Below are 55,856 nucleotides of genomic sequence, written 5' to 3'. Positions count from 1 at the left end.
GTTATCTCCCAACCACCACCGCTGGCATACTCCCAATAGATTTCACTCGTTGCAGGTTCGTATCGGATCGCCTGTAGTGAATCAGGTCCCGGCGAATGATATATTTTAACGTCGAACGTCCCATCATCCCATAACTGGATTCGGCAACTTCGCGGTTCTGGGAGTTCTTCGCGGGCGATTTCTTGCATTTGATCGACGATCGGTGCCAGTGGCTGCATCGGCGGAATTTCTCTGTTCATGTATGATCTTGGCCCGTCCTCCCGCAGGCAGCGGGAGCACCGGCTCAAACGTGGAAGTGAAATACTCGATTCTACAACGTAGCAGATCCACCCACAGCTGCGAGAAAACGGTGCATGAAGGGAAAAGACGACAGCAGATAAAGATCTATCGATCGTTCGAATTCGTTCTCGGAATTCTAAGAATAGTTAGAGAAATATGGAAGGGTGATTCCCTGCTCACTTCAGCAAAAAGCTATCGTGAGGCAACCGCACAATCGTTACTTATCGTCACCAACCGTCGCTTCTTCCGGCGGGGCGATATCGGTCTTGGCGGCCCTTGTTCGATCTCCTCATCTGTCGACCTCCGTCATATCAGTGACGAATTCAGTAGCTTCCTCAAGGCTAAGAACTTCTTCAGTGGATGATTCTTGGCTCACACGTTGATCTAGTGCGAAGTATTGAATTCGCACCATCTGACAAAACTGGTCGATTTCCGGAGGAATATCTACTCCCATGACATCGATGAAGTATTCAAGCACAGTACAGAGATAGTCGATACAGCGTCGGCTCCCTTTCCTGCGTTCTACAAGAACGACCATACGGAGGAGAAAAGAGATGGTAGTTTGGGTGGCGAGCTATATTAACCAACAATTTATAGTATAAGGGAGAATAGTGTTGGTTAAAGACCTGCAATGAATCGCCCCACTCTACCCGAAGAAATACCTCAGTATATCGCAGACGGGCTTAACCGCCAGGATAGTGATGCGCTTCATGCTATCGCAGCATATGCAGAGGAGCTTGCTGAGTACCAGGAAGCAAAAGTCAAAGCTGAACTCGAGGAGGATGAGGAGATCGTTCGCGAAGAGAGCTACGAGGATCCCGACCGACCAGACGATGTCCCCGGGAAAGCCTGTGTCACAATCAAGGAGATCAACGACAACAAGTACTACTACTATCAGTGGCGGGATGGCTCGAGAATTAAATCCAAATACAAAGCTCCCGTTTCGCCATCCGAGTAATGTATAACCGAATACAGGAGTAAGTGAAATTCTATAATCACCCACCAGTATTTCCGAAGCAATCTATAGCAATATTAGCTATATCGGTGGCTTACTGTGAATGCATTAAGCAGCGGAAGGTGTGGTTCTACGATAAAATCTACCCTCCACCGTTTCCGAAGCTATGGATTGGGTCACTAGCACTCCCTCCACTAGTTCCGGAGCTTTGTCTAGGTAGAATTGATGGAAACATCATACACCTGTCGTCCGTCATTCAAAGCGTCGCGGAAGGAATCGAGAGTTCGATTTAATCCCTTTCGACGTCAATTGGGACCATTTTGGTGCTAAACACAAACTCAAGCGGAAAGAGGCACGATTGATGAAGGGAGTGACTTGTAACACTCCACCGTTTCCGGAGCTTTTTCTAGCAAGTGGTTTCGATGACCCACACCACTATTTCCGGAGCTATCCGCGAGAACTCGAACAGGAAGATACCTCCCCACGTTTCCGTCGTTTCTCCGTGACGTCCTCTCGATCCACACGTTCGAGTTCAAGCAACGAGAATGGGAACAATCGCATCGAACGGATTACGGACGGCGGTCATCCGCTCGAGGAGTCGAGCCTCCAGACGCTCTGTGCAGACTGTCACAGCGAGAAGACGGTCGACGAGAACAGCGGTCGAGTCCAGCACTGAACGTGATGCTTACCAACTATCTGGATTTCGAGTCCTAATCCGTGTCCACACCCCATCGTGTCCAGTGTCTTCTCACAATCTGCGAATCGAACTGCACCCCCACTGTGTCCAGTGTCTCGGATAGCTCGAGAGTAGCAGGTCACCCCACCGTGTCCAGTGTCTTCGCGACCATTTCGGTACTTAGACGACCACCCCAGTTTGTCCAGTGTCTCAGACTCCTCGAGAGTAGCAGGACACCCCACTCTGTCAAGTGTCCAAATCACTAGCAGGCGGGAGAATACACCCCATCGTGTCCAGTGTCTTTCGGGTATCAGAGGGTCTGATCAAGACGCTGTTGATCGGCGTCGGTTACCCCACCATGTCCAGTGTCTTGCCAGAATAGCAGGGAAGACTCCGTTGATGAAGAACTCTAAATGTAGAGGAGAGTTTAAGAGGTCTATTGAGAAATAAGTCCGAACGGTGGCTAGCCCAGTAGTAAGTGGTTGGGTTGAGATAAATACAACAACTTCCCGACCAAACCGACACGCAAAGACACTGGACACGATGGGGTGGGTGTGTCCACAATCTCCAGCAATGCGAAGTGGCACGCACCCCTTCGATACCGTTGTACAGAGCCACAACTACCAATTCACGACGCCGACTGAGACATTATTGACATGACGACCACCGACGCAATCCACGCTCGAGACAGTGTATCTTGAGCGTGTTAACCAACACCTGCGACTTCATAGCTCGCTTGTTGGTTAACACAAGAACAGCCGATGTCCTACAAATCACCGACGCCGCAAACGGTCCTCCCGGCCGATATCGTCGACACGCTCAACGGATACTCGACGGGCCAGCTCCAAGACGTTGCCCGCTACGGCGAAGAGCTCAGAGTGTGCATCCGCCTGAACGTACTTATCTACTAACCCCGAAGAACGTGACATTCAGCGCTCCGTACTAACGATCTATTCGACGGTCACGATGACCGTTTCAGTGGTTTCAGCACCCGTGTTATCGGTGGCGGTCAGCGCCACAGTATACTCACCGGGCTCTTCATAGCGGTGGGCGTTCCACCAGCCTTCGGCTATCGTCCCGTCGCCAAACGTCCATTCTAGTGAGTCGATCCATCGCTCGTTGCCCGACGAGTCCTCAACCTGGAACGTAACCCGTTCGTCGACGGATGGGGTCGTTGTGCTTGGGATGAAGCGTGCGATCGGCTCCGTCAGATCCTCGACGGTGACTGTGATGGTATCAGTGGTCTCCGTTCCTTTGTTGTCGGTCGCGGCGAGTGTGACAATGTACTCGCCGGGTTCGTCGTACTGGTATTCCGTCCACCATCCCGTCGCGGCGGTACCGTCACCCAGGTCCCACTCTACGGAATCGATCCACTGTTCGTTATCCGACGCGTCCTCGACTCCAAAGCCGAGTCGTTCACCGATGGTAGCCTCCGTTGCGTCGGGATTGATACGCGCGATTGGGCGCTGGTCTGAAGGCGCCTCCGTTTCATTGAGGTTAGACGTTACCGGAATCGTTGCCTCATCGTTAAGGTTCGACTCGGCGTCGGTGACCGAGCCGGTTCCGAGGCGTAGATCGGATTCTACCCCTGCAGCGATGTCATTGAGGTACCCACGTTGAACACCGGGTGCGCTGGCACTCCCCATGAGAACGACCGTACCGCCTGCCTCCGCGAACGACGCGACGGCGGCGACTTCGTCCTCGGTGAACGCAGATGCCGGGGTCGTGATGATAAGCGCACGGGCTTCGGTGAGTCGTTCGCTGGCGGCCGCCGTTGTAACATCGTTGACCTGCTCGAAGAGGACGTCCTGCCCTTCGAGATACCGCTGGTAGTACGCCGCGTCCTCGTTCGAGAGCGAATATTCGAGATTAAACTGGCCGTGGCCACCCTCGATCAGCACCGGACCGTCCTCACGGTCGCTCAGATCGTTGATCAGTTCGGTCGCGAAGGCGAAATTTTCGTATGTTGATGTGTCGACAGGGTAGTCTTCGACCTCTTCGTATGTTTCACTGATGATCGGAGCGCCGAGATACGCCAGGCGGGCATCGTAGTCGACGGCCGCCAGCGGGACGTCGCCCTCGTACGCCGTTTCAGCACCGCTTCGCGTTGCACTCGAGGCCGCGAACACCGGGACGCGGTCGGGGGAAACGGGTCCTGTTGTCGTGACGATGCTTTCAGGGTTCGGGAAGAACAGATCCTCGACGGGTCGGTCCCGGATGGGCGAGGAGGCGTCGGGATCGCTTTCGGACCAGACCCCGAGGCCAGCATCGCGGGCTGCGAACTCCGCAGCGAGGAACTCGTCGTGGCGAGCGAATCCGGAGCCGTAGACGCGGGCGTGACCTTCTTCGACGACTCGGCGGTTGTATAACGTGTCGCGTGTGCCGTCACCGGAGGCGTCGTAGGTGAGGTAGCCGAGTACGCGGCCGTATTCGTCGCGAACGGGTTCGGTCGAATCGAAGGAGAGTTCGACCGTATCACCGGAAGAGAGTTGTTCTCGGGCGAATGCAGTCGCCGCCTCGCCGGCCGATTCGAGGTAGTCATAGGACTCGATGCCCTCCCACTCCGCAGCGCGCTCGGTACTCGTCGCACTTCCCGTTTCGGGGGTATCAAATCCAAGCGTACGGATGGCTTCCTCCTGACCACCATCGAACGCCACGTCGATCGTATCACCGTCCGTTACCTCTACAACCTCGACGGTGTAGGTTTCGTCGCGCTCGAGTTCGAATCCTAGTCCTTCCCGCTCCTCGAAGTACTCGAATTCGGTATTGAAGTTCGACGTTGTCGGAACAAACTCCGTGTAGACGTTGTTCTCGGGGTCATAGACCTGGTCGTCGTTGAATCGGAACGGAGCATCGATCGCCGCTGCGATCTCGTTGAGATTGTCCGTCGCGTCGTAATTGCTGAAATCGGACTGGTCGAATAGCAGAAGCGTTCCGCCGCCATCGACGTACGACCTAACGGCAGCGAGCTCGTCCTCGGTGAACGCAGATCCTTCAGGAGAGGTAACGATAGCGGCGTCGGCGCTCCCTAGATCACTCGCTAAATCGGTGGTCGCCTCGACGGCGTAGCCGTTGGTTTCCGCGTAGTCAATGAACGTACTAAACTCGTCGGTATCGTAGAACTGGCCGTGTCCCTCGTCGAAAACGACCGATTCGCCGTCGGTTTCCTCATCGAGGACGTTCAGCAGGAACTCCTCGTTGCCGTAATTGAAATCCGTGTCGTTCTGGCCGATCGGTGCACCGAACGCAACCACGTTATCCGCGCTCACGACGAGCGGGATCGATGTATCCTCGGGGTAGGAGACAGCGTCGCCGTTCCCGTCCTCGTCGCCATTATATGCCGTTGGACCGGCCCACACGGCGACCAGTGAGTCGTCAGTCAGCGGCTCGCTCTCACTGTTCAAAATGCTCGCCGTTGAGTCGAACATCAACGGCTGAATCGTCTCTCCTTCACCGGGCGTTTGAGCCCCGGTTACAGCCGTTCCGGAGACCGCCGCGGCGCCTGTAACTCCTAAGCCAGTTAGGAACGTTCGTCGACGCATTGTGTCCCCGATCTGGAGGGAAAGTACAAAATACTTGTTACGAAATACTTTCCATGCTAAAATAGGACAACGGTCATCTCGATAGAATACTCAGACAGTACGCGCGAGTCGGAAGCGGCGGTGCACACCTTGTCTTCGGCGAGCGGACGATCGACTCGATCTGCCATCGGAGCACGCTCGAGGAACTCGCGGCGATGCACGACAACAGTGAACTACCCACCCTGCTCGTTCCTCAAACTGCGCTAACTAGACAGTGCCGCTCTGTCAACCGCCTCGGGGTAAAGCCCCGTAGCATCCGCCTTGTACCGCCTGTGAATTCTGAGATTGTTTCGACGTAGCCGCCCGTGTGCAAATTGAAAATAGGCGAGAAACACCACAGAGAACACCAAGCAAACTATTTTTCACACCAATAACGGGGAGCGTATCGGATAAGACCTCACCTCACACCACCTTGCGAGTGTTCTGACTACACCACCCTGCAAGTGTTCGGCCCACACCACCTTGCAAGTGTTCTAAGGAACACACACCATCCTGCAAGTGTTTTCTCATAGATTCCGAGACCCCTACTACACCATCCTGCAAGTGTTCGCACCACACCACCCTGCAAGTGTTTTGTATCTGGTACGTGTCAGACAAATTTCCAGAGTACCTGTTGTTCTTCACTGGACTCGTCTGGGGGTTCGAAGTCGGTCGCCTCGTCTTCTAGATAGTGATTGAGAATTTCGTTCACGTTACTCGGAACGGCATTACTATAGGACGACTGAAGCGCAGCGTCGATAATATCGGCCGGATCATCGGTGACCTCATATACGTATTTCCGACCACCTTTCCGACCCAGGTTCTTCTCTGCGGACCGGACGAGTCCCTGCATCGACAACTGGTCAAGGAACTCGTAGATCTTGCGTTCGGATTTTACTCGCCGGCCGCTCGACTCTGCGATCGACGAATAGAGATTATAGATCCGTTTAGTCGCTGCCTCGTGTTTCGGTTCGATGAACGCAAGTGTCGTTGCAAGATACGTGAGCGCTTGTTGGGAGCTCAGATCCTGCTCAAAATAGTCGAGGATTTCGTCTTTTTCGATCGTATCGGTCGCTCGCCGTGTGTGCTCCTCAGTGACGGTATTAGCGTCTTCCATACGTGCGTACTCGCCAGCTTTCTCGAGGATTCGAAGGCCTTGGCGAACGTCACCCCGTTCCTGAGCAGAGAAGGCGGCTGCCAGCGGAACGATGTCGTCCTCAAGAACGCCGTCCCAGAACGCGATATCAGCGTAGTATTCGAGTATATCCTGGAGCTCATTTGCGTTGTACGGTCCGAACTTGATCTCGCGCTCCCCAAGCGTCGATTTGACTTTCGGCTCGAGGACATCGACGAACTTCAGATCGTTCGAGATCCCGATGAGACCGATTTTCGCCTCTGAAATAGGTGTGTTTTCGTTAGCTTCGGCACGAGGTAGTTCGTACAAGAAGTCATTACGGGCATCGGGCGGAATGTTGTCAATCTCGTCGAGAATGATGAGAACGTTGCCCCCAACAGCCTCTATTTCCTCGTAGAGGAACTCAAAGACACGATCTGTGCTATAGCCACTGTCCGGAAGTTGGTTATCTGGTAAGCGGAACTCGTTGACGAGTGATGTGACGAGTGCGTAGGAGGACTTGTAGTTACGACAGTTGATCGGCCCGAGGACAGTCAAGGGAACGTCCTGTGAATCTGCTTTCTCTTGGAGTTTGTCACGGACCCACTTCGTGACTGCCGTTTTACCGACTCCCGTAGGCCCGTACACGAAGACGTTGTTCGGGGCATGGCCGACGACAACGTCTTGGAGTGCGTTGATATAAAGTTCGATCTCATCATCCCGATGGAAGATGGTCTCCGGTGTGAACGTATCCTTCTTTAGGGGCTGCTTCTGCTCAAAGATGGAATCCTTCTCGTCGAAGGGATTTTCGTCAACGTCCACCATTGTCTGCACTTCTCTAACCGACGCTATTAAAACTACCCACCACCCTGCAAGTGTTTCAACTGTTTGGAGCGGGAACACACACACACCACCCTGCAAGTGTTCTCAGTTTCAGAAATAGTGGGGGAGAGTTGAGTAGATACGATGTTGGATACTCCTGAATATAGCGGAATAGAACGGTGTTAGGTGGTAAGAGGACAGTTTTCTCGACTACTACTAGCTAACTCTATTAAGAATGTTGTTGTTGTGCTAGTTATTACCTGGAATAGAATTAGAGGAAAGAGGTCTTCAAGTCCACAAAAATGGGGTTTAGGGGATCTTTCCGCTTGGATATACTCCTTCTATATTCTTCTCTTTATATATCATCGTTCATGCCAAGATGACCCCGTTCACCTGCTGGAGTAAAGAACACTTGCAGGGCAGTGTGTGTGTGTGTGTGTGTGTGTGCATCACCACGCTATCTTCTCTAGTCCGATAACATCAGAAACGGGGTGTTAGTTCCTCTAGCGTCGATACCTGTTTATCAACGACGTCCTGAAAACCGCTATTTCTGGTAGACTTTCTCCCACCCTTTCGACCGTTTTCACTCTGGACGAGGGTGTGTAGTCACTTATTCATTCCATCTCTTCTTCTAAAGATGTTGTTCAGTGCGTAAAATGCTACGACACCGTCGATCGGGGACGGCTCCCTGACTCGGCAGAGGTTGAAAAATCGTGGAGGTGGTGAGAGCTGCGATCAGAACGATATCAGATATCGTCGATCAATTTGTCCATCTCTGACTCGAAGACTACTCATGAGGCCTTTTCAGAAGCGGATGGGGGACAACACCACCGTCTTAACCAACAAAACTATGGGTTAGCGTTCCGTGTTGGTTAACACGAGAACAGCCGATGTCCTACGAATCACCGACGCCGCCAGCGGACCTCTCGGCCGATATCGTCGACACGCTCAACGGATACTCGCCGGGCCAGCTCAAAGATGTTGCCCGCTACGCCGAAGAGCTAGCCGAACACAAGGAACGCGAAGCTCGCCTCGAGGAGGGTTCAGACGACTCCGATGTCAAAGAGCGTCCGAACGACCTCCCTGACAGCGTCCCGTCGAAGGCCACGACCACTATCAAGGGGATCAACGATAACCGCTACTATTACTGGCAGTGGGGAGACGGAGATCAGATTAAATCCAAATATAAAGATCCAGTCAACTCAGGTGAGTGGATCACAACAAGGATTTCGACGTAACTGTCCGTGTGCAAACCGAAAATCGGCGAGAAACAGCATGGAGAACACTAAGTAAGGCAGTTTTTCACTTCGATAACGGGGGGTGTTTGGACGAGAGATTACCTCACACCACCTTGCGTATTCTAAGGAATATACACCAGCCTGCAAGTGTTTTCTCACTGCCTTCCGTGAACCTACTACACTGCCCTACAAGTGTTCACCCCACCACCTTGCAAGTATTCTGACTACACTGCAAGTGTTATGATCTATGAAATATAAGTTACATCACTATATTGCCTGTTGTGCTTCACTGAACTCGTCTGGGGTTCGATGAGCCTGGTTTTCACATCGATGACAGGGGGAGTAACACCCAGTTACACTTCGATGGTGGGGTGTCACGAGGCAGCTTACACTTCGATGATGGGTAGTGGAGTTGGTTGCATCGAAATACCAAACCGTCAGATCTACAAGAAGACAGAGATATTCGAGTTACACATCGATGACGGGGAGTCTCTCGTAGGATATACTTCGGTGTCGGTTCTGACAAAGACGGCGTGTATCAGTCGAATATGGGGTAGAGATTGAGCATATCTTCCGGATAAACATCGATGGGGGTAAATCTTTTTAACGCCTCGCCGTACAGAAAGCGTATGGCCGGTAGTGATCAGGATGGAACGGACCAATCTACCATCGAGGAAGGAACTCGTTCTAGAGCTGGCGCAGAACACATAGAAGCCGGTGGGGAGAATGCTGCTGGGAACACGACACCTGAGCAAAACAAGGAAAACACAGAGGACAGTACGCAGCGGTCAATCCGAGATATGCTCGACGATGAGGGGGAGACATCGGTTTTTGTTAATCGAGACCTCGTCGAGCCTGACACGATTATCGATGAAGAGCGAATCGTCGGTCGCGACGACCAACTCGAGTCCGTCGTCTCGTTTCTGAAACCAACGCTCCAAGGGAACAGGCCTCCGAATATGCTTCTGTATGGTCCTGCTGGAACGGGAAAATCACTCATCATTGGGGCAGTCACACAGCAGATTATCGAGCTCTGCCAATCCAAAGGCGAACGCTTCGGCGTCGTCGATATCAACTGCCAGCCGATCAACACTCTCGATCAAGCGGTTTACGAGCTCGTTCAGACCGTCGCGAAGGATGTCGACATAGAAGTCGGCGTCCCAGAAACGGGTGTGTCAACAAAGCGCAAGTACCGACGCTTGTACGAGCTCATCAATGAACACTACGACTCGGTTATTTTCATCCTCGACGAGATCGATCTCCTGGTCGGCAGACGGACGAGCGACGAACCCGCGTACTCAAAACTCCTCTATCAGTTATCGCGAGCGAGTAATACAAACGAAATCGAGGGACAAGTCTCAGTTGCAGCACTGACAAACGACCCAAAATTCATGGAGGACATCGACGGTCGTGCCGAGAGTTCGTTTAATCCACGGGATATCTATTTTCCTGATTACGACGCTAACCAGCTCCGCCAGATACTCGAGAACCGTCGTGACGCCTTCCGGTCCGATACCTTAACTGACGACGTACTACCGCTCGTGTCGGCATTCGCAGCCCAAAGCCATGGAGACGCACGAAAGGCAATCGACCTATTCCGCGGTGCCGGTGACCTCGCGGATGAACGTGGTGATGAGAAAGTTCGCGAAGAACACGTCCGCGAATCCCAGGAGGAAATCGATAAGGACCGCTCACTGAAGCTGATCGAGGGACTGACCACCCAGAAGAAGATATCTCTCTACGCGACCGCTTCAGTCGCCCATTTCTCCAATTGGTCCGGGAGTTCCGTTCCGAGCCCGGTCGGCTTCAAGGTCTACCAGTGGATTACCGAAGAAATCGATGCTGACCAGATGACACGGGAGACCTATGTCAAGTACGTCAAAGAACTCTCCACGTATGGCCTCATCTCGACATCCCGGAAGAGTCGAGGCCGTGGTGGCGGAATGTACATGGAGTTTACGTTCACGGGAGACCCCGAAGCGATGATGAGTCGAATCGTCGATGATACTCGTCTGGAAGCGATTGCCAATCATGAAGATCTACTTCAGCCCGTCGTCAACGCCCAGTTGAAGGAGTTCCACAATCAGTGATTTTGCGGGCGGTTTCAGAAGACTCGCGGGGACACACCCCCCGTCTTCGATGTGTAAACTCGAATCCGATCCCATAGGGACTTGACCCGATTTTCGTGATCGACGAGTTCGGGTTTCGCACAGAAGTGGAGATCGTTGCTCACATCTCTATTGAGTACCATTAGAATCACCTGCGTTTGTCCTGAGTGTTGAATACCCTCCCCCCGTCATCGAAGTGTAAATAGGTGAGAGGTGGGGTAAGGGAAAATATGGATGGAAGCGTTGATAGTCGGTATAGAGGGTTAACAACAACGATATCGAGAAGAACAACGGACTCAGTGAGCGACTGAGTCATTACTCGGTTTATCAAAGTAACCTTCTCCAAACCTCGTAGAATGATCTATTGCGGATATAGTTATCATGGAGGCTATATAAATCTTCGTCAGACAAAAGATGATTCTGCGTTAGATCCTAATTCGGATGTCTAAACAGTCCTTGAGTCGTTTCTCGTCGTTTTTGGCTGTTTTGACTATCTTTACTTTTTGCCCCTCCCCTCTATGTGAGGTTTTACACATCGATGTCGGGGGGAGGGAGGGGTTCGGTCCCATCCGAGCGATGACAGCACACGTTCGACAGCTCGGACCAGCTGCGTCTCGTAGTACGAGGCATCGTAGGTCTCGATCTCTTTGTGGGTGAGTGCGACACGGTCATGCGAGGACTTCCTGTCATCGAGAATTCTAGTGGTGACGAAGCGGTTGGACGCTCTCACGACGCTCTCAAAGCATGAGAACCCATTGGGTCTCCAATAGACTCGACTAGCCTAGACACCACTCTCGCGAAATCGAATGAGATCGACATCGATCGGAAGCGTCTCGAAGTCGTCATCGGCACCGGCGATAAGTGTCGCATCCGTCTCGTGGGCGAGTGCAACGCCATGAGCGTCCGCGAACGAGATGTGGCCATCTGCCTTCACTTCGGCGGCAAGACGCCAGTCGGCTTGCGTAATTTGAATTCCCCACCGCTCAAGCGCACGGAGATCCCGATCGGCAGTGCGAAGTGAGTCTGTCGTTGGTTTGTCGTCAATTCCTTCGAAGCGAGCAATGAGATACAGTATTTCACCAGCGTTGGTTTCTGCCAGTAGCCCTTCGACAGCCCCGTCACGAACGTCTCCAAGATACTCTTCGACGACGCTCCGACCTGGCTCGTCATAGAGGTATGCGATGATCGCTTCGGTGCCAAATACGTACTCGTTACTCATTCGTCCCTCGAGTCAGCCGGTCGAAGTCGATCAGTACGGGCATCTTCTCGCCGACGTTCCTCGTGTTTCAGTTCACGAACTCGGTCGATCACCTCGCCACGTTCGCGATCAGCATCGGCGTGAATCCCGCCTAACTCTTCGAGTGAGGGAACTGGTTCGACAATGATACGCTCGTCCTCTTCGTAAATGAATACCTCTCCAGGGGTGTCGATCCCGAACTTCTCTCGGAGTGTCTTCGGGATCGTTGCCTGTCCCTTCTGCGAGACGCGTACAACCTCTGGGTCTCGAGTACCACTCGACATATTATGTTGTACTTCAATCCCTAAGTACTACTATCTGCCGATGAGGACGCCCCCTTGTTTAATCAAAAACTCACACATGTCGGACTCCGTTTAGAAGCGCGCATTGGATGCTGAGACAGCGTACTCATCGACAAGACATCTGTCCTCTTTGGTAAGTTCCTCGAGCAGTTCGATGAGTGTATCACTTCGACTATAGAGGCTTATGTCTGCGTCTGTGCCGTCCCGGATACGTGACACCGAGTCGAGGTCTGTACATTCGGTTGAACATCGCTAGCATCGTCCAGAGCTAGTTTTCATGCTTTGTATTCCCGGACCTTTCTCTCTGATAGTTACTGTAGTAACTTGTCTATGGCTCTCACGCCGATCTCTTATCTCTGGTGCAGATCCAAGAAATGTGTCTATGGGTGTTATCTTTGTCTCTTGTCTTAGGAACACATCTAAGATATTGATCTAAGACTCTCACACAAGATATTTGGGTAACACATCCATCTAACTCACACATCTGTCACTCATGGGTAATTTGTCTGACGAAGTTACTTATCATACGGAAACATCCACGTAAGTATGCTATCGTACACTGTTTACAGCGAAGCTGGCGGCGTTGGGAAGACAACGCTAACGGCGAATCTAGCCGTTGCGCACGCTCGAGCCGGCCTCGACGTGCTGGTCGTCCCGCTGGATCCACAGGATGGCGATCTCAGTCGAATGTTGGGCGTCGACGACGATCGTGCGCGAAGCGATGTCGACAACCTCGTTCGGCATATCGTCAATAGCCCCAAAGGCGCGTTCAAAGATCTGCCGAAAACAGCGGAGGGTGTCGACATCCTCCCAGAACATAACATGCTCTCGGATCTACGCGATCACCTCGAGCGTGAACAGAGCAAGGCTGAAGATTTCGGTGATGCCTACAACATCTACGCCCAGCTCCAGCGCGTCCTCCAGGAGGGCGGTGTCGGTGACCACTACGATGTACTAATATGTGATCCGCCGGCAACTGAGTCTGATCATCTCTACAATGCAATTTATGCAACGCGAAATCTCCTGATCCCATTCGAGCCCAGTGCCAAGGGTGAAGCGTCAGTTGAGGGCCTCCAGGAACTCGCGACGAATTTCGCCGATCAATTGAACATTGAGATTGGTGTGCTCGGTGCAGTCCCAATGGGTGTGAAAAACACGAGCGATCAGGAGCAACTGATCGACGACATTGAATTCCCGGTCCCTGAGGTAATCGGCGATCGGACATCACTGATGGAGGGCTGTTGGAAAAAACAGTGCTCAGCGTTCAAGTACGTCCGTGAGTATCGCGACCGACAACGGGACTACGAACTCGAGACGCTCGCGAAGGTCGACCGCATCGCTCGTCATATCGAGTCTGAACGCGGGATCGAAGCACCAAACCCACCAGAACCAGGCGCACTCGAGCATGGGGTAGTCCAATGACGGGCTTCAAGACTGGCGCGAGTGGTGACGATCCGTTCGACGACAGTTCTACTGACGACACTGATCGGGATCCAGATCCGGTCGACACCGACCCTGAGCAATCCCTCGAGGCACTGGAACCGTCGACCGACGAGACCGACGTCTCATCGCCGGCTACAGGCAGCCTCCCATGGCTCTATCAGCGGGATAGTATCACGGACGGCCGGACCAAGACCGTCCAATTACACCTACAGCAATCAACACTTGACGAGCAGCGCGACGCGAGACTCTCGCTCGAGAACGATCTCGGGGAGACCGTCAATAAGGCCGACCTTCGCGAGGCAGCGCTGCTGGTCGGGTTACAGAATCTCGAGGATGTTGAGGGGATTCTCCGTGAATGGGGTTACGACGTAGAGTAGAACCTTTCAATCCAGTAACCTTCTTGACAAACTCTACGAGTTCTCTGGAGATGGAACTCCCATACCCTACGCTCAAGAAATGTATAAAGCGCTATCCGCGATATTTTCTTTGGACAACAGAAGTTGAGACTAATACTCTCAATGCACGGTACTCGATCGTTTCATCTCAGCGGGAACGATCTGCGAGTATAGTTCGCGCTGGAGATCGAGAGCGGCTACAAGAGCATCAAGCGATTCATGGCGGCGACGACATTGAAGAATTTCGTACTGCGGTTCTTCTACTTCGCGTTCGCGTGTCTGCTGTACTCGATTTGGCGAGCAGTCGATCTACTCGTACAGGTGGAACTGACCGGAGAGTACGAGCATTCGCCCATTGTGACAGCCGACAATACGCTTACCCTGTTGAAGAAGGAAACCGGAATCGGGTAGAGAAGCACTCATTCTAGGTTAGCGTGGCGTCTGAGTGGCTACACTGTTCGTGGCCGCGAAAATACTCCGAACTAGTTTTCATCTCAACAAGAATACCCGTTGGGAGAAGGATCTAAAGCAGATTCCGCTCGTCGATTCGTCCGAAACCACGCATCACAGCCCCGCTGAACCCACTGTAGTCTCAACTTGCAAGGAACTCATTCTATATCGCGATATAGAATTTATATCCTGCATATCCGGGAGTAAATGGCTTCTACCCTCAGATATCCTGCAGTATCGCCCCTATGCGATCCACTTCGTTAAACACCAGTTTAACCAAGTGGATTTTATGTGGGTCGACACTATACCCCACAAGTGAATGTCTGGATCAACTGATCGACGGGCTGCTCGCGGGGGGACGAGCGTCAAGGAGGCGGTTTCGCGCTATCTCGGCTCGCTGGACTCGGGCGGCTCTCGGTCGACGATGCGGTCACCGTTGACCGAATTCGCGGACTTCTGTGATCAAGAGGGGGTACAGCGAGTCGGCGCACTCGAGACGAACACGCTCCGCGAGTACGGAATGTATCTTCGCGAGCGTGCCATCGACCAAGAGCTGGCAGCGTCGACGGCGAATACATACTTTAACTACGTGCGCGCGTTTCTCTCCTTTTGCGTCCGCGACGAACTATTAGACACGAATCCGGCAAATACACAGCGCGCAGAAGAGTTCCTCCCCGAGGACAAAGGCGATCGCAATCGTCAGTTTTGGGACCCCAAACACCGCCAGCAGCTCATCAATTATGTCACCGAACGCGTGGACCTAGCCCTCGAGGATACGATCGATGTCTCTCGCGAAATCGCCTATCGAGACCGAGCGATCGTGGTTTTGCTCGCCGATGCTGGCGTTCGTGGCGCTGAACTGTTCCGCGATCCGCGCGACGACGCCCGCAACGGCGTGACTTGGGGCGACGTCGACCTCGAGAACCACTCTCTTGAGGTATTCGGGAAATCCCGTCAGTACGAGCGCGTTGGGCTTCCATCGGCCGCTCGAGACGCACTCGATCGGTATCGGCGCGTTGCTGAGCCGCCGACTGACGCGTGGCCGATCTTTCCAACTGGGCACGCTCCCTCGAAATATGCAGCGTATCGTGAGGTGACTGGGAGAGATCTGGATGAGAATGTCGATATTGACGATGCGCTCCGAAATGCTGAGATTCCGCCGCCAGCACTCACGAAGGCCGGTGGTCGATCAGTGATGAAACGGCTTACACAGGAAGCTGGTATCGACCTTGAAGACGGCGAGTATTTGAAACCGCACGGCGCGAGACGGGCGCTTGGAGCAGAGCTCTACGAGAAGGGCCACTCTGAACTTGCGCAGTCGGCACTTCGGCACAAATCAATCGAGACGACCCACGAGTCGTACTCCGACATTCAGGCCAAGGATGTTGCTCAGGGGATTGATGAAGTACGAGAATAGAAGGATTTGCTCTGTTGAATAGATGTTGCGTCGGTTACAGCGGCTTACACAGTGATTCTATGTTGATAAGAGCGAACATCAGGACGATTTCACGGAACTGTCGATACCAACCCAGCGCTAATCACTCCGACGCGAACCTCTTCGACGATCATCCCAGCTTCATCCATTACTGCACCTATGCGTACCGTTTGTGGACGTCGATCCCGTGGTACACGACGCTCGGAACGGGACCGCTCATCGCCACCGCACTCTCGTTCGTAGCGTTCGAAGGGTGGGAACTCCTGCTGTTCGACTAGGAGAGCATTCGCGACCCACGTCAGACGGTCAGGAAGGCCGTGTTCGTTTCGATTGCGGGGGTGACGGTCCTCTACGTCCTTGTCGCCATTGCCACGACGAGCCTCGTCAGTACCGCAGTAATACAGTCCCATTCGGAGGCCGCATTGGCGATAGCCGCCGCACCGTTCCTCGGCCAATTCGCCTTCGTTCTAATTTCCGTCGCTGCGCTCTTTCAACTGCAAGCGCACTCAACGCGACCCTGTTCAGTACGTCCCGGCTCATGAACCAGTTGGCGACCGAGCAGCTACTTCCACGGCACCTCGAGAGTTCCGGAGGCGAACCAATTCGAGAACTCGCGATTCTCGGCGTACTTACCCCATCCCTCGCAACGCTTGGGAGTCTCGATACGATTAGCTCATTTGCCTCACTCGTGTTCATCGTAATCTTCGGCCTTATAAGCTATCTGGCGTATCAAAACCGATCTGATACGATTGCATCAGTGGTAATTCCGGTCGTCGGGGCCGGTGGCGCGATCGCAACGGTTCTCGTACTCGTCTGGTACCTGGCAACGATTGAGCCGGAGACGTTCGTCGTCATCTTCCTCCTCGTTCTTGTGATCGTCGTCGAACTGTTCTACTTTGAGCGCGCTCCCATCGAAGAGGGGGTCGAAGACATCGCGTAGTAACTGTAATCGGGCGCCAGAAATGACTACCGCGACGATCCTGGCCGGGAATATACGATGTCGTCCACAGTACGTCGTTTATCGCCGGATTGGGACCAATACAACAACGTATGCAATTATTCAGAAGATACAACCGTGGAGGTATCGGTATTAAGCCAGTGGATAGAGTAGTATTTGTCCAATGACCGAACGAATTCTCGTACCGATTGACGATACCCCGCTGACGGAGAAGGTAGTGGAGTACGCTTTCGAGCGTTATTCCGATGGGGACATCATCGCGTTACACGTGGTCACGATGGCCGAAGATGCGCCTCTCGAACTATCTGACGTCTCACACAGAAACCAGTACGATCCGTCCTCCAAGTTGTTCGAACGTGCTGAGAAAATCGCGAACGATCAAGGACGTCGTATCGAATCCGTCACACTGTTCGGGTCACCAGCGCGATCGATCCTTCAATATGAACGAGAAGAAGACGTGGATGCGATCGTCCTTGGGAGTCACGGTCGGCATGGCATGGAACGGTTTCTTCTAGGAAGTGTCGCGGAAACGGTTACACGACGTGCGCCAGTACCAGTAACAGTAGTTAAATGACTGAATTCATGCAATTCAAACAGTGAAATCGTACAGAATCACCGACCGAGTTTTCGGACAGAGATGACAATCAATGGCTCTGGTGAATCACTATGCGCCGGTGACTTTCGGTAAAATCCCGTCTCTCGAGGTATCACTCTGGAACAATTATGGCTGCAATTTCAAGGGATCCAACGCTGATGAACCGTTGAACGGTCTCGCAGAAACAGAAAAACTATAATCCGATGCAGTATAGCGATTCACCAGACCCTCCTTATTTGAACACTACCCTTCACTGTACCCATAATTCTTGAAGACTGCAACACATTCGATACCAGTAGTGGAGAGTGATAATGCGAATCAAGCGTTGCATCGAACTACAATGCGCTACGGTCGTAGCCCCCGTCGACAGTCAGAACCTCGCCAGTCGTGAACGAGGCGGCGTCGCTCGCGAGATAAACTGCAGTACCTGCGATTTCGTCTGAGTCTGCAACACGATTAAGAGGTGTCCGCTCATCAATAATCTCACGCACGGGAGAACCATCAGCAAGTCTCTCACCAGATAGTTCGGTTTTGACGAACCCCGGTGCAATCGCGTTAACCCGGATGTTTGGGGCCAAGTCGACTGCAGCGGCTCGTGTTAGTCCATTCACACCGCTCTTTGCGGCACAGTACACCGGTCGATTCTCCCGGATCTGTCGACCGGACATCGATGAGATGTTAATGATACTACCGTGGTCCATCGATCGACCAAATATCTGGCATGCCCGAAATACTCCCGTGAGAAATACGTCTATGCCCTGATTCCACTGAGAATCGGTCATTTCGAGCAGCGACGCGTGATCCGTTGCTCCTGCCGAGTTGATCAAGACGTCGACCTCGCCGAATATGTCGACAGCGACATCCCGAAGGTTTTCTATCGAGGTACGATCGCGAACGTCACAGGTGACTTCGGTCGTTTCGGCGCCGATTGATCGCAACTCTTCAGTTATTTTCGTAACGGCATCCTTCGATCGGCTGGTAGCAATGACGTTCGCACCATCCTCGGCGAACGTACGAGCGATTCCTCGTCCGATACCAGTTGTTCCACCAATGATGACGGCGCTTTTGTCAGCAACAGTAACTGCTGATTTTTCGTTACTCATCTCACTAATGGATGTAATCTCAAGGATATTCAGTGTTATGCTCTATCGAGTTTCCAAACACCTCGCACTTGTTAATCGGCTCGTTCGTCAGAGATGTCACTCGACAATTGCGTCTTCGATCAACTGGAGCGGATGCCAGATTTCGTACCCGGTACCATGTTCCATTTGCATCGCACAAGTCGGACATTCAGTCAGTCCCGTCTCACCCTTTGCGTGTTCCATGTGTTCGAACATCTCTTCGCCAATCTTCATGGACGTCTCGTACTTCTCGGCTTTCCAGCCGTAGGTCCCCGAAATACCAGAACAGGAGTCGCCTACGTCTTCGACGTGAACACCGTCAACATCACGGAATAACTCGATTGCTTGACGGTGGAGACCCTGGTTTCGGGCGTGACACGGGCCGTGGTAGGCGAGTGATTGCCCGTCGAGTTCAGCATCCGAGAGCACTCCTGTGAGATCCTCGTGGATTCGAAGGTATTCTATTGCTTCGAACGTATTATCTGCAACATCGTTGATTCGATCAATATCGAATAGTTCGGGGTATTCCTGTCGGAGCGACAGCGAGCACGACGTACACGACGCGATGATGTCCGCCCCGTCATCAATCGCCGCAGCGAGTTCTTCCACGTTCGTCACTGCGTGTCTTCTCGCGTCGGAAAGCATACCGTTAGCAAACATTGGTGTCCCGGAACACTGCTGTGGTGGGACCAGCACCTCGTAGTCGAAGCGCTCAAACACCCGCACCATGGCTTTCGCCACCTCCGGCGTATTGTAGTTCGAGTAGCAGCCATGGAAGTACGCGATCTGTTTGTCGGCATTTTGTACATCCGCTCCACTGCGGTTTTGCCACCATTCCTGGAACGTTTCTGAGGCGAACTTTGGAAACTCCCGTTCTTTCGTGACGCCAAGTGTCTTCTCCATTAGCCACCGAACGGGACTGAAGTTCATCATGAAGTTGGACAGATGGGGGACTTTCGACGCCACTCGAGCCGATGTACGGTAGTTCGAGAGAATTCGATTGCGAATATACTCCCGCGAGAACACCGCCATCTGTTCGTCAACGTATTCACCACGTGCCTCGTTGTGCATTTGCGAGAGCGGTACGTTTGACGGACACGCAGAATCACACCGCATACAATTCGAACAAGACGTGATCGAGTCGTCGATGTCGACGTCTTCCTTTCGCTTAAGCCGCCACTGCTCGGGTCCCTGAAACTTCGGCCCCGGGAACTCTTCGTCGACTTCCGCAACCGGGCACGAGACATCACACGTCGTGCACTTGTAGCAGTCGTCAGCACCGGCGCGCAGATCCAACTCTTTTTCCGGAAACACCTGGGTAACATCCGATTCCTCGTCGGTGAGCGTTGCCTGATCGGCGGATCCACCAGCAGATCCGCTATCTAATGCGTAGGGCTGTGCAGTCGTATCGTCGGTCTGATCAGTGTCGTCAGCCATTGTTAGATTTTCGTCATCTTCAAGTCGGCACTCGAGTCACTAATCGCTGCTGCAGCTTTTCTTCCGGCGACGACGCCGGTCGCCAGCGAAACACCGCTAGCGGATTTCTCGCGGGCGACATCTGCGCCGCCCACCACCGCTCCGGCAGCGTATAGGTTGGTAAACTCTGGATTACCGTCCGCGTCAAGCGGACGCATCGTAGTATCGTGTTCGATTCCAAATCGGGCGTAGAGATGATCGCCGAAAGCATCGTCAGTGAACCAATCGTACCGATCCGACGGTTGCGGGATGTGACAGTCGAATACCGGCTCGTAGACGTGGTCACGGTCAGAATCGATCCCCTTCCCGACGAGCCCGCCGGTCGCGAGCACGAACGTCGCGGCCGTATAGGGGATCTTTCGACCACTCCGCTCGACCAGTACGGACTCGAGTTTGCCCGGTGTCTCGACTGTTGTCTCGTAATCTACGACGGGACACCCCGTCTCGTACTGCACCCCTTCGGTGTCCAGTGCTGCATATAATTGGTCCTCCAGACGGAGTCCAGGAAGGCTCGGTGGCCCCGTCGGAATCTCGAACACGTCTGCACCCAGTCGATCACCGAGGTCGGCGCGAACCTCCTGAGCGTTGTCGTCGCCGAGAAGTGCGGGGAACCCGATACGTTCTACATCGTTGGCGGAAGTCTCGACGGCGTCGACTAAGGCTTGGCGTGCAGGTGTCCCGCCGATGCGCTCGTCGTGATCGAGCACCCTCGCATAACGGGTCACTTTGGCGTCAGCGGGGAACTGTTCGGTAAACTCCACTTCGGCACCGGTTACCTCGAACGGAACGTCGGCAGCTTCGAGGTTGTCCGCGACCATGCGGGCGTCGAAGTCAGTGAGCGACCGGAACCCCACGACGAGCATCGGCCGCTCGTCGCTGGCAATCCCCGCAGCTACCGATCGCGGATATCGAGCCGTCGGCTTTATCGTCCCGCCGAATGTCGGAACGAGCGCGTTCTTCTCCGTGTGTTCGCCCAGATACGTGTCGCCGACGAGATCGTCGAATAACGACAGTCCCGAGCGAAGGGCGTCTTCTCCGAGAACCGAATAGGGATGGTCGTCGGGCAAGGCGGTAAACCCGTCAAACGGTCTGATCAGCGGTCCCTGATACTCGTCACGACTCGCCCGTAGTTCCCGGAAGTCTTTCCGCTCCTGGGAGAGGTACTCACTTTGGTCGTCCGAGCGGGACCGGCCGGGGATGTATCCGAGTCCGTCAGCGAGCCCAGATGCTTGCCGGAGTGTCGTCTTCTTGTGAGAGAGCAGGCGGACATCGGCGCCGGTACGAGCGGCTGCGACGGCGCTCGTGACGCCGGCGAGCCCACCGCCGATGACGAGAACGTCGCTCTCAATCGCCATGGCCGTCCTCCGTTACGTGCCCGGCCTTTTGGGCATCGTACGCACCGTAATCGATATCCACGTCGAAGACGGCTGGATCCGCGTCGTGGTTCATCGTGGTCGCGTGGATCATGTGGTTCAACATCGCTTGCGAGAGTTGTTCGCCCCAGAGAGTGTGACGCTGCCCCTTCCAGCGCTCTTGGTAGAGATTATCGATAGCGTCTCGAGCGGCCCCGCTCCCGTGGTCGTCGTACAATTCAGCACCCATCCGATGGGTACAAAACCCTCCTTGACAGTTCCCCATCGAGGCTCGAGTCTGTAGTCTAACACCGTTCAAGTCTGCACCAACTCGGCTGATAGCGTCTCGAATTTCTGCGCGAGTAACACCCTCACATTCACAGACAATTGGATTCGCCCCATCGATATCAAGCACCGCTGGTGTGCGATCGCCGAGTCGCTGGCGACTTCGACGGGCGATAGGTGAGCGCAAGTTGAACTTGTCCATGTACTCATCGAGAAGAGACGGATCGGAGCTTCCCGGAAGAGGTTCCTGATGTGTTCGGCCGTCGACGTCGACATCGAGAGAGTCACATACGTGGTTGGTAACGGATTCGGCCATTTCGCGGTACGTCGTTAGTTTCCCACCGACGATCGAAACGAATCCCTCGACACCGTCGCGTTCGTCGTGGTCGAGCACGAAGTAGTTCCGCGTGACGTCGCCGGGATCTGACGTCGATTCGGGATCCGGGTCATACAACGGTCGTACGCCCCAGTACGCCCGGATCATACGTGCATCGGCGACAACTGGGACCATCTCCGAGGCGATGTCTATCATCATGTCGACTTCCCACTGTTCTTCGGGATAATCGTCCGGGTCCTCGATGGAGTCGTCGTTGGCGCCGAGGAGAACGGTCGTCTCGTGCGGGATGATCGTGTCTCCTTCTCCTTTCGGGAGGCAACGGTTGATCACGGTATCTAGTTGCCGGACGTTCGTGACGACCATCGCGCCTTTCGAAATTGACATCTCTAGTTCGATACCTGCCATTGCTGCCAGTTGTCCGGCCCACGCGCCGGTAGCACTGACGACGAAGTCAGCTTCGAGCGTTTTGGTATCCCCTTCGGATCCTTTGCCTAGGTAGTTCGGCCCCTGACGCTCGATTTCGACGCCAGTAACAGACCCCTCGTTGACTAAGACGTCGACGACTTCCGTGTGTGTTTCGACGGTCGCGCCGTGGTTGACCGCGTCGGAAGCGTTTGCAACGCAGAGTCGGAACGGATCGATTGCACCGTCGGGAACCCGTATCGCTCGTTTTACTTCGTTAGAGAGATAGGGCTCACGTCGACGGGCCTCTTCTCCTGAAATAACGGTCGTCGGGATGTTACACTCCGCACAGCCTCGGAGTTTCTCCTCGAAGTACTCGTCGGGATCACCCTCGAGTTGGACGAAGAGGCCACCAGTATCTTCGATGCAATGACCAGCGATGTCTCGCAGTATCTGGTTTTCTTGCATGCAGTCAATAGCGCTTTCCTGATCGCTGACGGCGTATCGACCACCGCTATGGAGGTGGCCATGGGTACGGCCCGTAGTCCCCTCGGTGAGATTTCCTCGTTCGACGAGCGTAACGTCGAACCCCCTCATAGCGAGATCACGGGCGGTTCCCGTACCAGTCGCTCCGCCACCGACGACGACGATTGAATAGGGCATGGAATCACAAAATACCACGAAGACGATGATTATAATTGTTGTGTTTGGTTGTTCTGAAATCCGCCGACTATAACTTCGTTACAATGCGGGAATCCATGCGCTCCCCGGCAGGATACCGAGTACGTTACACACCGGGATCAGGAAGGTCCCGAAGACAATGGCTGCAGCGGGCGGATCCAAGTGTGTGTCGCCGTGTGCGTAGAAGACCCGTTGAAACAGTTCACCGAAAAGCGCACACACCGCACCGAATGCGGCTCCGACAGTGACGACTCCGAAAAGTGAAACCGACGAGACTGGATCAGTCCCAGCGAGGGCAAACACGGCGGTGCTCGCCGGGAACGTAATATGGTGTGTGACTGGGAAGTTTTCGTGACCGATACTCAGGAATACCAGCGAGGCGGCACTGATCCCGAACGGGAGGAACACGCTCTCGCTCGCGTACCCGATGTACGCGCCCAGAACGCCCACGACGACGCCGAGAAGCGCTACGTTGAGCCACTTGTACTGTTGGGGAAGCCACGGTTCGACGACGTATCGTTCTCCCACAACGCCACCGTCGGTAGCAACGGCATCTGACGGCCGTCGATCTTCCCGTTCGAACGGCGTCATGTTGAGCCATCCCGTGGCGGGAGTACCGACAACGTCGTAGCCGAACACGATGCGGTGGAGTACAGCTGACAGGACAACGCCCATCGCAACCTGGTCGAACGGCATTGAGAAGGCGACGAGCGCTTCGACCATCACATACCCAGCAGCTCCGAACAGTGCACCGACCGCGAGTACGTCCGGCTTTGTGCCGAACGCGTAGTTGATGTTTTTGGCTTGATGGTAGTCGTAGTCCGTGTCCATGTATCCCTGCTTTGCAGCGTACGCCGAGGCGGCCGCACCGGCGGCGAAGCTGATATGAGGTCCGAACACGGGACCGAACGCGATCGAATCGGTGATCATGATAGTCGCCGCGTCGCCACCGGCTGCAGCGTTTCCACCTAGATTCGCCGCCTCTCCGGCAATTACCATGAATCCAGTGAAGATGAACGCGGGAAGGCCCCCGATCGCTGCTCCGAACGCGCCTCCAGCTACGGCCAGCAAGAGATACTCGAGCGACCAGATCGCCATGATATCGACCATCTCACCTCACCTCTCGAACGTCGACTTCTCGACTAGGCGGGCTGTGCCGATATCGCTGTTTTCGGTCTGTAGACTCGTCTTGTCCGATCTGCGGTCTTTGATTATTTATCATCTCTAGCTCCGGATCAGACATCAAATTGCTACATTATAAATATAACTATTAATAAATGATGGGATAGTAATTACTATTCGGAAAACTGCTCACCAGTTGCGCTGGTGGCCGTCAGTGCATCCCTTCGAAGGCGTCGACGCCCGCTTCAGCGACGGTACGGTCTTGTTCAACTGCGCCGCCGCTGACGCCGATGGCGCCCACAATTTCGCCATCGTGAACGAGAGGATACCCGCCACCGAATACGACGAGCTGATTATCGTCCGTGGTCTGGAGCCCCCAGAGCGACTCGCCGGGCTGGGTCGCCTTCGCGAGTTCGTGAGTGGGCATGTCCAGAGCGGCGGATGTGTATGCCTTATTGCGGGAGATGCTCACCGATGCGAGCCAAGCGTTGTTCATCCGCTGCTGTGCGACGAGGTTCCCTTCGGAATTGACGACAGTGATCACCATCGGGTTATCGATGGCCGCTGCCGCATCTTCAGCTGCGTTGATTACTTCCTTTGCCGTCTCGAGTGTGATCGATTGAACCATTGTGTATTTACTGTGTTTGTAGTCAGTGATCCTGTCCATAGTCCGCGAACCGATCAAGGAGCGTGTCAATCTCTTGATCGGGCAAGATGTTAGGCTCGCCCACACTGATCGCCTGGTAGTGGATGCGAGCGCAGTATTCAGTCATCAATGCGACTTCGAAAGCTGCTTCGACTGACTCTCCGACTGCGAGTACGCCGTGATTCTCGAGCAGGCAGGCGTTGTACTCTTCGCCGAGCGTCTCGAGAGCTGTCTCGGCCAATTCGGCTGTTCCGTAGGTTTCGTACGGAGCGACAGGTACCTGATCACCGACAAATGCGATCAGGTAATGTGAAGCGGGAACCGGCTCGCCGAGGCTGGCGAACGTGCTGGCATACGGCGAGTGTGTGTGCACCACGCCGCCAACCTCGCTCCGCTCGCGTAGTACGTCGGTGTGCATCCGAAACTCGCTGGAGGGAGCGGGCTCACCGGTGACCTGTTCGCCGTGCAGGTCAACGATCGGCACGTCCTCCGGCGTAATTTCGTCGTAGGGTATCCCAGAGGGGCTGATCGCAACGTGATCGCCCGACTGGGCGCTGATGTTACCGCCCGTTCCTTTGGTAAGCTCCTGTTCGAGCATCCGCTTTCCGAGTTCCGCCACTGCGGTCCGTTCTTCCGTGAGTTCTTGTACCATTGATTTCATCGTTGTGAACTGTCACCGTGTCCACGTCGGTGTCTGTCTGCGATTCGGTCAGGTCTCGTCGCCAACGGTTAGTCCGGCGAGCGCCTCTTCGTTTGCGACGTGTTCGGGTTCTCGTCCCGCGAGGAGCGCCGCGATATCGTCAGTCAGCATCGCAGCGTGGCGATTCACGACTTCGTGCGCGGCGCCTGCGATGTGAGGTGTCGTCACCACGTTCGGCAACTCTAGGAGCGGGTGGCCGTCGGGGAGCGGTTCTCGGTCATACACGTCGAGTGCAGCGCCTGCGAGCTGGTCATTCCGAAGCGCGTCGACCAGTGCGTCCTGCTCGATGATTGCACCGCGGGCAATGTTAACGAAGTACGCATTCTGCGGCATGAGATCGAACTCCGCTTCGCCGATTAGGTTACGAGTCGCCTCGGTCACGGGACAGTGTACCGTCACGATATCCGAGCGCTCACAGAGTTCGTCCAGTTTGACCTTCGTGACGCCGTGTTCGGCCATCGCTTCAGTGTCGACAAAAGGATCGACCCCGAGCATTTCGACGCCAAACCCGTCGGCACGCTGGGCAACGTTCTGACCGATTGCACCCATGCCGACGATTCCAAGGGTCTTTCCCTCGAGTTCCGGCCCAGCGAGTTCGGCGTACGGCGACCCCTTCGCGATGCCCCACGTAACATCCTCCCGCTCGCCACCGCCTGCTGCGTCGGCGACCGGTTCGCCTGTGTACGTTTGAGTGTGGAGCAGATGATGGCTACGGGCGATGTTCCGTGTCGATGCAAGGATCATTCCGACGGTAAAATCGGCCACGCTAACCGCGTTCCGCTCGGGCGCGTATAGGACGGGAATCCCGCGATCCGTCGCGGCATCGATGTCCACATTGGCCTCCGGGCCGCCGCGGGAACAGGCGATCACCTGCAAATTTTCGGCCGTATCCATCACCTCGGCTGAGACACCCTCGTACCCGACGACAAACACGTCGACATCCTCGAGGAGAACTTCGAGTTCGGACTGGGATAGTCGCTCGGATCGCTCCTTGATCGGTCGGTAGTCGATCACCATACCGAGGTCGTCCTGCAGTCTGTTCAAGTTCGCGTCGTCGAAATTCGCCGTGACGAGTGCTTTCATTCGTTTTGTTCGGTGATATCAGACGGGTTCCGTAGACCGCCGTGATTTTCCTGTCGAGTAGCGGTTTGCTTTCTTTCGTAGTCGGTCACCACGATCGATCGCCTCGACTACTTGACTCTATGCCCTGCACGTTAGGCTCCCTATACAGTGTTCCGTTGTTGCGGGTCTTTCGCAGCGCTTTGGTATTCCAAACCACACATAATAAATGTTTTTGTTAGTTGTTTTGAGAACACGGAGAAGCACGTGAAGAACGGGTGTGACGGGAAAATTTATTAGTAATGATTTATACTGCATATGCATGAGTCACATACTCATAGGTGTAGATGCAGGTACGACTCGGATTAAATCAGTCGCGTTCGACCTCGACGGGAATGAACTTCACCGAGCTGCGAGGGACAACTCCCTCCAACAACCGGAGACCGGATGGGTAGAGCAGGACATGGAACGGACGTGGACGCTGACGACCGAGACGATCCGAGATGTCGTCGATGCGTTGGACGACCCCGATACTATCATCGGTATCGGAATGACCGGACAGGGCGACGGCTGCTGGTTGATTGACGAAGCGGGCGATCCAGTTCGCAATGCGATCCTCTGGAACGACGGTCGTGCGTCGAAGTACGTCAACGAGTGGGAAGAATCTGGTGTCGCACCCCTCATCGCTAACATCTGCGGTAGCGATCTGTTCCCTGGAGCGCCGCTGCCGATTCTCCAGTGGCTCGCTGACGAGGAACCCGAGTCCATCGAACGCGCCGAAACTGTCTTCTGTTCGAAGGACTGGCTCAAGTACCGTCTCACGGGAGAGCGAACGACTGATCGGAGCGACGCATCGCTTCCGTTCATCGACATCGAAACGGGAGAGTACTCGGATATCGTTCCTGAATTAGTTGATGTTGACGGTCTTGACGAGATGCTTCCCCGTCTCGAGTCGGCGTCGGAAATTATTGGTAATGTGACCGGTGAGGGCGCTGAAGCAACCGGGCTTCCGGCCGGTACGCCGGTCGTTTCGGGTGCGATCGATATCGTTGCGTCGGGGATCGGCAGCGGTGCCGCTCAGAAGGGCGATAGCTCTTCGGTCGTCGGAACGACGTCGCTCAACCAGCTAATACTCGACGAAGCACCCGAGGAAACCGAGGGAACGGGCTTTCTCTTCGCGGTCGAAGACGACTTCTACGTCCGGGCAATGGCATCGATGGCCGGCACACCGAATCTCGACTGGGCGTTCGAGGAGATCGCTGGCGGACAGGACTTCGCCGAAATCGTTCCTGACCTCGAGGAGATTCCGATCGGTTCGGATGGCGTACTCTACCACCCCTATCTCAGTACGTCGGGCGAACGTAGCCCGTTCCTGGAGACGTCGGCTCGGGCGCAGTTCCTTGGAATGTCGCCGGAACACGATCGGGAATACCTGCTCCGTGCCGTCTACGAAGGCGTCACGCTGGCGATGAGAGACTGCTTCGAACACATGGCTGGTGATCCCAATAGGATCCTGATCAGCGGTGGCGGCGCCCGCTCGGACTTCTGGTGCCAGATGTTCGCCGACTGCCTCGATACGCCGATTTCCGTTCCAGTCGGCGATGAGTTCGGCGCAAAAGGCGTCGCGCTACTTGCTGGTGTCGCCACCGGAGTGTACGACGATATCCCCTCTGCCGCAGAGAAGACGACCACTGTTGACCGGACGTACGAACCCCGACCTGAGCGCGCCTCGCAGTACGACGAATGGTACGAATACTTCAGTGACTCCTACGAGGCTATGTTCGAGGTCTGGAACGCTCGGGAGGATGCGCTAGATCGGATCGATGGGATCACCGTCCCCACGACGTCCGACACGAACTGATTTTCACTCTGTTTGGACACCCGCTACTCGGGACAACTACCATTAGTGTGGAGAAAATACCGTCTTCTATGGAAATAATCGACTATGAACTGTTCGAAGTGCCTCCCCGGTGGGTGTTCCTTAAGCTTGAGACCGACACTGGATTGGTCGGGTGGGGAGAACCGATCGTCGAAGGACATGCGCGAACGACGATTACGGCAGTCGAGGAGATCATAGACAATTACCTTCTCGGGAAGGATCCTCTCGAGATCGAACGCCATTGGCAGGCGATGTACCGCGGTCGTCATTTCAGGGGGGGTCCCATTCTCATGAGCTCGATGGCCGGTGTCGATCAGGCACTTTGGGATATTAAGGGCAAGCACTATGGCGCACCCGTGTACGACCTTCTCGGTGGCAGGGCCCGAGACCGGATCCTTACGTATCAGTGGATTGGCGGCGATACACCCGAGGAGATGAGGGAAGCCGCGGAAACGGCGGTCAACAACGGATACACCACCCTCAAAATGGCGGCGAACTCTCAAATTCGCCGAATCGACTCCCCAGAGGTTGTCGAGGAGATTACGAACCGTCTTGCTGGCGTTCGTGATGAGGTAGGGAATAACATTAATATCGCTGTTGACTTCCGCGGACGAGTAACAAAGGGAATGGCCAAGTGGGTAGCATCGAAGCTAGATCCGTACGATCCGATGTTCTATGAGGAGCCGGTACTCCCCGAACACTTCGATGTTCTCCCACGGATCGAGTCACACACAAAGACGCCCCTTGCCTCCGGCGAGCGCCTGTACTCGCGCTGGGAGTTCCAGCAGACCCTCGCGAACAGCCAGGTGGATATCATCCAACCGGATCCGTCGCACGCTGGCGGTATCACCGAAGTCAAGAAAATTGCCGACGCTGCCGAAGCCGCCGATATCGCTGTCGCACTTCACTGTGCACTCGGTCCGATAGCCTTCGCCTCGTGTCTTCATATCGCGGTCGCTACTCCGAATGCGTTCGTTCAAAGCCAGAATCTCGATATCCACGATCACAATCAGAATGATCTCCTCGCTTACCTTCTCGACCCGGGTGTATTCGGATTTGAGAACGGCTACGTCGACGCACCTGATGCGCCCGGACTCGGTATCGATATCGATGAATCGTTCGTACGGGAGCAGGCCGATACACAATTCGACTGGCAGAACCCAATCTGGTACCACGACGACGGTAGTATCGCCGAGTGGTAGCCGGCCACAATACCTCTTTCGGAATAAGAGAATAATTCTTTAGGCCCTCGCGTATAGATCACTACTATGACTAACAAAGAAGATACGACAGTGAAAGCGACTGCTACCAGTGTGCGTCTAATTGAAGTGCTCCTCGAACACAATGGTGCGACGATCACTGAACTCGATGACCAAGTAGCGTTTTCGAAAAGTACCATCCACAATCACCTAGATACGCTCAAACAGCTGGGTTTCGTGATTCGCGATAACTGGACCTATCGAGTTAGTCTTCGCTTCCTCCAAATAGGCGGAATCACGCGAAATCGCCATCCGCTCTATCGAGCGAGTGCCACGGAGGTTCGTCAGCTTTCGACAGCGTCACGACTGGTCGCAAGTCTGGTCGTAGTGGAACGCAAGACGGGAATCTGCCTGTGCACAGCGGCAAGAGAAAAAGCAGACGAACCTCCCATCGAAATGGGCGACACCCTTCCATTACACTGTACTGCGCCCGGAAAGGCACTTCTTGCGGCGATGAGTCCAGAAGATGTAGACGCAATCATTGATCAAAACGGCTTGTCGGAGTATACGGGGAACACGCTGACGAGCCGGTCGGATCTAGACGAGGAACTACAGGACATTCGATCTCGCGGGATTGCTTTCGACCGAGAGGAGTGGCAGGAAGATGTCCGGGGAATCGCTGCGGTCATCGATGATTCTCAAAGCCAATTGGGAGCGATCAGTGTTGTGAGTTCTGCTGATACAATGTCCGGGAAGCGGTTCCAACAGGATATCCCGGGGTTAGTCATTAGTTCGGCAAATAGGATTCAGAAGAGGATTCGATCTCAATAGCATGTCGTCGTTCTATCAAGGTGGGAAAGTGGTGAACCGACTATAGACACACCGAAACGTCATCCAGAGACGATTTTCATGAAATCAGTATTCTAATTTCTCCTACACCGATTTTTCTCTCTGCTAATAAGTAATAGCAACCGATCGGGCGGGTACCTTGTCGTACTTTATCAACGATGATCTTAGAATCGATTCTGTTTACCGGATCCAAGTACTAATTGAAGGACTTTGAAGATAATTCTGCATAGGCGAATAATCATTATTATGGGGTTGGACCGATTGGTGATAGCTCGGATCAACGAATAATGGTTTTTGTTGTCACAGTTCAATGCAACAGTCTTCCGAATCAAATTACGATAGTATGTGTGTAAACCACCTGTCGTCGAGGAGTCGCTTAGCGAATAATTCGGCATTGTCGAACTTAATTGTCCAGATTAGCAGGTTCCAGCGGTATGAGACGACCATGATTCAGCAGTGGCACACCGCTATTTGGAAATAAATTCCGATGTATTGCTTCTGATTGCAATTTTGAATGTTTCTATCTAATTTGATGCCCCCTCTTCTAAAATCTGAACTTATATCAATCAAATACTGTATAAAAGTATACTTTACGACCACTGGGATACACAGTGTTGACGATATTATGTTATTCAGAAGTTCCGAAAGAAAGCGAGCAAGATAGTTAGGATGATACTCAACGTCAAATTCTCCTATAGTATTAATTAGAAGTAATCACTCGGTTTTGGAATTTGAAGTTGGCCGAGAGTGAAATCGATCGGAGTTATCAGATCAGCAGATGAGTTTAAAATGGTTTCTACGAGCCGTTTGGCGCTGTCTCCCGCATATCTCGATTAAGTTCAATTCCGATGAGTATAATGTAACGTCCGAAGTCGAGGTTGTCAGGACCACTAGGTCTGTGACAATTGGGTTCGTGACCTTGCCGATGTATTCGACCGATTAAATCCAGCGGAAGAATGTTGGAGGCAGCTACACTCTGCTCTCAGCAACCGTTTTTTGATCCACTCTTCGAGTTGTCGACCGTGATCGATACCACTACTATCAGCTCAATTTATATGAAATTATTTCTAACTCTACATGGCTTCCGACTTCGCACCCGGGTTTCTAGCAATGCTCCTCGGTAATTATATGAGCATCGTCGAGTGGCCTTTTTCGTAGCCGTGATAGCGCGTCGCGTCCCGTCGAGTGAAACTCTGTGAGCATTACACCGACCAAAATTTGATAGCGTTGACGACGAATACGTACTTCAAGTACGTACGTGCGTTTCTCTCGTTTTGCGTCCGCGACGAACTGCTAGACACCAATCCAGCAAATACACAGCGTGCAGAAGAGTTCCTCCCCGAAGACAAAGGGGATCGAACCGCCAGTTCTGGGACCCCAAACACCGCCAGCAGCTCATCAACTACGTTACTGAACGTGTGGATCTCGCCCTTGAGGGTACGATCGATATATCTCGCGAAATCGCCTATCGCGACCGGGCGATCGTGGTCCTGCTCGCTGGCGCCGGCGTTCGTGGCGCTGAACTGTTCCGGGATCCGCGTGATGACGATCGGAACGGGGTGACCTGGGGCGATATCGATCTCGAGAACCACTCGCTTGAGGTGTTCGGCAAATCCCGCCAGTATGAACGCGTTGGTCTTCCGTCAGCCGCTCAAGACGCACTTCAGCGATACCGTCGCATTGCAGATCCGCCGATCGATGACTGGCCGATCTTTCCTACTAATCATGCTCCCTCGAAATATGCAGCGTATCGCGATGCAGTTGAGGAGGATCCAGATGCAGATGTAGCTATCGACGATGCCCTTCGAAGCGCTCAGGTTCCGCCGCCAGCACTAACGAAGGCCGGTGGTCGATCAGTGATGAAGCGACTGACGAAAGAGGCTAGTATCAACCTAGAGAATGGTGAGTATCTGAAACCCCATGGTGCGAGACGAGCGCTTGGAGCTGAACTCTATGAGAAGGGCCACTCCGAACTCGCCCAATCAGCACTTCGGCACAAATCCATCGAAACGACCCATGAATCGTACTCCGATATCCAGGCCAAAGATGTTGCTGACGGGATTGATGAGGTACGAGAGTGAAATCACCAATCAGAAACCTCGAGTAATTATGCTTACCGAAGGCAAATGCACCAGACACCCATTAGGTGTTCGACGTGACCTATCCTTTCAATCCTAGCCAAATTCACGCTCAATTGGCCTGCTCATCACAAAGAGATTACGAACTTTGACTGAATCCCTCATACTGATTACACTCATACCGTTGTAATTCACACCTGAGACTCTGCCCCCATTCGTACCCGTATTATGGTCAATTGAATAATTGATTACTGATACTCCAGATCGAGTTCTATTTCGTTTACGACTGCAAGAACAATATCTGGAATCTCTTGTTCAAACCATTCTCCTTTGAGCCGATGGGCCGGGCCTGAGAGACTAATTGCCCCAAGTGGCTGACCACTACTTTGGGAACGGATTGGTGCCCCAATTGCTCGAAGACCACTAATCGATTCTTGGTCGCTAATTGAATATCCTCTATCCCGGATAGTACTCAGCTCTTCTAGTAATTCTTCGTAACTGGTAATCGTATGTTGAGTGTATGTCGGAGTTCCCCACTGGTTGAGTATCTGCTTTACGCGATCCTCTGATAAATGGGCAAGAATGGCTTTTCCTGCAGAGCTCGCATGAAGGTGGACTACCTTCCCAATATGTGCATCTACCTGGACAGCATTTTGTCCGATAGATGTGTGAATATAGTAACCTCTCCCATTTTCTTCAACAATAAATTGGACGCGTTCGCCAGTCTGTTCTGCTAATCCCTCCAATTTCGATATGATCAAATCATACTCCGGTTTTCTCATCCTAGCATAACCACCTTTATTCAAAAATTCCAATCCAATGTGGTACTTCCCGTCCTCATAGACGAGGTATCCATTATTCGTGAGAGTTTTCACATATCCATGAACAGTACTTTGTGCTAAGTCCATCTCTTTTGCAAGAGATTCAATCGACATACCGTTTTGCTGCTGGATAATGTCAATCAGTTCAAAAGCAGTCGTGAGAGTTTTGAGTTGACGGCCGGAAGACGTATTATTGGCCATATTATATAATCACAATAGGGGCATATATATATTGTGAATCTCGATATTTCTACTCGTATCCTTAAACAACCTCGCTCTGAAGCGCTCTAGCTCCGTTATTTCCAAACGCAATCGATTCACGATATGTGTCGATATAATCGGTCATCTGGGATACTCGCTCATATTTTGACTGTAATATATACTACTCTTGCTGTTCTGTTGCCTTGTTGAATGCAAGACAGCGTCTGGATAGGGTCAATTTCCACAGGATCAAAGCGTCGGAGACGAGTTTTTGAACTCAGAAGATGCAGTAACCACTACTCACGGTGGCTGCTGAAGCGTCAAAACTATCGTATCTTGCTCCATTGGTCCAGTGACGACGGCAATACCTCTTCCGGATACATCCGGAGAAGGGGGAGCAGGCGGCGAACCCTTAATTCGCCGCCTGCGTCAGGTTACGCACGATGCACTTCCGTGTCAGCTCTCGGAACTGGCCGTGCCAGCTTCGGAAGCGGAGCTTCTCGCCGTCGTCTTCCTTCAGCTGCGAGAAGCCGGTTTCACTCATCCAGTGCTGGTTGTAGTCCTCGTTCATTCGAGTGTTGTGGGACTTCTGCAACGGTTTCTGTTCTCTGTGCTTGATCAACGCGCGTTGAGTCGGAGCGGCATTCCTCACGAAACTCTCCCCACGAGTAGTTCGCGTCAGCAGACAGTACGCGCAGGTCTTCCGCTGGAACGCGGAAGACCTGCATCCCGATATGGTCGTCCCACGCCTTCTGTCTCGTGTAGTGAACGTCCTTGATCGCTAGCGAGTTCACGTCGATCAAGCTCGTCGTCTTCATCGACTGAAACGAGTAGTTCGCGCGGTCGCGGTAATGATGGCTGGTTTGATCACGCTGGAAACCACTCGCGTCAATTGCGGCTTCACCACTCCAGCCCGCCTGCTCCGCACGTCGGCGGAGCAGGCGGCGGAGTTCACGCATCCGGTAGTCTTGTTCCCACCGACAGAACGAGCTGTAGTACGGTGCCTCGTCGAGTCCGAACACAGCGAGGACACCGGACATCTCATTGAGGTGGTCTTCCGTCTCGCGAAGGCTCTTATCCAATTTGACGCGGTACAGAATTAACGCGATCTGCACCCACTCGGTGTACCCGTCCGCGCCGTCTGGCGCGGCGGGTACGTCCGGATCGTCAACGTGCTGTTTGGCAAGGTCTCGACACATCCGCGCTAGCCGTCTGAGAGATGCCATATCGCCAGACGGCGTCCATTTCCCGGTTAATCTGACGGAAAATCGCCGTAAAAGTGTCTGAGACTGTCGTCACTCGCCGGCAAAACAAGGCATCGTAACTTCCTCGTCCACGTTTCGACAGCCACCTGAGCGCGACAATTGATCCCGCTCGGAGTATTTCTTCCCGGTAGGAACGTAGAACTTATTAATTTCAACTGAACCAACTAGATCGTCCCGAGGCAAGCCGAGGGCTTCGTCGAAACGTTCGACGCGACGGTGAAGCGAACAACACGAAACATCAAGTTCACCGTCTAACTGGCGGATAATCATCGTGAACCGGAGTAACGAGTAGAACGTGAACAACAGCTTATAGAAGCCAATCCTCGCGTGTGCGAAGACCATCTTCGTATTGTCGTTGAACGAGCGTCCACGATTTTTACAGCGATGTCGTTGATACACTCGAGGTCCTTCATGCTTGATCACTGATTCAGATCGGCAGCGCGATCACTCGAGGCTCTCACGGCACTCGCATTCTGGCAGAAGACTTCAATTGGGAACATATAGACTGATGCGTCAACAGCACCCATGTCCGCTACGCTTTCACAGCGCCACCTCTGTTCGACCCCCGCCGTACTTCCGGAGAGCGTTCATCATTAAGCGGTAGTAGATAGCGCGCGATATTAATTCAGTATGCTTTCCATCGAATACTACCCGCACCAGTATATTACGTCCCTCTGGGAAATGCATCCATGTTTATTCCTGAACTATAATATATGTTAATTATGTGCGGCATCGTGAATCGTCAAAATTCGCCGATTTTGGGCTCAAACCACCGCTAATCCGAAGATTAACGATTCAGAGATCGTTACTACAGAGGTTTACTCTCACTATTTCCATAGAATAATTCACAATACCTGAGTAAACCTATATGCAATTATTAGTCTTATAATAGCGCTCATAGTACCGCTACGGATCAAAAGTGGCTCTCGAATCATTCACATTATGTGAATATTCCAGAGGTCGCTTATGAGAGTGTAGTATACCAAGATAATTGGCTCAATGGCTCGCCGCGGGAATGTAGAATTCTTCATGATGAACATATCGTCCTGAGGGAAAATCTGACTTGGCCTCCCTAGACGTCCATAAAACGTGACGAACCGAAGTGGAGATCAAAATCTCTATGGTATCACTCCTCGTGAATTCAGTCGTTGGTAACGGATGGCACCCCAATTCGATAACCTTAATAATGATGAATCCAACGCTCGGAGCGTATGGCACGTGACAACAACGTCGCCACGACGCGTCGTGGATTCATTACTACAACCGGAGCTGGCGCCGCAGCACTAGCGGGCTGCAGCGCGCTCCAGCCTAGCAGTGGTGAATACCCCAGTCAAAGCATAACCTACATTGTTCCCTTCAGTCAGGGTGGTGGTACCGACACCTACGCTCGGAAGATTATGCCTCAGGTCTCCAACGAAATGGACAATGGGATCGCAATCGAAAACGTACCCGGGGCTGCCTCGCTAAAAGGTACTTCCGAGATATTGCGCGCTAAACCTGACGGATACACTTTTGGTGGATTCAACCCACCATCCACGCCGATTTCTTATCTCGTACACCAGCCGGAGTGGGATATCACGAACGGAATGCCGGTCTGTACGTATGCCCGGACTCCCTATGGCATCTTCGCAAATCCCGAACACAACATCGAGGGCCTCAAAGATCTCATTGAGCGGTATCAGTCCGGAGAGCTCACGCGATTTGCAGGGCTTGGCCGTGGTGGCATAGTCAACCTCGCTGCCATCGTGATGAAGAATGAGTACGACCTGAATTACGAGCAATACGTCGCTTACGACGGTGCTGGTCCTGCAATTAAGGCAGCCGTTTCTGGTGAAGTTCCTGTCGTTGCAACCACCGACACTGCCGCACAGAGCGCCGTCAAATCAGGCGATCTTGAGGCTGTCTCCATTCTCTCAAGTGATGGAAGCTCTGTTTTCCCTGAGGCCCAATCCCCGTCGGACTCTGGGTTCAGTAGCATCGACTACATCGGTCAACTCACTCGGTGCATGTTTTTGCCGCCCGAAACGCCGACTGATATCCGTGATACCCTCGCAGAAAGTGTCAAGTCTGCACTCCAGACTGATGAAGTTCAAACTTGGTCGGAGGAGACAGGAAACGCTGTCGAATATGGTTCACACGAACGTGCTAAAGAGGCTCTAGAGGACTCTATCAATACGATACCGGACAGAGTTGATATGTCTAAACTCCGCAGCTAACAATCCCAAACCACTCATCACAATGAACGCATCTGGCTACACTGACACGCACGAGTATGAAATCGTTGTTATTGGCAGCGGTACCGCTGGCCTCACGGCTGCACTTCGTGCAGCGGAACTCGACCGCTCTGTTGCCGTCCTCGAGAAAGCTCCTCGTGAACGTCAAGGAGGGCACACTCGATTCAGCGAATCGTTCCGTGTCCCCTCCGTCGGGACTGATCTTGATCAGTACGGATTCGAGTTCGATATCAAAGACTACACTGTCGACGAGTTTTACGAGGATATTCTCGACCAGACTAGTGATCGAGCAGATCCTGACCTCGCTCGCTATCTCGCTGAAAATGCTGGTGATACCCTCGAGTGGCTCACTGGCTCAGCTGGCGTTGACTGGCAGATGGAACCGCTCGCCGTCGGCTATACGGTGGCGCGTACGTGGTTCGATGGCGAAGAATACGTCAATACCGTCACCGAAGCTGCTGAAGATGAAGGCGCAGACTTCTTCTTCAAGACTGAAGCGCGCGGTTTCCACCGAGACAAAGATGGTCACGTGGTCGGAGTGGACGCGATTACCGATGACGGCCTTGTCCGCTTCGAGACTGATGCCGTTATTCTTGCCGCCGGTGCATACAGTTCCAGTGACGAAAAGCGCGTCCGATACTATGGACGCGACTATGATGCGATGAAGGTACGCGGTAGTCGGTACAACACCGGCGAAGCGCTTGAAGCAGCCAGTGACGTCGGTGCCGATCTGGTTGGTCAGTGGGGCGGCGCCCACATGGCACTCATCGACGCTGCGAGTCCGGATGTCGCTGGTGGTGCAAACCGCGTCGATGGCTATCAGTACGGTGTTATAGTGAACGACGAAGGAGAACGGTTTGTGGACGAGGGGCAAGACGCTCGTGCACATACATACGCGAAGTTCGGCCGTCTGATCTTCGAGGAACCAAATCACGTCGCATACATTGTGGTCGACTCGAAAGTTCACGACCTCCTTCGTGCGACTGGGCCATCGGATCCTATCGTCGGGGATACTCTCCCAGAGGTTTTGGCGGAAGTCGGCTGTGCCGATCCCGAGACGGCAGTCGAAACGATAGACAAGTACAACGCTGGCTGCGACCCCGGTGCGTTCGAACCAGAGGTTCTTGACGGGAACAAAACGACCGACGTTGCACCCCCGAAGACGAACTGGGCACTTCCCATTGACGACCCCCCCTACTACGCATACGCAGTCACTGGTGGCATCACGTTCAGCTTCGGTGGTGTTCGTACAAACACGCATGCAGAAGCCATCGACAGTCGTGGCGAGACTATCCCTGGACTCTACGCTGCTGGGAACAGTACTGGTGGGTTGTTCTTCGACAACTATCCTGGTGGAACAGGTCAGATGAATGCAGCCGTGTACGGAAAAACTGCGGCCGAGTCAGCTAACAAATTCATTTAAGAATGAGCACTTCCAAATCATCAGCTATGGACCGCCTTACCAACATGGCACGCGGCGAACACGTGTTTGCCGCGCTGCTGGTAACACTTGCCGTCTACATGTTCATTACAGCCTATGATTTTCCACCGGCAGCACGCCTCTTTCCACAGGCTGCGTCTGGGATCGTCATAGTTGCAGCCACGCTCCGTGTCGTGAACCACTTTATCCCTTACGAGTTTACCAAAGGTGACTCCGTCGTCCTCAGCGGTTCAGGTGACGACGAGTCGTCGATGTCGGAAACGGAGGAAAGTGGGGAAACAGAAAACCGGACCCGAATGCTTGTCCTAGGTGTGCTCATTACGGGGTATATCCTCGGAGGCTTCGCCGTTGGACTGTTCTGGGTAACTCCGCCCTTCGCGCTCGCATACCTCGTGTACACGGGCCAGAAGTGGTGGGTGACCGCGATTATCACCGCCGCACTAACGGGGGTCGCCTATGTCTTCATCGTGCTCATGAAACTCGACCTCGTAACGGGGGGGATCTGAATGACAGATATTAGTATACTCCTCAACGCGATCGAAATGGTGTTCTCATGGCCGGGCATTGCGTTCATCACTCTCGGCGTCATCATCGGCGTCATCGGTGGTAGTCTCCCCGGTGTCGGCGGAGCACTCACTTTGGCGATTGCAATACCGTTCACAATCCAGCTAGAGAGTGTTAACGCAATTATCTTCCTCATTGGGGCATACAACGGTGTTATGTACGGGGGAAGTATCTCCGCAATTCTATTCAACGTCCCCGGTTCCGCGTCCGCAGCAGCGACGACACTCGAGGGCTATCCGATGGCGAGAGAGGGACGTGCCGTTGATGCACTCACAATTTCTGCTGTCTCCTCAAGTATCGGTGACTTCCTCGGTGGAGTGGCCATTCTTGCGATTCTTCCCGCACTCGTCACAATCGTTCTCATGTTCGGGACTCCTGAATACTTCTTGGTCGCAGTCCTTGGCCTCGCGCTCATCATAGTCGTCTCTGAAGGGAATTTCCTACGAGATGCGATGGCAGGTGGATTCGGCGTGATGCTCGCAACTGTCGGAGTCGCGCCAATGCTCCCAACATCCCGCTATACGTTCGGCCAGCTCGGTCTGTACAACGGAATCAACTTCGTTGCAGCCCTCATTGGGATTTTCGCAGTCTCGGAGATGCTCCGCCTGAGCAAGCAGGGAGGAACGATTTCTCGCGGTGGGGACATCGACGTCGGAGGGAGCGTCCTATCTGGTATCCGGACGGTCCTCTCGAAACCTATTACGCTCATCAAGTCTTCAGTTGTGGGGCTACTTATCGGTGCAATTCCTGGTTCCGGGGGGTCTGTCTCGACGTTCGTCGCGTACGGAGAGGCAAAACGTGCCTCCGAAAACCCTGAAAAATTTGGAAACGGCGCCGAAGAAGGGATTGTTGCCACCGAGTCTTCGAACAATGCTACAGTAAGCGGATCTCTGATTCCGACACTTACGTTTGGTATCCCTGGGAGCACTACGACTGCCGTCCTCATCGGTGCGCTCATGCTCCACGGTATCCGTCCTGGTCCGGCTCTCTTCAGCTCGCAAATCAATCTCACGTACTCAATTTTTGTCTCACTCGTTGCGTGCAGCTTCATAATCCTCGCCCTTGGGCTCCTCGTAGTTCGGTGGGCAGGTTATCTCACGACGGTAAATACCTCTGTAATTATCCCCATCATCATCGTACTATCCGTTCTGGGTGCGTTCTCACTCAACTCGAATTACTTCGACGTATTCGTCGTTCTCACATTGGGTATTATTGGGTATTTCATGCAGTCATACGACTATTCCCTCGTCGCGTTCCTCTTGGGGCTCATTCTCGGCCCCATCGCAGAGGAGAACCTCGCTCGATCGCTTGCCCTCAGCAACGGGAGTTTAGATATCTTCTTCGCAACGCCTCTTCGACTGTTGCTAGTCGTTGCAACTGTAGTGATCGTCGTCGGTCCATATCTTGGTCCGGTGCTGAAACAACAATTCGGTACAACCTCAGAAGTTTAGATGGATCAAAATTCTATCCAGTGCGCACTCGTTCGCGGAGGAACCAGTAAGGGCGTCGCCGTGACTCGCGATGAACTACCAGAAGATAATACGAACGCGGCTCTCCTCTCGCTGTTCGGGAGTCCCGATGAGCGTCAAATCGATGGACTCGGCGGCGGGACATCGACGACATCGAAACTGATGATTGTCGAAGAAAGTGACCGTGCCGATATCGATATTGATTACGAGTTCGGTCAGGTTAGCGTTCGTGATTCGACCATTGACTATGGTGGAAACTGTGGTAACATGACGACTGTCGTCGGACCGTTTGCCGCGGATGAGAACATGGTTGATGTTCCTTATAACGGCGAAGCTACGGTCACGCTCTATAATAAGAACACAGAGACACGGATTGAGCAAACATTCGATATCGTGGATGATCGTGCAACCACCGTAGGTAACCATCAGATCCACGGCGTCCCCGGAACTGGTGCTAAGGTCGAAACGACGTTCTACGACCCGGCGGGCACAGCCGAAAAGGGGTTATTCCCGTTCGATGAACCGGTAACGACACTTGACGTCGATGGAGTGCCTGTCGAGATGACTGTCTTGGATGTCACGACTCCCGTCGTTTTCGTCCAGGCATCCAGCCTCAGTGTAACTGGCACGGAGTTGCCCGAGGATATTGATAACGATCCTGAGTTTCTGCACTGGATCGAGCAGATCCGTGCAACCGTGTGTGCGGAACTCGACATCGTTGATTCAGCCGAGGACGCGACCGCTGAATCGCCTGGGTTCCCGAAGGTAGCGTTCGTCGCACCACCAGCCGACTACGAAGCGACCGCGGGCTACGTCAGTGAATCAGAGATTGACATCACAGCCCGAATTATGAGTATGCAGTACCTTCATCCAGTGTATGCTGTAACGGGAGCATCGTGTACTGCAGCTGCTACACTGCTCGAGGGAACGATTCCGAATCGGGTGGCCGATGTCCCTGACGGTGAAAGAGTTGTACTTGGACATCCAAAGGGGAAAATGTCGGTCAAGGCTAACGTCAATAAGGACGAAGTAGAGAGCGTAACGGTTTCACGAACACAGCGGCGCTTAATGGAAGGACGAGCGTTCTACACGCTTGAGACCAACGGCCAGTAGAACAACCACGCGACGGCGATAACACCCAACGAGAGAAAGAGTGTTACGACGCCGAATCGTGCAATATCTCTCTGTTTTAGTGGCCCCTCTTCGTACGCGAGTAGGGCAGACGTTGTGTTGAACGGTAGGAATGTTGTTCCACCAATAACGATGAGGAGTGAGAACGAGAGGTAGAGTTGGTTCACACCCAGCTCTTCCCCGATCCGAAGCGCAAAAGGAACAACAACGAGCAGCGCCGCAGACCCAGTTGAGAACACAATACGAACGCCGACTGCGACTAGAAGAAGAATACCAACGCTCGCGAACACCGGGAGAGCATTAAGCGGGATCGTCTCCAGAACCCGGTTGATGACGAGATTCACGACGCCTGTGTTTGTGAGTGCCTCAAGCAAAGAAAACATTGCTCCGACCAGAAAGAGCACGTTCCAGCTTACGTTTGCGACGGCATCTGCACGGATGATACGAATATTGGGTAATGCAAGAACGAGAACTGCCGCTGCAGCAGGGAGAATTGTCGGGACACCAAAAAAAGATCCGATGATCCAAGCGAGGACTGTCCCGGACATCACAGCGGCAACAATTCGTTGTTCACGGTTGAAACCAGTAGTGGTATTTCTGTCCTTCGGTTCTGGAATATCTGCGTAATCAAGTGGATAGAGCGCGAAAATGGAAATAGCACCGAGTAGGTATAGAGCAGTTGCGGGGGGTGCCATGTACAGTGCCCATTGAACCCAAGTTACGGGACCAACAAGCGAGTGAATAAGTTCAGCAGTGACAACAGCCATTCCACCGCCGGTCATGAGACCGACGGATGCAAGCGGGTTAACTTGACCAAGAATCAAAAAGGCTGTTTGTGAAAAGTCAGAATTGAGGGATAGATCAAATGAAGCTCGGAGACGACGCACGACAGGGATCAGAGCTACGGTCCGGGCTGCAGCAGAAGGCATAAAGACAGCCAAAGGGAGAAGTGTCGTTGTTAACGAACGAAGTGCACGTGTAGGCGAGTCTTCCGATCCAAGGAGATGGTCTGCGAGTCGAGCATCTAGATTAACTTCAGAAATTGTGTTCCCCAGCAAAAAGAGCAAGAGTAGGAAGAAAACAAGTGAAGAAGAAAAGCCGGACGCAGCGGCCTGAATGGAGTTCGTAACCCCGAGTGCGTAGAGAAGCATAACCGAAGTGATGCTTGAGACCATGTAGGGAACAGTGTGAGTCAGCCAAAGAAGAAGCGTTGCAAAGAATATTGCAGTTGCAGTAAGACCATTATCGGTCATTCCGATGGGCGGATTAGCCACTATTCCACCAACAACTATCATAGTAGAGATGATAAGTCCGAAGATGGAACTGTGGTTTGTTAGATTGTTCACCACAATAGGAAAACCGTGCTTATTTAGATTAAATTTGTGGTTCAGGCAAGTAGATCGATAGATACAGTCGGTTTGTACATCATCCAGGGGAATAGGCGTTCTACAGTAGACTCTCTGGCTACTAATCATATCGCCTGCCACGGACACACTTCTGTTCGTAACCGCTGCTGCGTTTCTGGACGGGTGGCAATGGTGGACGACGACGTTAGCCTGAACAACACGTATCTGCCGATCGCTCTTGTGGCGGAGATTGTTGGTGAGTTATATGAGTTTGTCCTTCGAGACGCCTTGATGCGGCGAGAGCCACTGCCGCTGGCGCGACGCTGGCTCTCGCACGTATTCACGTGCACGTCTCGATCAACGTACTCACCGTCGCCGTGGATGACGTATTCGCGGTCGAAAGCATTATCCTTGTCAAGTGGTGCGTACAGCTAAAAGCCGTCGGTGTAGACGGCCAACAACTCCTGCTGGCCGACCGCCAGCAGGAGTTGAATCGTCGATTCATTCGCGACCTTCGCCGGAATCACGTACCGCTCACCACTACCACAACCTGCGAGAATGAACACGGGGAGCTTGTCCTGGTGTATGCTCCATGTCCGCGCGTGGACAGGCCACGCGAGCGCGACGGGCCATTGCGTTCGCGGCCTTTGACCCCGGCTCGTACATACAGCTCATCGATCACAGATTCGCCACTGTAGCATGGGTAATACACGCCGTCACTCAGCGAACCTGCTGGCACAGGTTCGCGGCCCGACGCTTCGAGACGAACATATTGATTGGGAACATTGCTTGTCGAGTGACCCGATTGCGTCACCCTTGCCCTCTGTGACTTCCAGCGATTACTGAGGTCTGACCAATAATTCTCTACCAAAACCGCTGCCGATTGAGTGGAGACAACTCGCTTCGATCCCGGCGAGCATGGCGCACTGGATGCCACGTTTTTGACCACGAAGCGGCACAAACCACTGCTCAACCGTTCGGATCGCCATATATGGATGCTGAAACAACAATCCTGATTGATACGGAGCGGTACTGTCTTGGACAGTCACTGTTCAGTACACTGCCCCCATGTTACACAGGTGAGCCGCCTTGTAGCGCTGACAATACAGTGGACGTTGAAACCGTCACTAGAAGATTAAGGTTGCGACGGGCACTCACTACGGAACGACCCTAAATAGCGGATGTCCGGTCGGTAATCAAATATCGGTTGTTCGTTGCCCACGAGCAAGACCATAACGCACAGTTAGACAGTAATTTCTTCGGGAACATTGGATGTCTGAGACGGTGTTTTCAGACATCAGCGTCGATACGAGTCGCTGTCCGGCCACGCACGCGGTACAGTATTTTGTGAACTCCCGCTCATTGTCACCGTCACAACCTCGAACAAACCATAATGAAGTGGTTCTGGCCCCCTTTCGTGGATTCAATAGAGCAGACTGGTCCTATTGTGACTTGGCGAACGAGAAATCGTGAGATAGCGCAACATCGATAATTTCATACGAGACTGACATACAATCAGTCTTCTCGTTCATTGTCCAGAGTAAGAATAAAGTACCATGATGATATTCATCTTCCATGGTAATTGTCGCAGCCGTGGATCGGTCAGATCGAGCAGACACCGTCATTAAACAAGCCGAAGTACTCGCAGAGACTTTTGATGACACAATTCATATTATCCATGTTTTGTCTACGTCAGAATTCGTTGATTTGGGAAGGACAAAAGCAAAAAAGGGGGATTCAATAGACTTGGAATCTGTAAAAAATGTTGCATCAGATATCGCAGAAGAGGCTGCAGAGCCCCTCATCAGCCAGTTTGAAGCTATTGGATTAATGGGTGATCCTGCAGATGAAATTATTAACTATGCTGATGAGCAAAATGCACGGTATATTGTTGTGGCAGGTCGTAAACGATCTCCTGCGGGAAAAGCTATCTTCGGTAGTGTGAATCAGTCAATACTACTAAACTCTGATTGTCCAGTAGTGATGTCCACAGATAATTAATTTACGTTCATTTTCATCATAGGCTATCGAATTGGGAATATTTCTACGCTATTGGGTCCGCTAAGACAGGGGAAAGGGATAGTGTCAGCTATATATTCATAACTTTCGAGTCTGTGACTGATTACTTTACTAATCATTCACAGTGAGTAATGGCGAGTATGCAGCCCACTCATGCGCAAACTCGTTAGCCAAATCATTTGTGCCCAGCACCATGTCGGCGGCATCCGTACCTTTTTCGACTCTACAGCACAACAGTATCAACGATTTCAATATCGAACCCCTCAAACTACCATCAAAAATTTATTATGACAACTACGGGGCGTGCATATTGTTGTCAAGCTAAATAATATTATGATTATTATCGTATCACGGATAGAGTTAATAATCACTACGTGAGGGATTACTCTGATGCCAAGACTTCAGACGGTGCCACACCAAGAGTACCAGTGTCCAGAATGTGATGGTGTTTTGGGTTGTAATCAAGGGGCGTGGGAATGTTTCAATTGTGATTACGTCCCATTCCACGGTGCAGATTAAGAACCAATGAAGTCAGAAACACCTATAGAAGGAATTACCGTTAGTGGTACTGTTAATCTCGATATGAGATCGGTGATGGCGATGGTCCTGGTATCAAAGGTAGGAAGATATTAAAGTTTACTTCTCGAATACCACCGTAATTAGTTACTTGACTCCGCACCTTAGCAAAAGAGATAATTGAAAAAGTAAGTGATGGAGCTAAACCGCCGGAGACGTGCACAAGGAAGGCGTTCAAGGGAACGGCAGCGGGTCACATAACTCGTATAGGGTGCGCGTCCTGTCGTCATGAAGGAACCACGACATGGGAGATCGGCCTTGGAGCGCCCGAAGACGCCCTTTCGTAATTTTAATAAGCTTGTTGAAGCTATATATTTCACTCTGAATCAACTCCTCGTTCACAGGATGACAACTATTCAATTTTCAGGATTAAGTAGTTAAGCGACATCCATCAGACGGAGAATGATTGTGGTGGTGTGTTGACAGTTAATCGATCGACGTGACTAATACTATTAATGAACGAATGAGTATGTAATTTTGTCTCTCTATACACATGTTTATTGTGTTCCGATTTCCATGGAGTCCGGGTCGAAATTGGAGTCCATCTCGTTACAATGCAGCCGCTAGATGGTGTGCTCGATCAACGAGAACACGGCGTCATCGACGTTGTGTTTCACACGAAGTTCTCACAAAAGCCATTAGGTCAATGTTGTCGTGGTTGTTGCAAAGAGGTGTAAATCAGGAATTCGCTCGTTTCGGGATCGACAGCAGCGTACAGCCAGAACTGTTGGCTGTTAATTCGGATCACCATCTCGTTGAGTGCGACGTGATCCGAGCTCGCGCTATTGGCGGGCTGTAGATCGGCCTTCTGCACCCAGTCGTGGACGGCTTTCCGCGACCGTTTGACACGGAACTCCTCAATCTTTCATATAGTATTCAAGAATTATAATTATGCACGATGAAGACGAATACCGACCTTCATCAGCTGGGGCGGTGTCCGCTCTCGCTCCACAAAGTCTAATTCAATCCAGTCGCTACGACCACTGAAGCAAGCGACTTTCGCCATAGACCAACTGAAAATCACCTCGCCTCATCCTTCAGCCGTAACTAAACACGACCGGTCTGGCATATAACAGCTATTTATGCGTTCTTGGCATACATTCAGATGAGCGCAGAGGTGCTGCGTGGAGCCTGTGTGACCATGGCCCGCAAGCCCGGCGGGGCAAACCAAGGGGCGTGGAAGACGGACGTGGGCACAGGAAATGCACCTGATTTCTACATTCCCGAGAGCTGTGCTGCTAGCTCTTCCTATCCATTGTTCTGCAGGTACTGCACGACTGGGCGCACGGATCGATTGTTTCTACAATTCAGCCAGCTTTCTTGAGAGTTCCGTTTGTGACTCCAGGTGCCATACTATCAGTCCGCTAAGATAGATGGGTTGGTTTCTCGCCAACCTTCAGGTGTCTTTATCACAGCCTGATCATCAAGCTGTATCCTTCCCAAATTATGCAGTCATGTCTGTTAGTGTCTGCAATGTATTTTCCTGTCCAATAGCTATCTCTAATGGAAACTATTATGTATCTCAGATAATGAGTCATCACTATTGAAAAGTTAAAATAGAAATAATGATTCGAAATGCCGTTAATAAACTTGTTTCAATTATGCTCATCGATGCGTTGGGTTTGCTGTGGGTGGCCAGCAGCAATGCATTCGAAATTGCTCCTGAAACGCTGCCTGGGTGGGTGATCCCGCACGATATTGGCCACCGAGACCTCGAGCGACACGACAACAATCTGCTTAGGAATCATCACTAGCATGAGTAACAACTCTTTCGACAATTCGTCTGATCGTCCTGCTAACAACCCCGAAGAGTCAGCGTCAGTGTTGACTCGTACTCGACAGCAGTTTGTCCAGGTTTCACCACAGCTACTCTCGATCAGTGTCTGGCTGGCCTTTCTGCTGGTCGTCACTGGTTCAGTGACGGCCCAGTCAGATGTTGGTGATGTCTACTGTGGGACTGGCGTCGAAACGGGGATCACTATCGTCTTCGGTGCGATTGCTGGTCTCGGGCTCCCCGCGACAGGCTTCTACGTTTGTCGAGCAGGCCTCTCGTACATGCGTGCGGGTGGCAACCCTGAGAAGAAGAACAACGCCAAAGAGCGGCTGGTGATGTCGGGTCTCGGGTTCGGGATCATCGTTCTCGCGCTCATCTCGCCCGAACTCATCGATAACATTGGCAGTCAGATGGGATTCGACTTCTCCAGTTGTGTCAAGCCATTCTAGGTCCTGAAACTTTCGAAACCAAACCTCACAACTGTCGATGGCCCCACTTCGCCCGATGATCGTCGTCGTCCTCCTTGTTACGAGTAGCCTCGCCATTGGACTGATGGGCACCGCAGCAGCCACCTCATCAGATGCGTCCTCGAGTACCGCACTCCCTGAGGACGGCTCTGATTACGGCGTCAACGAGTCGCGGTTTCAGCTGCTGTGGTCGGAAGACACGGATCAGGAGAACCTCTCGAGCGCTGATTTCACAGAGAACGCGTCCTCACCTGCGGTGTTCTCCCAGCGCCTCTCGAGGTCGACGGACTACCTCTTCGACGAACCGGTCGAGGATGTCGAACGCTGGAATAGCGGTGACTTCGGGGACTATGCTGCTGGTGATGAAGACACATCAGTCCACCCCGAGGCAGCAGCCCTCGAGGATGGACGCTTCATCAAAGATGCACACGCCACCATCTTCACAGTCAATCCGTCGACGGTCCTCCAGTCGGGGAATGAATCGACGACGTATATCGCGCCAGAGGGCGAGGTCCTCGCAATCTCCGACTATCGAGTTGAGGTGCCAGACGACGGCAAGAGCGGATCAGTACGCGAGGAATGGTCGCTCGAGGAGACCGCCCTCGAGAGTGTCGCCCTCCAAGTCGACGGGCAAACAATCGATTCGAACACAAGCCATCGATCGACCCTCGAGTACAGTGATCTATCAGGAGCCCCCACGCTGACAGTTGAAGCAGAGATCTCTGCTCAACTTCGTCAGGAGGAGCGGACGTGTGACGAGTATAATCAAAGCACGGATTCCTGTGAGGGCTCGTGGGAGACAGCGATCAACCACCCCTCCGAACAGCTCACAGTAACTGACTCGCTCGAGACCGCTGTCAACCGAGTCGACACCGCCGATGGAAATCAGACGGCGTTCGAAACCGATGATAATCGTACCGGTGCTGTCGTTCATCCAGGCACCGTCTGGTCAGACATCGATATCGACGACGAGACACGGGTTCGCGGAAATTGGCGCTTCTATTCCGCAGGTGCAGACGGCTGGCACACGATGGTCTCACGCACTGAATCAGGCGCAACTCGAGAGAATTCTACCGTTCGTCCGGCACAGCTCTATGCGGTCGCAATGCAGGCGGAACCAGACGTATCGGGTGGCGCGACCGATACTGTCGAACCAGCTCTCGAGATCGAAGCAGCCTGGGGAAGTGAACATGAGGGCCCGTCCCTCGATGCCGAGATCGACGTTACCCCAGTCGATCAGTACGTGAATACGACATCCGTTGCGCTGCAGTCGGAATCCCTCCCAGCAGGTTCGTTCGACTCAGTGACCGTTCACGGCATCGTTCGTGGCCAGTCACAATCAGTCTCGCTCGAGAACGAAGGCACCGTCCACGAAACGAATCTCGATCTGACCGTTCTCGAGGCCAATTCTTCGGGAGCGATTGTCGAAGCAGCAGTCACCGAAACCGCAACTGGCGAGCCAGTGACGACTGGGCGAGTGGAAGTCGGCAATCAGTCGGCTTCCGTCAACGCCAGTGGCATGGCTCGCCTCCATCTCGAGGAGCGGCCATCGCTGCTGGTTGACGGGACGTACGTTGCTGCAGACTGGTGGGATGCAGAGACGATGTATGCCGCAGCCGAAGACAGAGCGAAGATCCCACCGAAATACCCGAAGTTTGCCCAGCTCGTCCAACTAGCGCTCGTGACGCTCTTGTGGTTCCTGCCAGTTTCCCTGGCCGTCTACGGGTTTGACTACCTGTCTGACGGCACATTTCTTGGACTTACAGACAACAATGACCGATAACACCCCTACTCACGAGAGTCGTATCGCCCGCCGATCAGTCCTTGCGACCATCGGGCTCAGTACTGCCGGGCTCGCAGGCTGTACGTCGAACACAGATTCAGATCCCTCCAATAATAGTACAGAGGACGGCTCTGGCCTCGACACCGAAGACAGCGATGTCTTCGCGAACGTCGAGATGAACGGCAAGAATCTCGAGGTTGAAGTGACTGAGGAGACTTCGACCGAAGTCATCACCCTCCGGGATCCGGATGGTGAGATAGTTGATCAAGATAGTCTTGGGGATGACGACACCGAGGTCGCGTTCGAGATCCTTGGCAGATATGAAGATGATATCGCCACTGGCAAGTACGAACTCGTTGCCCTCGAGAGTCGTGGGAGCGACGACCCGATCGACTCAACGACGATCACGCTCGATGCAGAGTGTACGATCACCGACGTGCTCTGGGCGGCCGAGAACCCAGATATGGACTGGGACAAGAATTCGCCAGTTTGGGATGAATACGCAGCAGTTGTTATAGAGAACAAGGGAACGATTCCCTCCTTACTCACTGAACTTCGGTGGAAAGGCGCACCAGCCGCCAAGTTAGGCCGCGACGATACAGTCTCGTATCACCATGAGACGCGGTTACCGCCCGGAGAGACGACTGCTTATTCGTTTGGCCAAATCTACCAGACGAGTGGTGCGGGAGGGTCGCTAGACTGCAGCGAATTAGGCATAGAACCGATGACAGTGACAGCTGTCGTTCAGGTAGGACCAGATCCGTCGTATACTCAGCAAATCGAGTACGGTGGTGACCAGTCGTGTGACCTTACGATTGTCGAGGGCAGTCCAACTGACTCGGATTCTACTGGCGGTGAGAACTAAATGCCATGGCTACAGGACCAAGTCGAAGATGGGATTCAAAACGTTATTGAGAGATTCACCAATGCAATCCTTGGGCTGGTAAACGATATCTACGGAGCGCTTTTGGAGCCCGTTGTCGGTGTTCCAGCACCGGAATCGGACTCTCAGTATATCGTTGTTGGAACTCCAGATGGGGAGCCATGGGCAAGTCTGTATCAGGATGTGTACCTGGCGTATATTATGCCGCTGGCGATTATGATGGTGATTATCTCGTTCGCGTTCATCGGGCTTCGCGCAGGGTCGATGAGTGACTATCGCCGAAAGCGACTCCTGAGACGGCTCGGAATCGTGTTCATGGGAACGTTCGTTTGGTTCCCCTTGGTCTCGATCCCGCTGCAATTCGTCGACGCAATTGGGACGACGATCGCGCCAATAGAAGATATGTCTGCGGGCCTTGGTGAACTTATTCAAGCAACTCTTGGAGGGACATTTGTAATCCTCGCGATGGTTGTCATCTCGAATTTCTTCTTAGTCGTTGCTGGACTCGTTGTTGCGCTCCGCTGGATCGGCATATTCGTGCTAACGGTCACTATGCCGCTTCTGGGAGTCCTTTGGGCGCTTGAAGTCTGGCCATTCACACCCGCAGCAAACATGGCTCGGCGAGCAGCAGGAATTTATCCTGGTCTCATCCTTGCTGGGATTCCGGCGGCGCTGCTCTTCCGAATTGGGTGGGAAGTCGGTGGGATTCAGACACTTGGCCAAAATGAGCTGTTCGCACTATTTATCGGGTTGACGCTGATCCCTGCGGCGGTTCTCGCAATGGTGATGACCGTCTACTGGAGCAGCCCCGCCGTCCGTACCATCGCCCAGAACAGTGTCACCGCTGCGAACCCATCGTCGGCTGCTGCCGGTGCTCGCAAAGCAAAAGCCGCATCTGGAAAGACCGTGCGTGACGCTCGAAACGTCCATCGGGGCTACGCCAACGGGAAGTACGGACCGATGGCCAAAGACGGGCAGACGAAACTCGGAGGCGGGAACTCGAAAGCGTACAAGCTCGGCGAATCGGCGAACTCGACGAAAGCACACGCACGTCAGTATAACAACCTCCGAAAATCCGACACGGGCCGGATGCGCGATAAAGCCAAAGACGACGCCAAACAGGTCACCCAAAAAACGTCGACCAAAGCCAAGCAGGGGCTCAGAAATACCAAAGAAAAGGTCTCGAGGTGGTGATTCGTATGAGCTCGAATACAGCGGACAGCGAGTACAACGCGCGAAAAATCCACCAGTCGCTGGGTGGAACCACGGCGTTCTTCCAGGGCTACACGATTGGCGAACTCATGCTGTTTCTCACAGTTGCGTTCGTCACCGTCATCGCAGCGACGTTCGTTCCCTCCGCACTCACGATCCCGATCCTCGGATTCGGGTGTATGCTTACGATTCTCCTCTTCCTGCTCCACAAAGTGAAGCCCGATTATCTCTGGCTCACTGAGTGGCTCGTCGCCCGATTTGGTTGGGCGCTCAAAAACAAGGAGTACACGCACGGTGGGGAGGATAACAGCGAAGTCCGGTATCTAACCCGTCTCAACCGTGTCTATCCACACGCCATCGAACGAACCGACGGCGCACTCGTTGGGGCGATGAAAGTCGAGCCGGCGAACATGGCTCTCGAGGATGACGACGCCTGGGCAAAAGCCGTCCAGTCGCTTTCGGAGTTCGTGAATTCGACCGTCGACTTCCCCGTGAAGGTCTATATCACTAGCCGCGAGGTGGATCAAGACGACGTCGTTCGCGAACACCAGAATCGGCTTGGCGATGCTGATGTTCGCTCACGCCCAGTCCTCAAACGCCTTCTCGAGGAGTACGTCGCTTCCAACACGAACGAAAACGGGGATGTGGACTCTGAAACGACCACCGTTCGAGAGTATTATCTCATCACTGCGGTGACCGACAGCGACATCGAACAATTCGATGAAACTGGTGACAGTGTTCTAGCGTACCTCGCTGATGTGCCTATTGTCGGGCGATTGTTTGGTCGATTCCAATCTGATGGACTGAGCGAATCAAGGCGTGATCAACTCAAAGAAGAGAAGCTCGAGTCGCGACTCTCCCAGCTCCGGCGTGGCGGCTCGTCGCTCTATCGGTGTTCGATCAGCCCCGTCGACGCATACGACCTTGCACGGATCACGAAGGAGTACTGGACGTGCCAGCCAGAGGAGTACGACGATATCTCGAGCGCGCTCGGGACGTTCCCGGTCGTCTCTCACGGGATCAGCGACGGTGTTCCAGCCACGCCAGACCCAGCAGATGTCATCGGCGCGATGGACAACTCGAGTGCGACCCAACGGAAGGCGGACACCAGCAGTGAGAAAGCTGAGGACTGGGAGTACTCCCTTGAGGATCTCGACTCGGACGAAACTGAGGAGGGAGATAATACCTCATCAGTGTCCGAAGAAGACCGTCTTCCGGACACGTCGACGATGCACCAGTCGGTTATCGCGCCGTCGACGATCGACTGGGAGACGACTTATGCCGTGATCAACGACGAGACGTTCGTCCGCACCTTCTGGATCGAACAGTTCCCCCAAGAGCCATCGGATGGACTCCTCGAGCGATTACTCCTCGAGACAGAGCTCAAGACGGATATCAGTATCCACCTGGATCCGTTCGATAGCCAGTCGGCGCAGGACATGATGGCTGACTGGATTTCGGATCTGAAGATCAACCAGCACGATTCGAACAGTCTCAGAGCCGAAGATCTCCAAGAGGACATCGATCAGGCGAAGTACATGCGCTCACTCGTTCGGGCGAACAAAGCCTCGTTCTATCGCGGCGGCGTATTCATTCGTCTCGCTGCCGAGAGCCAGCAAAAACTCGAGAATCAAACAACTCGGCTACGGTCAATCATCAAGGATGCGCCGGCGAACTGTACGCTGAAAGTCGCGAGTCGATGGCAGGAGCGAGGACTCGCGACAGTCTCACCGCTCGGACGGAACGAACTCGGTCGCGATCGAATGTCGACGCTGACCAACCAGGCCATCGGGGCCATGTTCCCCTTCTCATCGAACTACCAGATGATGGACGACGGGATCGAATACGGCTATCACGGCCACAACGGCTCGCCGATTCGAATCAACCCGTGGGAACTCGAGACCGGCCACAGCGAACTCGTCGTCGGAATGCCCGGGGCCGGAAAGACGTTCGGCGGGATCCTGCGCCATCTGCGGATGATGAAACGGCGTAACGATACGATGCTCGTACTCATCGACCCCGTTGGGGGTTTTCGCGGGATCGCCGACGCGCTGAATGCGAAGACGATCACCGTGGGTGGCGACACGAAACTGAATCCACTCGAGATCCGCGAGACACCACAGCACGTTCTCAACTCGAGTGACGGCGTCTCTCCTCTCTCGGCGAAGAAAGACGAGGTCTCCGCCGTTCTCGAGAACTTCCTCGAGGCTCGCGATATCGAACTGGGGACGGAGACGGGCGTCCTCTCGTATGTGATCGACGAAGCCTATCGACAGGCTGGAATCGTCGAAGACGACGTCTCGACGCATACGTCGGAAAACTCACCGACAATGCAGGACGTCCACCGAATCCTCTGTGATATCGCTGAGAATCCGGACGAGCACAACATCGCAGAATCCGAATCCGCTCGCGAACGTGCTGCCCAGTACGCCGATGAACTCGCGATCGCCTTCCAGCCGTTCCGTGAGGGTGGCTCCTACGAAAATCTCTCTCACCACTCGGAGATCGATATCCTCGAGGGTGACAACAAGGTCGTCTACATTGATCTGGGTCAGATCGAGGGCAGTGCCTCAGGTATCGATCGCCAGACGTTCCTGATGCAACTGCTGCTATCGACGATCTACCAGCAGGCGAAGAACACCCAACGTAATGTCGAACTCGCGATCGACGAAGCCCACTATCTCTTCGACGATCAGGCCAACCTCGACTTCCTCGAGACGGCGTTCCGTCACCAGCGCCATGCTGGCCTTCGAATGGTGTTGCTCTCGCAGACCGCCCAGGAGTTCTACGAGACCGAGCAAGCCGAGAAGATCATCGGGATGTGCCCGATCAAAGTCTTCCACAAACTGCCTGAACTCGACGATTCAACAGCAGACAAAATTGGGCTCACCAGAGAACAGCGCCAGTACGTCAGAGGTGCTGACGCCGGGAAAGAAGACCTCGGCTATAGTCAGGCACTCGTTCGTGTCGAAGAACACGGAACGTATCCTCTCCATGTAGTCGCAGACGACTTCGAGAAACGCGTCATCGACTACGAACCAGAGGATCAGGCCTTCCTCGAGCAGGCGATAAGCGACGAGCCAGCGGAACTGCTCGCTTTCGAAGAGTTCGTCGAGACCGAAGCACAGCAAAACGCGCTTGCGACTCGCCTTGACATCAGCGCCGAGACGGCGAGTCAACTTCTTGATGAGGATCTCACGAAAGCGGAGGTCCTCGATGTAGTCGTCGAACAAGCTCTCGAATCGGATGCAGACACCGAGGAGGCACCAATCCAGACTGACGGTGGAATCGAACAACGAACAATCGAACCTGAATATGACAGCTAAGACCATGACTACGCTCGATCGTTTCACGAAGATGCTCAGTTCGTCGCCCCAGTACGAGGCGACACAACTCGAGTTCGAAGAGCAGGAATCGTTCGTCCAACGCCAATCGGACACTCCCGGTACACTCCTGCGCATTCGTCCCTACAAAGAGAACGACGGTGTCGTGGATGGGGCGGGCGTCCTCCAGTCAGTCCACGACGTGACGACGAATTTCCGCGGGAAGAATACGAGTGATCATCACTCGTTCGAAGTCTGGTTCGACCAGGGGAAGATCACCTTCTATATGCACGCTGCCACGGAGGCAGCCGCCGACAAATTCCGCCGTCGCGTCGGGAACAACTACGCGAATAGCGAAATCTTCGCTGTCGAAGACGGGTATGCGTTCCCGGTGATTGACTCTGACGAGTACGTCGCCGGCGCCTGGCTCGAGATGGAGAAAATCCCGTACTACCCGATCCGCCATCACAACAGCGAAGGCTTCGAGACGGACCCCTACGGCGAAATCACCAGCGAGATGCTCTCACTCGACGACAGTACAGTCGTCACGCAGGTTGTTTTTCGACCGGCGAAACAGTCGTGGACCGAGGGTGA

At 53.4% G+C, this 55,856-nt stretch carries 39 protein-coding genes and 10 pseudogenes; 28 read left to right on the top strand and 21 right to left on the bottom strand.

Going from position 1 to position 55,856, the window contains the following annotated elements; genetic code table 11:
• Positions 1 to 239, bottom strand: a pseudogene (locus BM348_RS21730) (hypothetical protein); the annotation flags it as partial.
• Between the two features lie 671 nt (positions 240 to 910).
• Between BM348_RS21730 and BM348_RS19295 the strand changes: the two are divergent.
• From BM348_RS19295 to BM348_RS21565, 3 genes are all read left to right on the top strand, one after another.
• Positions 911 to 1,237 carry a hypothetical protein gene (locus BM348_RS19295; protein WP_092907560.1) on the top strand — a complete coding sequence of 109 codons (327 nt, stop codon included), beginning with the start codon at positions 911 to 913 and terminating at the stop codon, positions 1,235 to 1,237.
• Positions 1,238 to 1,736: 499 nt separating this feature from the next.
• Positions 1,737 to 1,910, top strand: coding sequence for a hypothetical protein (locus tag BM348_RS21570; protein ID WP_175507266.1), 174 nt, complete (start codon positions 1,737 to 1,739; stop codon positions 1,908 to 1,910).
• 761 nt (positions 1,911 to 2,671) lie between these two features.
• Positions 2,672 to 2,821 carry a hypothetical protein gene (locus tag BM348_RS21565; protein WP_175507265.1) on the top strand — a complete coding sequence of 50 codons (150 nt, stop codon included), beginning with the start codon at positions 2,672 to 2,674 and terminating at the stop codon, positions 2,819 to 2,821.
• 39 nt (positions 2,822 to 2,860) lie between these two features.
• On the opposite strand, the gene BM348_RS19290 is transcribed toward BM348_RS21565, so the two are convergent.
• On the bottom strand, positions 2,861 to 5,338 hold the full coding sequence (locus BM348_RS19290) for a PKD domain-containing protein (protein WP_217642048.1): 2,478 nt from the start codon (positions 5,336 to 5,338) through the stop codon (positions 2,861 to 2,863).
• Positions 5,339 to 6,080: 742 nt separating this feature from the next.
• Positions 6,081 to 7,487 (bottom strand): Cdc6/Cdc18 family protein, encoded by a 1,407-nt coding sequence (locus BM348_RS19285; RefSeq protein WP_217642047.1) that lies wholly within the window; start codon positions 7,485 to 7,487, stop codon positions 6,081 to 6,083.
• Between the two features lie 809 nt (positions 7,488 to 8,296).
• Between BM348_RS19285 and BM348_RS19280 the strand changes: the two genes are divergently transcribed.
• Both BM348_RS19280 and BM348_RS19275 read left to right on the top strand, forming a co-directional pair.
• Positions 8,297 to 8,644 (top strand): hypothetical protein, encoded by a 348-nt coding sequence (locus BM348_RS19280; protein WP_092907556.1) that lies wholly within the window; start codon positions 8,297 to 8,299, stop codon positions 8,642 to 8,644.
• Between the two features lie 800 nt (positions 8,645 to 9,444).
• Entirely contained in the window at positions 9,445 to 10,734 is a 1,290-nt protein-coding gene (locus BM348_RS19275) for an orc1/cdc6 family replication initiation protein (protein ID WP_175507267.1), read from the top strand.
• A 514-nt stretch (positions 10,735 to 11,248) separates the two neighbouring features.
• Here the strand turns inward: BM348_RS19275 and BM348_RS22530 are convergent.
• The 3 genes and pseudogenes from BM348_RS22530 to BM348_RS19260 form a co-directional block, all read right to left on the bottom strand.
• Positions 11,249 to 11,449, bottom strand: a pseudogene (locus BM348_RS22530) (hypothetical protein); the annotation flags it as partial.
• Positions 11,450 to 11,533: 84 nt separating this feature from the next.
• Positions 11,534 to 11,971, bottom strand: a complete 438-nt coding sequence (locus BM348_RS19265; protein ID WP_092907551.1) for a PIN domain-containing protein — start codon at positions 11,969 to 11,971, stop codon at positions 11,534 to 11,536.
• Positions 11,968 to 12,273: an AbrB/MazE/SpoVT family DNA-binding domain-containing protein gene (locus BM348_RS19260; protein ID WP_092907549.1), complete on the bottom strand. Its 306-nt coding sequence runs from the start codon at positions 12,271 to 12,273 to the stop codon at positions 11,968 to 11,970. Before BM348_RS19260 ends, BM348_RS19265 begins: the two co-directional genes overlap by 4 nt.
• 564 nt (positions 12,274 to 12,837) lie before the next feature.
• Here BM348_RS19260 and BM348_RS19255 point away from each other — a divergent pair.
• The 4 genes and pseudogenes from BM348_RS19255 (at position 12,838) to BM348_RS19235 (ending at position 15,996) form a co-directional block, all read left to right on the top strand.
• A complete protein-coding gene (locus tag BM348_RS19255) occupies positions 12,838 to 13,713 on the top strand; it encodes a ParA family protein (protein WP_092907547.1) in 876 nt (291 codons plus the stop codon).
• Entirely contained in the window at positions 13,710 to 14,111 is a 402-nt protein-coding gene (locus BM348_RS19250; protein ID WP_092907545.1) for a hypothetical protein, read from the top strand. The genes BM348_RS19255 and BM348_RS19250 overlap by 4 nt, the downstream gene beginning before the upstream one ends.
• Before the next feature lie 184 nt (positions 14,112 to 14,295).
• Positions 14,296 to 14,540, top strand: a pseudogene (locus tag BM348_RS22075) (transposase); the annotation flags it as partial.
• Between the two features lie 358 nt (positions 14,541 to 14,898).
• On the top strand, positions 14,899 to 15,996 hold the full coding sequence (locus BM348_RS19235) for a tyrosine-type recombinase/integrase (protein WP_092907540.1): 1,098 nt from the start codon (positions 14,899 to 14,901) through the stop codon (positions 15,994 to 15,996).
• Between the two features lie 34 nt (positions 15,997 to 16,030).
• On the opposite strand, the pseudogene BM348_RS22525 reads toward BM348_RS19235, so the two are convergent.
• A pseudogene (locus tag BM348_RS22525) lies at positions 16,031 to 16,114 on the bottom strand (IS5/IS1182 family transposase); the annotation flags it as partial.
• Positions 16,115 to 16,771: 657 nt separating this feature from the next.
• Here BM348_RS22525 and BM348_RS21725 point away from each other — a divergent pair.
• Together BM348_RS21725 and BM348_RS19225 are read left to right on the top strand one after the other, a co-directional pair.
• Positions 16,772 to 16,954, top strand: coding sequence for a hypothetical protein (locus BM348_RS21725; protein WP_092907538.1), 183 nt, complete (start codon positions 16,772 to 16,774; stop codon positions 16,952 to 16,954).
• Positions 16,955 to 17,135: 181 nt separating this feature from the next.
• Positions 17,136 to 17,546: a universal stress protein gene (locus tag BM348_RS19225; RefSeq protein ID WP_092907536.1), complete on the top strand. Its 411-nt coding sequence runs from the start codon at positions 17,136 to 17,138 to the stop codon at positions 17,544 to 17,546.
• A 356-nt stretch (positions 17,547 to 17,902) separates the two neighbouring features.
• Here the strand turns inward: BM348_RS19225 and BM348_RS19220 are convergent, their stop codons facing one another.
• The 8 genes from BM348_RS19220 to BM348_RS19185 all read right to left on the bottom strand — a co-directional run bounded on the left by BM348_RS19220 (position 17,903) and on the right by BM348_RS19185 (position 26,772).
• A complete protein-coding gene (locus BM348_RS19220; protein ID WP_092907534.1) occupies positions 17,903 to 18,670 on the bottom strand; it encodes an SDR family NAD(P)-dependent oxidoreductase in 768 nt (255 codons plus the stop codon).
• 96 nt (positions 18,671 to 18,766) lie between these two features.
• The gene (locus tag BM348_RS19215) at positions 18,767 to 20,125 is read right to left on the bottom strand and encodes an anaerobic glycerol-3-phosphate dehydrogenase subunit C (RefSeq protein WP_092907532.1); all 1,359 of its coding nucleotides are present in this window, start codon (positions 20,123 to 20,125) and stop codon (positions 18,767 to 18,769) included.
• A 2-nt stretch (positions 20,126 to 20,127) separates the two neighbouring features.
• Positions 20,128 to 21,519 (bottom strand): glycerol-3-phosphate dehydrogenase subunit GlpB, encoded by a 1,392-nt coding sequence (glpB, locus tag BM348_RS19210; protein WP_092907530.1) that lies wholly within the window; start codon positions 21,517 to 21,519, stop codon positions 20,128 to 20,130.
• A complete protein-coding gene (gene glpA / locus BM348_RS19205) occupies positions 21,509 to 23,203 on the bottom strand; it encodes an anaerobic glycerol-3-phosphate dehydrogenase subunit GlpA (RefSeq protein WP_092907528.1) in 1,695 nt (564 codons plus the stop codon). Before glpA ends, glpB begins: the two co-directional genes overlap by 11 nt.
• A gap of 78 nt (positions 23,204 to 23,281) precedes the next feature.
• Positions 23,282 to 24,331, bottom strand: coding sequence for a hypothetical protein (locus tag BM348_RS19200; protein ID WP_092907526.1), 1,050 nt, complete (start codon positions 24,329 to 24,331; stop codon positions 23,282 to 23,284).
• A gap of 223 nt (positions 24,332 to 24,554) precedes the next feature.
• Positions 24,555 to 24,971, bottom strand: a complete 417-nt coding sequence (locus BM348_RS19195; RefSeq protein ID WP_092907572.1) for a GlcG/HbpS family heme-binding protein — start codon at positions 24,969 to 24,971, stop codon at positions 24,555 to 24,557.
• A gap of 22 nt (positions 24,972 to 24,993) precedes the next feature.
• Entirely contained in the window at positions 24,994 to 25,641 is a 648-nt protein-coding gene (locus tag BM348_RS19190; RefSeq protein WP_092907524.1) for a class II aldolase/adducin family protein, read from the bottom strand.
• Positions 25,642 to 25,698: 57 nt separating this feature from the next.
• Positions 25,699 to 26,772: a 2-hydroxyacid dehydrogenase gene (locus BM348_RS19185; protein WP_092907522.1), complete on the bottom strand. Its 1,074-nt coding sequence runs from the start codon at positions 26,770 to 26,772 to the stop codon at positions 25,699 to 25,701.
• Between the two features lie 298 nt (positions 26,773 to 27,070).
• Here BM348_RS19185 and BM348_RS19180 point away from each other — a divergent pair, with 298 nt between their 5' ends.
• The 5 genes and pseudogenes from BM348_RS19180 to BM348_RS19165 all read left to right on the top strand — a co-directional run bounded on the left by BM348_RS19180 (position 27,071) and on the right by BM348_RS19165 (position 32,756).
• Positions 27,071 to 28,609, top strand: a complete 1,539-nt coding sequence (locus BM348_RS19180) for an FGGY-family carbohydrate kinase (RefSeq protein ID WP_092907520.1) — start codon at positions 27,071 to 27,073, stop codon at positions 28,607 to 28,609.
• Between the two features lie 68 nt (positions 28,610 to 28,677).
• Positions 28,678 to 29,829: a galactonate dehydratase gene (gene dgoD / locus BM348_RS19175; protein WP_092907518.1), complete on the top strand. Its 1,152-nt coding sequence runs from the start codon at positions 28,678 to 28,680 to the stop codon at positions 29,827 to 29,829.
• A 66-nt stretch (positions 29,830 to 29,895) separates the two neighbouring features.
• A complete protein-coding gene (locus BM348_RS19170) occupies positions 29,896 to 30,657 on the top strand; it encodes an IclR family transcriptional regulator (protein ID WP_092907516.1) in 762 nt (253 codons plus the stop codon).
• Between the two features lie 922 nt (positions 30,658 to 31,579).
• Positions 31,580 to 31,799, top strand: a pseudogene (locus BM348_RS22520) (hypothetical protein); the annotation flags it as partial.
• A gap of 294 nt (positions 31,800 to 32,093) precedes the next feature.
• The gene (locus BM348_RS19165; RefSeq protein ID WP_245779551.1) at positions 32,094 to 32,756 is read left to right on the top strand and encodes a tyrosine-type recombinase/integrase; all 663 of its coding nucleotides are present in this window, start codon (positions 32,094 to 32,096) and stop codon (positions 32,754 to 32,756) included.
• Positions 32,757 to 33,001: 245 nt separating this feature from the next.
• On the opposite strand, the gene BM348_RS19160 is transcribed toward BM348_RS19165, so the two are convergent.
• The 3 genes and pseudogenes from BM348_RS19160 to BM348_RS22070 all read right to left on the bottom strand — a co-directional run.
• Positions 33,002 to 33,775: an IclR family transcriptional regulator gene (locus BM348_RS19160; protein WP_092907514.1), complete on the bottom strand. Its 774-nt coding sequence runs from the start codon at positions 33,773 to 33,775 to the stop codon at positions 33,002 to 33,004.
• A 412-nt stretch (positions 33,776 to 34,187) separates the two neighbouring features.
• Positions 34,188 to 35,001: pseudogene (locus tag BM348_RS19155) on the bottom strand (IS5 family transposase).
• 91 nt (positions 35,002 to 35,092) lie between these two features.
• Positions 35,093 to 35,481 (bottom strand): annotated as a pseudogene (locus BM348_RS22070) (IS1595 family transposase); the annotation flags it as partial.
• A gap of 770 nt (positions 35,482 to 36,251) precedes the next feature.
• On the opposite strand from BM348_RS22070, the gene BM348_RS19145 reads away from it, so the two are divergent.
• Genes BM348_RS19145 through BM348_RS19125 form a run of 5 tightly spaced genes read left to right on the top strand, consistent with a single transcriptional unit; the run spans position 36,252 to position 41,861 of the window.
• The gene (locus BM348_RS19145) at positions 36,252 to 37,256 is read left to right on the top strand and encodes a Bug family tripartite tricarboxylate transporter substrate binding protein (protein WP_139231250.1); all 1,005 of its coding nucleotides are present in this window, start codon (positions 36,252 to 36,254) and stop codon (positions 37,254 to 37,256) included.
• Positions 37,257 to 37,278: 22 nt separating this feature from the next.
• A complete protein-coding gene (tcuA, locus tag BM348_RS19140; RefSeq protein WP_092907510.1) occupies positions 37,279 to 38,697 on the top strand; it encodes an FAD-dependent tricarballylate dehydrogenase TcuA in 1,419 nt (472 codons plus the stop codon).
• 26 nt (positions 38,698 to 38,723) lie between these two features.
• Entirely contained in the window at positions 38,724 to 39,221 is a 498-nt protein-coding gene (locus BM348_RS19135) for a tripartite tricarboxylate transporter TctB family protein (protein WP_092907568.1), read from the top strand.
• Entirely contained in the window at positions 39,222 to 40,730 is a 1,509-nt protein-coding gene (locus BM348_RS19130; protein WP_092907508.1) for a tripartite tricarboxylate transporter permease, read from the top strand.
• Positions 40,731 to 41,861 carry a PrpF domain-containing protein gene (locus tag BM348_RS19125; protein WP_092907506.1) on the top strand — a complete coding sequence of 377 codons (1,131 nt, stop codon included), beginning with the start codon at positions 40,731 to 40,733 and terminating at the stop codon, positions 41,859 to 41,861.
• Here the strand turns inward: BM348_RS19125 and BM348_RS19120 are convergent.
• Positions 41,834 to 43,228 carry an SLC13 family permease gene (locus BM348_RS19120; RefSeq protein ID WP_245779550.1) on the bottom strand — a complete coding sequence of 465 codons (1,395 nt, stop codon included), beginning with the start codon at positions 43,226 to 43,228 and terminating at the stop codon, positions 41,834 to 41,836. The two genes, BM348_RS19125 and BM348_RS19120, sit on opposite strands and share 28 nt — an antisense overlap.
• A 264-nt stretch (positions 43,229 to 43,492) precedes the next feature.
• Positions 43,493 to 43,916: pseudogene (locus BM348_RS19115) on the bottom strand (transposase); the annotation flags it as partial.
• Positions 43,917 to 44,800: 884 nt separating this feature from the next.
• On the opposite strand from BM348_RS19115, the gene BM348_RS19110 reads away from it, so the two are divergent.
• Positions 44,801 to 45,226: a universal stress protein gene (locus tag BM348_RS19110; protein WP_092907502.1), complete on the top strand. Its 426-nt coding sequence runs from the start codon at positions 44,801 to 44,803 to the stop codon at positions 45,224 to 45,226.
• A gap of 985 nt (positions 45,227 to 46,211) precedes the next feature.
• Here BM348_RS19110 and BM348_RS19105 read toward each other — a convergent pair.
• Positions 46,212 to 46,826 (bottom strand): annotated as a pseudogene (locus BM348_RS19105) (IS6 family transposase).
• A 749-nt stretch (positions 46,827 to 47,575) separates the two neighbouring features.
• Here BM348_RS19105 and BM348_RS19100 point away from each other — a divergent pair.
• From BM348_RS19100 to BM348_RS19075, 6 genes and pseudogenes are all read left to right on the top strand, one after another.
• Positions 47,576 to 48,043 carry a pilin gene (locus BM348_RS19100; protein ID WP_394328119.1) on the top strand — a complete coding sequence of 156 codons (468 nt, stop codon included), beginning with the start codon at positions 47,576 to 47,578 and terminating at the stop codon, positions 48,041 to 48,043.
• A 37-nt stretch (positions 48,044 to 48,080) separates the two neighbouring features.
• Positions 48,081 to 49,844 carry a hypothetical protein gene (locus BM348_RS19095; RefSeq protein WP_092907500.1) on the top strand — a complete coding sequence of 588 codons (1,764 nt, stop codon included), beginning with the start codon at positions 48,081 to 48,083 and terminating at the stop codon, positions 49,842 to 49,844.
• On the top strand, positions 49,834 to 50,709 hold the full coding sequence (locus tag BM348_RS19090; protein ID WP_245779548.1) for a hypothetical protein: 876 nt from the start codon (positions 49,834 to 49,836) through the stop codon (positions 50,707 to 50,709). Before BM348_RS19095 ends, BM348_RS19090 begins: the two co-directional genes overlap by 11 nt.
• Complete coding sequence (locus tag BM348_RS19085) at positions 50,710 to 51,921, top strand: hypothetical protein (RefSeq protein WP_092907498.1); 1,212 nt, start codon at positions 50,710 to 50,712, stop codon at positions 51,919 to 51,921. It begins immediately after the preceding gene.
• A gap of 5 nt (positions 51,922 to 51,926) precedes the next feature.
• On the top strand, positions 51,927 to 55,265 hold the full coding sequence (locus BM348_RS19080; RefSeq protein WP_092907496.1) for a VirB4 family type IV secretion system protein: 3,339 nt from the start codon (positions 51,927 to 51,929) through the stop codon (positions 55,263 to 55,265).
• Between the two features lie 4 nt (positions 55,266 to 55,269).
• Positions 55,270 to 55,856, top strand: a pseudogene (locus tag BM348_RS19075) (hypothetical protein); the annotation flags it as partial.

Source organism: Halostagnicola kamekurae (assembly GCF_900116205.1).
Taxonomy (GTDB): domain Archaea; phylum Halobacteriota; class Halobacteria; order Halobacteriales; family Natrialbaceae; genus Halostagnicola; species Halostagnicola kamekurae.
This window is presented reverse-complemented; position numbering and strand designations above follow the sequence as displayed.

Excerpts from the sequence above, each read along its gene's own strand:
- BM348_RS19215 (WP_092907532.1), bottom strand. The coding sequence starts at position 20,125 with ATGGCTGACGACACTGATCAGACCGACGATACGACTGCACAGCCCTAC.
- BM348_RS19290 (WP_217642048.1), bottom strand. The coding sequence starts at position 5,338 with ATGTTCGACTCAACGGCGAGCATTTTGAACAGTGAGAGCGAGCCGCTG.
- BM348_RS19130 (WP_092907508.1), top strand. The coding sequence starts at position 39,222 with ATGACAGATATTAGTATACTCCTCAACGCGATCGAAATGGTGTTCTCA.
- BM348_RS19095 (WP_092907500.1), top strand. The coding sequence starts at position 48,081 with ATGGCCCCACTTCGCCCGATGATCGTCGTCGTCCTCCTTGTTACGAGT.
- BM348_RS21565 (WP_175507265.1), top strand. The coding sequence starts at position 2,672 with ATGTCCTACAAATCACCGACGCCGCAAACGGTCCTCCCGGCCGATATC.
- BM348_RS19280 (WP_092907556.1), top strand. The coding sequence starts at position 8,297 with ATGTCCTACGAATCACCGACGCCGCCAGCGGACCTCTCGGCCGATATC.
- BM348_RS19220 (WP_092907534.1), bottom strand. The coding sequence starts at position 18,670 with ATGAGTAACGAAAAATCAGCAGTTACTGTTGCTGACAAAAGCGCCGTC.
- BM348_RS19160 (WP_092907514.1), bottom strand. The coding sequence starts at position 33,775 with ATGGCCAATAATACGTCTTCCGGCCGTCAACTCAAAACTCTCACGACT.
- glpB (WP_092907530.1), bottom strand. The coding sequence starts at position 21,519 with ATGGCGATTGAGAGCGACGTTCTCGTCATCGGCGGTGGGCTCGCCGGC.
- BM348_RS19255 (WP_092907547.1), top strand. The coding sequence starts at position 12,838 with ATGCTATCGTACACTGTTTACAGCGAAGCTGGCGGCGTTGGGAAGACA.
- tcuA (WP_092907510.1), top strand. The coding sequence starts at position 37,279 with ATGAACGCATCTGGCTACACTGACACGCACGAGTATGAAATCGTTGTT.
- BM348_RS19100 (WP_394328119.1), top strand. The coding sequence starts at position 47,576 with ATGAGTAACAACTCTTTCGACAATTCGTCTGATCGTCCTGCTAACAAC.
- BM348_RS19110 (WP_092907502.1), top strand. The coding sequence starts at position 44,801 with ATGGTAATTGTCGCAGCCGTGGATCGGTCAGATCGAGCAGACACCGTC.
- BM348_RS19180 (WP_092907520.1), top strand. The coding sequence starts at position 27,071 with ATGAGTCACATACTCATAGGTGTAGATGCAGGTACGACTCGGATTAAA.
- BM348_RS19085 (WP_092907498.1), top strand. The coding sequence starts at position 50,710 with ATGCCATGGCTACAGGACCAAGTCGAAGATGGGATTCAAAACGTTATT.
- BM348_RS19295 (WP_092907560.1), top strand. The coding sequence starts at position 911 with ATGAATCGCCCCACTCTACCCGAAGAAATACCTCAGTATATCGCAGAC.
- BM348_RS19080 (WP_092907496.1), top strand. The coding sequence starts at position 51,927 with ATGAGCTCGAATACAGCGGACAGCGAGTACAACGCGCGAAAAATCCAC.
- BM348_RS19200 (WP_092907526.1), bottom strand. The coding sequence starts at position 24,331 with ATGGTCGATATCATGGCGATCTGGTCGCTCGAGTATCTCTTGCTGGCC.
- BM348_RS19190 (WP_092907524.1), bottom strand. The coding sequence starts at position 25,641 with ATGGTACAAGAACTCACGGAAGAACGGACCGCAGTGGCGGAACTCGGA.
- BM348_RS19125 (WP_092907506.1), top strand. The coding sequence starts at position 40,731 with ATGGATCAAAATTCTATCCAGTGCGCACTCGTTCGCGGAGGAACCAGT.
- BM348_RS19250 (WP_092907545.1), top strand. The coding sequence starts at position 13,710 with ATGACGGGCTTCAAGACTGGCGCGAGTGGTGACGATCCGTTCGACGAC.
- BM348_RS19090 (WP_245779548.1), top strand. The coding sequence starts at position 49,834 with ATGACCGATAACACCCCTACTCACGAGAGTCGTATCGCCCGCCGATCA.
- BM348_RS19225 (WP_092907536.1), top strand. The coding sequence starts at position 17,136 with ATGACCGAACGAATTCTCGTACCGATTGACGATACCCCGCTGACGGAG.
- BM348_RS19265 (WP_092907551.1), bottom strand. The coding sequence starts at position 11,971 with ATGAGTAACGAGTACGTATTTGGCACCGAAGCGATCATCGCATACCTC.
- BM348_RS19145 (WP_139231250.1), top strand. The coding sequence starts at position 36,252 with ATGGCACGTGACAACAACGTCGCCACGACGCGTCGTGGATTCATTACT.
- BM348_RS19170 (WP_092907516.1), top strand. The coding sequence starts at position 29,896 with ATGACTAACAAAGAAGATACGACAGTGAAAGCGACTGCTACCAGTGTG.
- BM348_RS19275 (WP_175507267.1), top strand. The coding sequence starts at position 9,445 with ATGCTCGACGATGAGGGGGAGACATCGGTTTTTGTTAATCGAGACCTC.
- glpA (WP_092907528.1), bottom strand. The coding sequence starts at position 23,203 with ATGCCCTATTCAATCGTCGTCGTCGGTGGCGGAGCGACTGGTACGGGA.
- BM348_RS19195 (WP_092907572.1), bottom strand. The coding sequence starts at position 24,971 with ATGGTTCAATCGATCACACTCGAGACGGCAAAGGAAGTAATCAACGCA.
- BM348_RS19235 (WP_092907540.1), top strand. The coding sequence starts at position 14,899 with ATGTCTGGATCAACTGATCGACGGGCTGCTCGCGGGGGGACGAGCGTC.
- dgoD (WP_092907518.1), top strand. The coding sequence starts at position 28,678 with ATGGAAATAATCGACTATGAACTGTTCGAAGTGCCTCCCCGGTGGGTG.
- BM348_RS19185 (WP_092907522.1), bottom strand. The coding sequence starts at position 26,772 with ATGAAAGCACTCGTCACGGCGAATTTCGACGACGCGAACTTGAACAGA.
- BM348_RS19135 (WP_092907568.1), top strand. The coding sequence starts at position 38,724 with ATGGACCGCCTTACCAACATGGCACGCGGCGAACACGTGTTTGCCGCG.
- BM348_RS19260 (WP_092907549.1), bottom strand. The coding sequence starts at position 12,273 with ATGTCGAGTGGTACTCGAGACCCAGAGGTTGTACGCGTCTCGCAGAAG.